This window comes from Haladaptatus sp. HS23 (assembly GCF_056892285.1).
Genome location: NZ_JBXGLH010000023.1, coordinates 1 through 52,126 on the forward strand (window position 1 = coordinate 1; position 52,126 = coordinate 52,126).

Annotated in this window: 52 protein-coding genes and 1 pseudogene; 21 read left to right on the top strand and 32 right to left on the bottom strand. The window is 51.3% G+C overall.

Annotated elements, in window-relative coordinates:
- Positions 1-308 precede the first annotated feature (308 nt).
- The gene (locus tag AC1XDK_RS28395; RefSeq protein WP_483353384.1) at positions 309-698 is read right to left on the bottom strand and encodes a hypothetical protein; all 390 of its coding nucleotides are present in this window, start codon (positions 696-698) and stop codon (positions 309-311) included.
- A gap of 226 nt (positions 699-924) precedes the next feature.
- Here AC1XDK_RS28395 and AC1XDK_RS28400 point away from each other — a divergent pair, with 226 nt between their 5' ends.
- Positions 925-2,793 (top strand): SLC13 family permease, encoded by a 1,869-nt coding sequence (locus tag AC1XDK_RS28400; RefSeq protein WP_483353385.1) that lies wholly within the window; start codon positions 925-927, stop codon positions 2,791-2,793.
- Between the two features lie 406 nt (positions 2,794-3,199).
- Positions 3,200-3,499: a hypothetical protein gene (locus tag AC1XDK_RS28405; protein ID WP_483353386.1), complete on the top strand. Its 300-nt coding sequence runs from the start codon at positions 3,200-3,202 to the stop codon at positions 3,497-3,499.
- A 212-nt stretch (positions 3,500-3,711) separates the two neighbouring features.
- On the opposite strand, the pseudogene AC1XDK_RS28410 reads toward AC1XDK_RS28405, so the two are convergent.
- Positions 3,712-4,086 (bottom strand): annotated as a pseudogene (locus tag AC1XDK_RS28410) (transposase); the annotation flags it as partial.
- A gap of 92 nt (positions 4,087-4,178) precedes the next feature.
- Here AC1XDK_RS28410 and AC1XDK_RS28415 point away from each other — a divergent pair.
- Positions 4,179-4,385, top strand: a complete 207-nt coding sequence (locus AC1XDK_RS28415) for a DUF8106 domain-containing protein (RefSeq protein WP_483353387.1) — start codon at positions 4,179-4,181, stop codon at positions 4,383-4,385.
- Between the two features lie 257 nt (positions 4,386-4,642).
- On the opposite strand, the gene AC1XDK_RS28420 is transcribed toward AC1XDK_RS28415, so the two are convergent.
- Positions 4,643-4,837, bottom strand: a complete 195-nt coding sequence (locus AC1XDK_RS28420; protein ID WP_483353388.1) for a cold-shock protein — start codon at positions 4,835-4,837, stop codon at positions 4,643-4,645.
- Between the two features lie 251 nt (positions 4,838-5,088).
- Between AC1XDK_RS28420 and AC1XDK_RS28425 the strand changes: the two genes are divergently transcribed.
- Complete coding sequence (locus tag AC1XDK_RS28425; protein ID WP_483353389.1) at positions 5,089-5,742, top strand: class I SAM-dependent methyltransferase; 654 nt, start codon at positions 5,089-5,091, stop codon at positions 5,740-5,742.
- Between the two features lie 575 nt (positions 5,743-6,317).
- Here the strand turns inward: AC1XDK_RS28425 and AC1XDK_RS28430 are convergent.
- The gene (locus AC1XDK_RS28430; protein ID WP_483353390.1) at positions 6,318-6,899 is read right to left on the bottom strand and encodes a hypothetical protein; all 582 of its coding nucleotides are present in this window, start codon (positions 6,897-6,899) and stop codon (positions 6,318-6,320) included.
- Positions 6,896-8,107: an outer membrane protein assembly factor BamB family protein gene (locus AC1XDK_RS28435; RefSeq protein WP_483353391.1), complete on the bottom strand. Its 1,212-nt coding sequence runs from the start codon at positions 8,105-8,107 to the stop codon at positions 6,896-6,898. Before AC1XDK_RS28435 ends, AC1XDK_RS28430 begins: the two co-directional genes overlap by 4 nt.
- Positions 8,108-9,524: 1,417 nt before the next feature.
- On the opposite strand from AC1XDK_RS28435, the gene AC1XDK_RS28440 reads away from it, so the two are divergent.
- Together AC1XDK_RS28440 and AC1XDK_RS28445 are read left to right on the top strand one after the other, a co-directional pair.
- Entirely contained in the window at positions 9,525-10,001 is a 477-nt protein-coding gene (locus AC1XDK_RS28440) for a hypothetical protein (RefSeq protein WP_483353392.1), read from the top strand.
- Between the two features lie 220 nt (positions 10,002-10,221).
- Positions 10,222-10,560: a ribbon-helix-helix protein, CopG family gene (locus AC1XDK_RS28445; RefSeq protein ID WP_483353393.1), complete on the top strand. Its 339-nt coding sequence runs from the start codon at positions 10,222-10,224 to the stop codon at positions 10,558-10,560.
- 102 nt (positions 10,561-10,662) lie between these two features.
- Here the strand turns inward: AC1XDK_RS28445 and AC1XDK_RS28450 are convergent, their stop codons facing one another.
- Entirely contained in the window at positions 10,663-11,958 is a 1,296-nt protein-coding gene (locus tag AC1XDK_RS28450) for a hypothetical protein (RefSeq protein WP_483353394.1), read from the bottom strand.
- A gap of 835 nt (positions 11,959-12,793) precedes the next feature.
- Between AC1XDK_RS28450 and AC1XDK_RS28455 the strand changes: the two genes are divergently transcribed.
- The 3 genes from AC1XDK_RS28455 (at position 12,794) to AC1XDK_RS28465 (ending at position 15,676) form a co-directional block, all read left to right on the top strand.
- Positions 12,794-14,224, top strand: a complete 1,431-nt coding sequence (locus tag AC1XDK_RS28455; RefSeq protein ID WP_483353395.1) for a hypothetical protein — start codon at positions 12,794-12,796, stop codon at positions 14,222-14,224.
- A gap of 77 nt (positions 14,225-14,301) precedes the next feature.
- Entirely contained in the window at positions 14,302-15,084 is a 783-nt protein-coding gene (locus tag AC1XDK_RS28460; RefSeq protein ID WP_483353396.1) for a class I SAM-dependent methyltransferase, read from the top strand.
- A 31-nt stretch (positions 15,085-15,115) separates the two neighbouring features.
- Entirely contained in the window at positions 15,116-15,676 is a 561-nt protein-coding gene (locus tag AC1XDK_RS28465) for a VOC family protein (protein ID WP_483353397.1), read from the top strand.
- A gap of 78 nt (positions 15,677-15,754) precedes the next feature.
- Here AC1XDK_RS28465 and AC1XDK_RS28470 read toward each other — a convergent pair whose 3' ends face one another.
- From AC1XDK_RS28470 to AC1XDK_RS28500, 7 genes are all read right to left on the bottom strand, one after another.
- Positions 15,755-16,195 (bottom strand): hypothetical protein, encoded by a 441-nt coding sequence (locus AC1XDK_RS28470; RefSeq protein ID WP_483353398.1) that lies wholly within the window; start codon positions 16,193-16,195, stop codon positions 15,755-15,757.
- Positions 16,192-17,052, bottom strand: coding sequence for a ParA family protein (locus tag AC1XDK_RS28475; RefSeq protein WP_483353399.1), 861 nt, complete (start codon positions 17,050-17,052; stop codon positions 16,192-16,194). Before AC1XDK_RS28475 ends, AC1XDK_RS28470 begins: the two co-directional genes overlap by 4 nt.
- Positions 17,053-17,381: 329 nt before the next feature.
- On the bottom strand, positions 17,382-18,698 hold the full coding sequence (locus tag AC1XDK_RS28480; RefSeq protein ID WP_483353400.1) for a Cdc6/Cdc18 family protein: 1,317 nt from the start codon (positions 18,696-18,698) through the stop codon (positions 17,382-17,384).
- Positions 18,699-19,275: 577 nt separating this feature from the next.
- Positions 19,276-19,563: an HVO_A0114 family putative DNA-binding protein gene (locus AC1XDK_RS28485; protein ID WP_483353401.1), complete on the bottom strand. Its 288-nt coding sequence runs from the start codon at positions 19,561-19,563 to the stop codon at positions 19,276-19,278.
- Positions 19,564-19,576: 13 nt separating this feature from the next.
- Entirely contained in the window at positions 19,577-20,029 is a 453-nt protein-coding gene (locus AC1XDK_RS28490) for a type II toxin-antitoxin system VapC family toxin (RefSeq protein ID WP_483353402.1), read from the bottom strand.
- A gap of 7 nt (positions 20,030-20,036) precedes the next feature.
- Entirely contained in the window at positions 20,037-20,240 is a 204-nt protein-coding gene (locus AC1XDK_RS28495) for a hypothetical protein (RefSeq protein WP_483353403.1), read from the bottom strand.
- Between the two features lie 177 nt (positions 20,241-20,417).
- On the bottom strand, positions 20,418-20,837 hold the full coding sequence (locus AC1XDK_RS28500; RefSeq protein WP_483353404.1) for a hypothetical protein: 420 nt from the start codon (positions 20,835-20,837) through the stop codon (positions 20,418-20,420).
- Positions 20,838-20,986: 149 nt separating this feature from the next.
- On the opposite strand from AC1XDK_RS28500, the gene AC1XDK_RS28505 reads away from it, so the two are divergent.
- From AC1XDK_RS28505 to AC1XDK_RS28525, 5 genes are all read left to right on the top strand, one after another.
- Complete coding sequence (locus AC1XDK_RS28505) at positions 20,987-21,214, top strand: hypothetical protein (protein ID WP_483353405.1); 228 nt, start codon at positions 20,987-20,989, stop codon at positions 21,212-21,214.
- A gap of 520 nt (positions 21,215-21,734) precedes the next feature.
- Entirely contained in the window at positions 21,735-21,983 is a 249-nt protein-coding gene (locus AC1XDK_RS28510; protein WP_483353406.1) for a DUF8156 family protein, read from the top strand.
- 4 nt (positions 21,984-21,987) lie between these two features.
- Entirely contained in the window at positions 21,988-23,517 is a 1,530-nt protein-coding gene (locus tag AC1XDK_RS28515) for a type B DNA-directed DNA polymerase (RefSeq protein WP_483353407.1), read from the top strand.
- Positions 23,518-23,561: 44 nt separating this feature from the next.
- Positions 23,562-23,741 carry a CBS domain-containing protein gene (locus AC1XDK_RS28520; RefSeq protein ID WP_483353433.1) on the top strand — a complete coding sequence of 60 codons (180 nt, stop codon included), beginning with the start codon at positions 23,562-23,564 and terminating at the stop codon, positions 23,739-23,741.
- A gap of 504 nt (positions 23,742-24,245) precedes the next feature.
- Positions 24,246-24,674 (top strand): DUF7539 family protein, encoded by a 429-nt coding sequence (locus tag AC1XDK_RS28525; protein WP_483353408.1) that lies wholly within the window; start codon positions 24,246-24,248, stop codon positions 24,672-24,674.
- Positions 24,675-25,261: 587 nt separating this feature from the next.
- On the opposite strand, the gene AC1XDK_RS28530 is transcribed toward AC1XDK_RS28525, so the two are convergent.
- The 9 genes from AC1XDK_RS28530 to AC1XDK_RS28570 form a co-directional block, all read right to left on the bottom strand.
- Positions 25,262-26,449, bottom strand: coding sequence for a CBS domain-containing protein (locus tag AC1XDK_RS28530; RefSeq protein ID WP_483353409.1), 1,188 nt, complete (start codon positions 26,447-26,449; stop codon positions 25,262-25,264).
- Positions 26,450-26,801: 352 nt separating this feature from the next.
- Positions 26,802-27,152: a hypothetical protein gene (locus tag AC1XDK_RS28535; protein ID WP_483353410.1), complete on the bottom strand. Its 351-nt coding sequence runs from the start codon at positions 27,150-27,152 to the stop codon at positions 26,802-26,804.
- Between the two features lie 63 nt (positions 27,153-27,215).
- Positions 27,216-27,695 carry a PIN domain-containing protein gene (locus tag AC1XDK_RS28540; RefSeq protein ID WP_483353411.1) on the bottom strand — a complete coding sequence of 160 codons (480 nt, stop codon included), beginning with the start codon at positions 27,693-27,695 and terminating at the stop codon, positions 27,216-27,218.
- Positions 27,692-27,943 (bottom strand): hypothetical protein, encoded by a 252-nt coding sequence (locus AC1XDK_RS28545; protein ID WP_483353412.1) that lies wholly within the window; start codon positions 27,941-27,943, stop codon positions 27,692-27,694. Before AC1XDK_RS28545 ends, AC1XDK_RS28540 begins: the two co-directional genes overlap by 4 nt.
- Positions 27,944-28,232: 289 nt before the next feature.
- Positions 28,233-29,093 (bottom strand): DUF8008 family protein, encoded by an 861-nt coding sequence (locus AC1XDK_RS28550; protein ID WP_483353413.1) that lies wholly within the window; start codon positions 29,091-29,093, stop codon positions 28,233-28,235.
- Positions 29,086-29,478, bottom strand: a complete 393-nt coding sequence (locus tag AC1XDK_RS28555) for a hypothetical protein (protein ID WP_483353414.1) — start codon at positions 29,476-29,478, stop codon at positions 29,086-29,088. The genes AC1XDK_RS28550 and AC1XDK_RS28555 overlap by 8 nt, the downstream gene beginning before the upstream one ends.
- Positions 29,475-29,807, bottom strand: a complete 333-nt coding sequence (locus AC1XDK_RS28560; protein WP_483353415.1) for a hypothetical protein — start codon at positions 29,805-29,807, stop codon at positions 29,475-29,477. Before AC1XDK_RS28560 ends, AC1XDK_RS28555 begins: the two co-directional genes overlap by 4 nt.
- Positions 29,804-30,184, bottom strand: a complete 381-nt coding sequence (locus AC1XDK_RS28565) for a hypothetical protein (RefSeq protein ID WP_483353416.1) — start codon at positions 30,182-30,184, stop codon at positions 29,804-29,806. The genes AC1XDK_RS28560 and AC1XDK_RS28565 overlap by 4 nt, the downstream gene beginning before the upstream one ends.
- Before the next feature lie 56 nt (positions 30,185-30,240).
- Positions 30,241-30,732: a hypothetical protein gene (locus AC1XDK_RS28570; RefSeq protein WP_483353417.1), complete on the bottom strand. Its 492-nt coding sequence runs from the start codon at positions 30,730-30,732 to the stop codon at positions 30,241-30,243.
- A gap of 265 nt (positions 30,733-30,997) precedes the next feature.
- Here AC1XDK_RS28570 and AC1XDK_RS28575 point away from each other — a divergent pair, with 265 nt between their 5' ends.
- Positions 30,998-31,204, top strand: a complete 207-nt coding sequence (locus AC1XDK_RS28575; protein WP_483353434.1) for a hypothetical protein — start codon at positions 30,998-31,000, stop codon at positions 31,202-31,204.
- A gap of 183 nt (positions 31,205-31,387) precedes the next feature.
- On the opposite strand, the gene AC1XDK_RS28580 is transcribed toward AC1XDK_RS28575, so the two are convergent.
- The 3 genes from AC1XDK_RS28580 to AC1XDK_RS28590 all read right to left on the bottom strand — a co-directional run bounded on the left by AC1XDK_RS28580 (position 31,388) and on the right by AC1XDK_RS28590 (position 37,584).
- The gene (locus AC1XDK_RS28580; protein ID WP_483353418.1) at positions 31,388-32,500 is read right to left on the bottom strand and encodes a DUF4238 domain-containing protein; all 1,113 of its coding nucleotides are present in this window, start codon (positions 32,498-32,500) and stop codon (positions 31,388-31,390) included.
- A gap of 292 nt (positions 32,501-32,792) precedes the next feature.
- Positions 32,793-33,332 (bottom strand): TATA-box-binding protein, encoded by a 540-nt coding sequence (locus AC1XDK_RS28585; protein WP_483353419.1) that lies wholly within the window; start codon positions 33,330-33,332, stop codon positions 32,793-32,795.
- 37 nt (positions 33,333-33,369) lie between these two features.
- Positions 33,370-37,584 carry an Eco57I restriction-modification methylase domain-containing protein gene (locus tag AC1XDK_RS28590; RefSeq protein WP_483353420.1) on the bottom strand — a complete coding sequence of 1,405 codons (4,215 nt, stop codon included), beginning with the start codon at positions 37,582-37,584 and terminating at the stop codon, positions 33,370-33,372.
- Positions 37,585-38,111: 527 nt separating this feature from the next.
- On the opposite strand from AC1XDK_RS28590, the gene AC1XDK_RS28595 reads away from it, so the two are divergent.
- Positions 38,112-38,411: a hypothetical protein gene (locus AC1XDK_RS28595; protein WP_483353421.1), complete on the top strand. Its 300-nt coding sequence runs from the start codon at positions 38,112-38,114 to the stop codon at positions 38,409-38,411.
- 38 nt (positions 38,412-38,449) lie between these two features.
- Here AC1XDK_RS28595 and AC1XDK_RS28600 read toward each other — a convergent pair whose 3' ends face one another.
- On the bottom strand, positions 38,450-40,303 hold the full coding sequence (locus AC1XDK_RS28600) for a hypothetical protein (RefSeq protein WP_483353422.1): 1,854 nt from the start codon (positions 40,301-40,303) through the stop codon (positions 38,450-38,452).
- A gap of 9 nt (positions 40,304-40,312) precedes the next feature.
- On the bottom strand, positions 40,313-41,320 hold the full coding sequence (locus AC1XDK_RS28605) for a hypothetical protein (RefSeq protein ID WP_483353423.1): 1,008 nt from the start codon (positions 41,318-41,320) through the stop codon (positions 40,313-40,315).
- 1,113 nt (positions 41,321-42,433) lie between these two features.
- Here AC1XDK_RS28605 and AC1XDK_RS28610 point away from each other — a divergent pair.
- On the top strand, positions 42,434-43,309 hold the full coding sequence (locus AC1XDK_RS28610; protein ID WP_483353424.1) for a DUF8172 family protein: 876 nt from the start codon (positions 42,434-42,436) through the stop codon (positions 43,307-43,309).
- Between the two features lie 566 nt (positions 43,310-43,875).
- Here AC1XDK_RS28610 and AC1XDK_RS28615 read toward each other — a convergent pair.
- Positions 43,876-44,124 (bottom strand): hypothetical protein, encoded by a 249-nt coding sequence (locus AC1XDK_RS28615; protein WP_483353425.1) that lies wholly within the window; start codon positions 44,122-44,124, stop codon positions 43,876-43,878.
- Between the two features lie 178 nt (positions 44,125-44,302).
- Here AC1XDK_RS28615 and AC1XDK_RS28620 point away from each other — a divergent pair, with 178 nt between their 5' ends.
- Entirely contained in the window at positions 44,303-44,692 is a 390-nt protein-coding gene (locus AC1XDK_RS28620) for an SWIM zinc finger family protein (protein WP_483353426.1), read from the top strand.
- Between the two features lie 23 nt (positions 44,693-44,715).
- Complete coding sequence (locus AC1XDK_RS28625) at positions 44,716-45,036, top strand: hypothetical protein (RefSeq protein ID WP_483353427.1); 321 nt, start codon at positions 44,716-44,718, stop codon at positions 45,034-45,036.
- A gap of 179 nt (positions 45,037-45,215) precedes the next feature.
- Here the strand turns inward: AC1XDK_RS28625 and AC1XDK_RS28630 are convergent, their stop codons facing one another.
- From AC1XDK_RS28630 to AC1XDK_RS28645, 4 genes are all read right to left on the bottom strand, one after another.
- The gene (locus AC1XDK_RS28630) at positions 45,216-46,262 is read right to left on the bottom strand and encodes a YihY/virulence factor BrkB family protein (protein ID WP_483353428.1); all 1,047 of its coding nucleotides are present in this window, start codon (positions 46,260-46,262) and stop codon (positions 45,216-45,218) included.
- A gap of 55 nt (positions 46,263-46,317) precedes the next feature.
- Positions 46,318-46,557 (bottom strand): amphi-Trp domain-containing protein, encoded by a 240-nt coding sequence (locus AC1XDK_RS28635; protein ID WP_231189327.1) that lies wholly within the window; start codon positions 46,555-46,557, stop codon positions 46,318-46,320.
- Between the two features lie 114 nt (positions 46,558-46,671).
- Entirely contained in the window at positions 46,672-48,930 is a 2,259-nt protein-coding gene (locus AC1XDK_RS28640) for a CDC48 family AAA ATPase (RefSeq protein ID WP_483353429.1), read from the bottom strand.
- 19 nt (positions 48,931-48,949) lie between these two features.
- The gene (locus tag AC1XDK_RS28645) at positions 48,950-49,369 is read right to left on the bottom strand and encodes an Hsp20/alpha crystallin family protein (protein ID WP_483353430.1); all 420 of its coding nucleotides are present in this window, start codon (positions 49,367-49,369) and stop codon (positions 48,950-48,952) included.
- A gap of 281 nt (positions 49,370-49,650) precedes the next feature.
- Here AC1XDK_RS28645 and AC1XDK_RS28650 point away from each other — a divergent pair, with 281 nt between their 5' ends.
- A complete protein-coding gene (locus AC1XDK_RS28650) occupies positions 49,651-50,640 on the top strand; it encodes a DHH family phosphoesterase (RefSeq protein WP_483353431.1) in 990 nt (329 codons plus the stop codon).
- Between the two features lie 210 nt (positions 50,641-50,850).
- Positions 50,851-52,056, top strand: a complete 1,206-nt coding sequence (locus AC1XDK_RS28655; protein WP_483353432.1) for an inorganic phosphate transporter — start codon at positions 50,851-50,853, stop codon at positions 52,054-52,056.
- The last annotated feature ends 70 nt before the right edge of the window (positions 52,057-52,126 follow it).

Sequence of the window (52,126 nt, forward strand, 5' to 3'; positions counted from 1 at the left end):
ATGATCGGATTACACTACGAACTGCCCACAGATTTCATTGAGGGTGCCGGAGTGGGTGCACTTCCGCTTATGGATTTAACCGGAAGTACCTAACACACCACCACTTTCAGTGTAAACCAAGGCTACAATCCCTCTATCGTACGGTAGAATCCTTTCAACCATCTATAAATACCATGTCGCTACATCAAATGTCGTCCTCACCTTGCATTGAGTACGCCGGTCTCAACTTCTGCACAAACTGCAAAATGGGAATCAGCGATCTCGATTCGTGCAATCCGGTTGAGTCGTGCCAGAACCGGTTCGGTATCTCATTTGGATTGTTCCGTCGCGAACTCTCGTGAATCGGTCTCTGCTGGCTGTTCGACGTGAAGCATATATTCGCAGGCGGGACAGACCTTGTCGCTCGGTGAAACTTGGGTGCCACAGTGCTTACAGAAGATCACGCCGCCTTTCGTATCCACACGGTACTCCATCTCTGTTTTACCCTCATTCGGCGCATCAAGGTCGTCAGTGATTCCTCTTGTGCGGAAAATCGTGCGAGCTTCGCGAACATCGTCGGCCGTGCGAAGCCTGAGTTTGGTTTCGATTTCTCCGTTCGCGAACAACGAGAAAGGGTCATCACTCGGGAACCACCGCCGGTTGCCATCGTTACCCACTATAGGTAGTCCGCTACCGACGTCATGGGTGAATTTGGTCACTGGCACCGTCTACACTGAGTCAACAAACCCGAATTTAACACGGAGTGTATCATATCACAAGATATGCTGATCCAGCTTGAGAAGTCAATTTCGTCGATAAGCGTGGAAACAAATACGCATGACCTATGAAACACCATTTGATAATTAAATTTTAAATGTGAATATATTATACTCTCTTCCAGTGGTGGTATTCCAATCCGGGTTGCCAGCGGGTCTAACCGTAGATATGTTCGTAGTTTTATTGATCATTCTGGGCGCAATCATTCTGTTCATCACTGAGTGGCTCCCCATCGACGTGACCGCTATCGCCATCATGGTCACACTGATAGTTCTCGAGCCGTGGACCCAAATTACACCGAGTGAAGGTATCTCTGGCTTCTCGAGTTCAGCGACGATCACCGTTCTTGCGATGTTAATCCTGAGCGCCGGTATCAGTCAGACAGGCATCGTTCAGCTCGTGGGGCGGAAAATATCGGGATTTGCGGGCGAGAGTCTTAACAAACAACTTCTCGCCACGATTGGGGTAACTGGGCCAGCATCCGGATTCATTAATAACACTCCTGTCGTTGCGATTCTCGTTCCGGTCATCTCCGACGTTGCACATAAGGGCAAGACATCACCGTCGAAGCTCCTCATCCCTCTCTCCTATGCGTCACAGTTTGGTGGCATGCTCACCCTCATCGGCACCTCAACGAACATCCTCGCGAGCGATACGGCTGCTCGCCTATCCGGTGAGTACCCCGCGCTCCACGCATTCGACTTCTTTGAGTTCACAATTCTCGGCGTCATCGTCCTCATTATTGGCTCGCTTTATCTACTCACAATTGGACACCGATTACTTCCAGAACGAATTCCGGTGGATGAGGACTACCTCGAGGAGTACGCCATCCAGAACTACCTCACGGAAGTCGTCGTCAGGGACGATTCGCCCCTAACCGGGCTCACCATCGAAGAAGCAATCAACGAGACGGAATTCGACGCAGATATTCTTCAGCTGATCCGTGATGATGAACGCTTCACCGAGCCCCTCGCGAAGAAAGAAATCCGCGACGGAGATGTTCTCCTGATGCATGCAAGTGGAGAGACTCTTCGCCACCTCTCGGAGGCCGACAACCTCGCAATTCGGGACTCTATTGACACTACGGAAGATCTGGAACCGGATCCAGTGAACAACCAGACCATCGTCGAGGTCGTCATCCCTTCGAATTCGTTCCTTGTCGGTGAAACTCTCGACAGTTCGACCTTCCGGCAGCAGTACAACGCGAACGTGCTCGCATTCCGAAGTCGTGGGGAGGTTATCAAGGACCGTCTCGAAGACCTCACGATTCGTGCCGGTGACACGCTCTTGATCCAAGCAGACACCAATAGCATCGACTGGCTTGCCCAGACCAATGACTTCATTCTCGCACACGAAGCGGATGACCCTGATTACCGAACCGACAAAATCCCTCATGCCATCGCTATCATGTTCGGCGTCGTCGGGCTTGTCGCCATTCCGTGGGCATTTCTTGGGAGTGGATTAGCCTCCCTCACAGGCATCGAACAGTTCACCATGCTCGCTGCGGCCAAACAGGACATTCTGGTCACGGCGCTTGCTGGCGTCGTCGCAATGGTTATTGCAGGTGTCCTCAAGCCGAACGAACTGTACGATTCGGTCGACTGGAACGTTATCTTCCTCCTCGCTGGCGTCATTCCTCTGGGGAGTGCATTAGAACAGACTGGCGGGGCACAACTCCTTGGGAACCTCGTCGCAGCTTCGGGGGATTTTCTCCCCGTGTTACTGGTCTTGTGGCTGTTCTATATCGCCACGGGCCTCATTACGGAAGTCATTAGCAATAACGCGAGTGTTGTTCTTATGATTCCAGTTGCTGCGGCGGCAGCCACCACGATTGGAGCGAACCCATTCGCGTTTGTGCTGGCCGTGACGTTCGCCGCCTCAACGGCGTTTCTCGGGCCGGTCGGCTACCAGACGAACCTCTTTGTTTACGGACCGGGGGGGTACAAGTTCACGGATTACTTCCGGGTGGGTGCGCCCCTCCAGCTCATTCTCTCCGTGGTGACCGTTCTCGGGATTTCTTTCTTTTGGGGACTCTAACAATCCGTATGTTCAATCGGATACTACTCCCGGTCGATGGAAGCAAGGAGAGTGAGCGTGCCGTAGCGTATACTATTTACTTGCAGACACATACAATGCGACGGTCCACGTACTCTCCGTCTTGGATAGTAGTGAGATTCCAGATGGTTTTGAGGACTCGTCTCCGGAGAGCTACTCGAAGCAGAGTTTCGAGAAACTGCACAATCAACTATTGATGCAGTCACCAAGACCTGTACGGACGCCAACGTTACTTTGATCGAGACGATTACCATTGGCCATCCGACCGAGGAGATTCTTGACTACATTTCCGCACATGAGATCAGCCTCGTCGTATTAGAGGTACACACTCACGGAGCGACTGGCCGACGACAAAGAGTTCTATTACGTCCGGGCGTGGTGTGCCGAGGTGTTCGGGTATGTGGCGGTCGAATCGCCCGAAGCAGTCACCCATCCGGAGACACTGGCCGACCTCCGCATCGGACTGGAGTTCGACGAGCTCGAGGTCAGAGAGAAACTCGTGAAGGCGTTGGCCCACGTCGCGCTCGGTGACCAAATTCGACTCCAGCACCTGGTCGACTCATTGACTGACCACCTCGACGACAAGAACGACCCCGTCCGGTATCATCTCTGTACGGCGCTAGTGGTCATCGGCTGTGAGTATCCCGAGAAGTTGGCCAGCACGAGGACGCGCTCACGGAGCGGCTAACTGACGAGAACCCGTACGTCCGCGGGCAGGCCGCAAAGGCGCTCGGATTGATCCCGGAGCCGAGCGCGGAAAATCAGTATGGATTTCGATTTCGACGCCACCGGTACGGACGACGAGACACCCCGTTCTTGACTGACCGCCTGCGGTATTTCCAGCGACCACTAGACGAGACACTGTCCGGGGGGCTCCATCGGGAGTCGGCACGATCGAGGATACGAATATTCTCGTACCAGTCTCGGATCCCCATTCGTTATAAACACCGAATACTGCCGATAATCCGTGCAATTGGAATTAGCCCCCCGTCGGTACACTAGCGTTGTTTCGTGTCGCTTGTCGTCGTTTAACAGAAGATTCCGGTCTGTCACGTACCGATCCAGATCCCACTTCAGTAACCGCTGTGCTTGGGCTTGCCCACTCGTCTGCATCCGCTTCGGCACGACATACCGGAGCCCACGCTCGTCGATTCCCTCAAGAATCTGCTGACTGTCAAACTCTCGGTCCATCAGAACGTTATCGACGAGAACCTGCTCTTGAGCAGAATCTAAGAGATCTCGTACGATTTCTAACCGAGAGTCACCCTTCTTCACAGCCGCGCGCGTTCCAAGATGATTCAGATTGTCTGATTAATCACTGTGAACAGCATTATCCCCGTTCAACCCCAATAACGTATTCACTCACCATGTCCGCACAACAGTCCTCCACGTCCGAAGTCGAACCGCGCCAGAAGACGACCCTGTTCTGTCCCAGCTGTGATCACGAAAGCGACGTCACCGGCGATTGGAAAGAGTATACGGAGAACAATCAACAAATATTCGACTGCCCTATCTGTAACACAACTATCACGAAACGCCTCCGAGATGCCTCGCCAATGGCCCCGAATGACTAATTCAGTGAATCTCCACGTGTCAATAGGGCGCAATACGAGGCTTCATTCGATACCGGCTTGTACGTTACTCAAAAGCTGAGGAGTTGGATAGAGTCTTCCCGCTTGCAAAAACAACGCTCTCACGTTCGCAATTGGGTTAATACCAGCCCCTATCTCCGTCTGACGCATGAAGTCCTTGAGATAACGATACCACTCTGGAAGAAATTCGCGAAAAACTAAATTGAACCGGCCGTCACCGTGTGGTGGCAGTCGGAGTCTTAAGCGCGAACGACGTTGGTCGCGCGCGGGCCCTTGGGGGCCTGTTCAATGCTGAATTCGATTTCCGTCCCTTCCGTTAGATCCTCACCACCGACGTCCTCCATGTGGAAGAATACGTCGTCGTCAGAGTCCTCAGTCGCGATGAAACCGTAGCCGCCTGTGTCGTTGAAGAAATCAACCTTACCGTTTGCCATTGCAAACAAATGTAGGATCCAGCGTCGGATAACAGTTCCAAGGGTCGCGATACCACGACGCTGCATTCTCAGCCAACGCTGATGTCGGCTAGGTAGCTGCTCAATGCACAGTATGGCTGCTCGCACATCTATTTTCTAGGTGTATCGAAGGGTCAGAGACGGTATTGAGTCGTTATCTCGGGATCTGATTTTTCAGGATGTTAAAATCACTATCACAAAGTCCACAATATAAGCCGATTAAATATCCAGTCATGGGTCAACAAAACCGGTCAACGAATCGTCGAGTCTTACGTTTGATCGCTGGAGCCGTAAGTCTAGGAATCGTCATCGTTGGTATCGACGCGATTCGATCCCGTCGTAATCCATCAGCTTGTCCATATCAAGCGCGATTCTGGCTCTCATTGCCGCGTCCGTTTGTTAAACGGCAGCGAATTCGACGAGTGCTCGCACCACAGCCCGGTGAACAAATTCTTGAGGTCGGACCAGGAACTGGATACTACACTCTTGATGTCGCCGAGTGGATCACTCCTGATGGAACGCTCGACGTTATCGACACCGAACAAAAAATGCTTGCTCATCTTGAACAGCAGGCAACCGAACGCGAAATCACAAATATCACCTCTCGACAGGGTGACGCACAACATCTTCCATACAACGATAACTCATTCGATGCGGCATATTTAGTGACCGTTCTCGGAGAGGTTCCGGACCAAGATGCCGCACTATGCGAACTCTCTCGAGTAGTGAAACCTGGTGGCCGCGTGGTTGTTGGTGAAACGCTCCCTGACCCGCACATGATCCCATTTGACTCGCTTCGTGATCGTGCCGCAAATGCTGGGTTCGAATATGATCGCCGATTTGGCTGGGCTGGTGGCTATGTCGCCCGCTTTCGTGTTCCATTCTGAAGTTTCAATCAGAGAACCCACAGCGGTTACAGATATATCTGGTCTATCCAGGGCAAAGCTGGCGACTGTACGTGTTTAATCACACGTTCGAGAACAAGGCAATCTCCAACGATGTGGTGCTCATCTCCGCTGCAAAAAACAAGAACGCTATGAGCGATCTTGAGCACGAAAAGCGAATGCGTGAGGGGAACCTATGCGGGAATATCGGCGTACCGTCGTACCACAGCTCTAGCCAATGCCAGTCTGCTTTAGCAGCGTGAGCACCGTGTTTGCCGTCACAACAGGCGACCGCTCGTACTTACTAACCAACTCGATCTGGCCAAGTAAATTGACTGCACGACAGCCCGAGTCGCCATATTTGTGGTACCCAGTGAGACAGTAAATAAACTAACACGCAGTCTTTCCCTATTCCTCATCTAAACAATTGTTTGGATTTTGTATTATATATAATAAAAGTATTATTGGTCGTATGAAATGGTATCAATACTCAAAAGCAGGTTTAGCCAGTATGCACTGAGAGTAGCAGTCGCAACTTTTGCAATCATTAGGATAGTAAAAGAGTGGTTCGACTCGGGCTATTCGGTATCCGTCGTGTCCGTGGATCGATTCGCTGCGATATAGCGCTCAGGACACGTCCAATGCGCCGTCTGCCCTGCTGGAGAGTTCTGTGGATGAGCAGTCGTACAGAGTTCGTGTTGGTCGGTGCGGTTCACGGTCCGCTGTTCCTCCTTGTCACCTCGATGTTCGACAACGGTAACAGTCTCGGGTAGTTCGTCTGCGAACATGACTGTTACCCGGTACCACGTGGCTGCCATGTCTGCAGTACACCCAACGGGAAAGAACGGAATATGGCTCGTCGATTTTGGCGTCACGACGACCCGTAACTCGTCGGCGTCACCGTCGTATTGGGCTGCTTTGAGTCCAACCTTGTTGCAACTGCTCGACCCGTAGTACATGTAGCCGAGCACTCGAACCGCGTGGACATCATCATCAAACTCAACGATCGTCGATTTTTGTTCTCGAATCCGACGTGGTTCGACGTGTTCGACGGTTTTTGAGACGATTCCCGAACCAGAGCTGCGAGTTTCGAGACACCCCGTCGTCGCTGCAATACCGCCAGCGACAGTGAGGGAGACAAGGAAGTCGCGGCGGTTCATGATTCCTCCAGGGCGTAGAGCCCATCTTCCCAGGTCGAAACGTAGAGAATCCCGTCAACGACTGCGCCACCGGCACCATTGATTCGCCCCGTCGTATCGAACTCCCACCGCCGGATACCCGAAGCAGCATCGAACGCGTAGATGAACGAATCATCACTACCGACATAGACGGTATCGCCGGCGATGACTGGATCACCAGTGACGTCATTCCACGTCCAGAACGCCCAGCGTTGCTCACCCGATAGAGCGTCAAGAGCGTAGACTCGTTCATCTGGTGCACCGACGTACACAGTATCGTCGTGAACAGCGGGTGCCGATCCAAGATATCCCCAGTCATCTGCCTCTCCAGGTGATCCGGACTGAGGCTGGAATCGCCACCGTTGCGTACCATTAGGTGTTGCCAACGAGAGAAGACCAGACCCCTCGCCGATATAGAGTGACTCGTCTGTGACCGCAGGTGGCGTCGATAACAGGTGGTCTGTGCGATAGCGCCATTGTTCATCGCCCGTCGCAGCGTCAAGTGCGACTACTGAGCCGGCCGTCCGGCCGTGGTTTCCAGGAGCGTAAACTGTCCCGTCAACAACAGCCGCACCACCGGGTGCCCATTCACCGATTTTTGTTTCCCACTGGACGTCACCTGACGCTGGATCGATCGCATACACTATTCCCGCCCCACCAACGACGACGTACGCCATCCCCTCAGCAACGACAGGGGCGCGAATCTCCAACTCGGAGAATGACTTTCGCCAGCGTTCTGTGCCCGTTTTTGTATCGAACGCAAGGAGCACCTCCCCGAAGCTGGCAAGAACGATGTCGCCCGCGATAGCTGCAGCCGAGTCATTAAACCGTACGTCCATTCCATCGCCGAGATCAGTTCGCCAGTGTTCCTCGCCAGTCGCGGCGTCAAGAGCGACGAAGGCAGCGGTCTCCTCGAACGTCCCAACGTAGAGATAGCCATCCTGGATGACGGGGGACTTTCGTGCGACGAGATGCTCCTCGAACGTCCACCGAACGGAGACAGAATGGGTTGGTCCCCGTGCGTCTGTATACCCAGTATTTGCGGGATCGCCTCGGCCGAGTGGCCATGATCCATTAACGGGCGCTGTTTCCGATGTACCCTGTCCCGTCAAAGTAGAGAGCCCAGTGACCCCGGCAAAGGTGCCACAGGCGGCGAGCAATTGCCGACGAGAGAGGTGACTGAGAGTCATACGAAACGTTCCAACCGGGAACTTTCATCTGAGCCTTGTGACGTGCATTGCATCGACTCTTCAGCAATTATGACTGTTCTCGTTGGAAGATGAGCAGGAGTGTCTTGGTCGCTACAACCTGTGCTCATCGGAACAAAGAGTGGATGATTCAATGCCGATAGATGCATACCGTCCGCTATGTTCATGGTGGCATAAGTTTTCTGATACCTATAGGTTCTGTTTACGTCTTCTGTAAGTGGAAGTAATGGGTTCTACAACTTCAATTTCAAAAATGGTCTACGTATCAAATCAGTTAGTGAGCATTCGTCCGATACGATACCCAATCACGCCGAGTGGCATCCCAACGATGAACCCAATGAATGTGAGTGTGCCAATGGCCATAAGCGATGGACTAGCTTCCATCCCCGTCTCAAGCGTACTGAATCCTTGTGTGAACAACCGGAGACCTACACTAGCGCCGATACCACCAGCGATGACCGCCGCAGGTGCTCCTCGGGCACGATAGCCAAGTATTGCAGCCACCACAAGTCCAATAGCGGCAGGCACCGGTGAAAAAGCGACCGATGAGGGCATTGCGGACACTGGGAGTACTGTCCAAAGGACAACAATCCCTAGTGCGAGGAAACCCCAGAAGAGCAGTAGCCCGTACTGATTTCGATCAACGCGAAGGTGTGAACGCACTGATTCGCTACCGGACGGTGAGCTCCCGCCGAGAGCGTAGCCGAGTGGTCCGACAACCAGCACTACCACTCCGAGAGTATACCATGCAGAACTTCGTACCGCGCGAATTGCGAGGTCTAGGGAGACAGGTTCGAGGATGGCAGTCGATGCAGCGTTAAGGGCAAATACAGGGAGGGCGGCTGCGAAAATTCCAACAAGTACGCCACCCTCGTAACGTCCGACAGCGACCGCGAGGAAGAACCCAACAACTGCAGCGAGAAGTGAAAGTTCTGGACCAAGCAATATCGTTGGAGAGACGAATCGCAGGATTACCGCCAGTCCAGCGATCACAAGTCCAGCAACCAACGCTCGTACGCTCGTCCGAGGATGGTCGCCAAGAATGAGGGTGCGTGGGAGGGTCGACGTGCTCATGGTTACAAACACTGCATAAGCGACCTTAATATTTCCTCAGACTAGTCAATTGAGATTGTACATTAGAACCGAAGTATTCACCAGCACGGATGTAACCGACCGCCATGCATTGAGAACAGCAGTCTCAACTTCTGCTCAAGGCTGGAATTCTGTGACCATCCTCATTAATAGCCGCGTACCAACTGTTTCCTGCATGCAACGACTGAATGCACTCTTTCGGCCTGTCGATCGATATGCGGATGCTGTCTCTCCCAAAACCCACGGTATAGTAGCCGTTGTGTCGTTGTGTACCTTTATCGGGGTGATTGTTCTGGGGTTCGTCCCGGTGACACGCCAGATAGAGATGTCCGGCTATTCCACCTCGGATTTGCAAGACGCGACGAACCGGGCGGAAGTAGACACGATACTGCAGGCTCTGGAGCCAGTCATGGATCACGTTATGCTCCTATCGGTTCTCGATTATATCTTTATTCTGGCTGGGTTCTTCCTGTTTTTCTCACTCTACTCGATCATCCTGAACACGCTGGACAGCCACGACAGGCTGGTACTGATACCGAAGATCGGAATGACCTTGACGATCTTCTCTCGACTCTTCGATTCCCTGGAGAACCTCTGGGTTATCCTGATCTACACAAATCCCGAAGACTACGCGACCGTCCTGATCAGCCTTATGAGCGCCTCTGAAACGGTGAAATGGACGCTCGTCAGAGTTGAATATCCCATGCTTGGACTGTCCATCGTGCTTGTACTATTGATACGGTTCACCTCACTGTTCGACGGTCATTCGGAACATCTACGGTAGCATCCAGCAGCATCTCTCCCGAGATACCCCCACGGAGCTTGAGCCCCACACCGTGAGTGAATGCATTGAGAGAGCCAGTCCCAACTTCTGTGAGCGAGGACAATCAATGCGCGCCGTGTGGGTTAGTATATTATACTAACTACGGGTTCCACTCGAAATACGTCGCACGCACGTCTGACTGAATCCTATATGAATCCAAGCGTATTCACAGACCAACTCAATGAAGAACATGACCGTCCGGCTTGAAAAAGACGAAATAGAGGAGTTGGAGAAAGAAGCGAAGAAACAAGATGAATCCAGAAGTGAATACGTCCGTCAAATCATCCGCAATCGTGATTCAACGCAGTCAGCACTGGATTCAGATGCTGAATCCGCTTTCCTGAGAGAGGCTCTATCCCGGCTTGAAGGCGAAATTGAGCGATTGCACGAAGAAAATGACCGACTGACGCGACAACTCGAAGCCGATCCGGTCCCGGCGGTTGAAGATAGTAAGGAGACGTCACTACTCACACGTGCAAAGTCGTGGATGTTCGGTCGATCAGAAGTGAGTGCAGATTGACCAAACAAGATCAGCGATTGATTTGTTTTCGCACGGCAGCAACGAATGCCTCACCATGGGATTTCTTTGCATGTCGAAGAATGTCCTGGAGCAGGTTCCTATTCAGCCCTTGTTTGCTGAGACCGCCTGCACGAGTTCATCAAAGCGTCCATCTACCTCACGCACCGTGCTCTGCCTATCATCGGACTGCTCGGATGGATGGGACTCATCAGAGAGAGACTCGCTCTCGTCGTCACTCTCACCGCTCTCAGCGTCGAACATAGACGAAATGTTTACAACTAATCCCGTATCCGGCGCGTCTTCGTAATCGTATTCCTTTGCGAGATTTGCCTTTTCGAGAAGATCGACGTCTGTTTTGATGATTGCCGGAACGTGTACGCGGACGGCTTTCGTGCTATTTTCCTCCGTCTGAGTTTCTGTGAACCCGTCTTCGTCGGCTATTTCGTTCATGTATCGACGAACCGTATCGGCACGTACAGACTCGGCAATACCGAATACACGCTTGCGTATTTGTTCTGCAGTCAACCGGTATGTTCCTCCCAGATCGGCGTGCATCGCGAGTCGGACGAGTGCAACTTTGATCCCCTCTATTTTGTCATCCTTCGAGAGGTCCGCGAGCTCGTATCCTGCCTGAAGACGGTCGTACTTCGGTCCGTCCAAAATACCGGGCAGCCCAAGGTTTTCCATTCTCTGGATAGCCTGCTCACGCGGCATATACACGTCCTTCGTCGTCGGACTCTCCACGTACTCAACCGTGTCATGATCGAGGACTCTCTGAATTAACTTCTCGCGAGTCTTTTGCGTCTTCGTCTGTGGCTGCATCTTCACGGCCGCAACGAGGTCGTCACGCTGTACCGGATACCCGTTATCGAATTTATCCGAAAGCTCCGAACGGATACGAGCAACCTTTTGCTCGACCGAGCTCGCATTGCCACTCTTGCACCGCGCGAATAGATCGATCCGCTTCACCTTCCGGCGCAGACGGTCACGCCGACCATCGGTAACGAACTCGAAAAGAATACGCGAGAGATACTCGCCTTTCGTGTCTGTCTCAGGCGCACGTTCCGCATAATCCTCGTTAAATAGAGTCTCAATTGATTCTCGCACGTCGCGAGCGAAGCGCGTCTTCTCGTCGGGTGCTACCGACAAATTCGAAAACAAAGGGTCTTTTTCTTCGTTGTCGTCGCCACCAAGTGCGTCCATAGCATTGTGGATGAGATCTTCAATCTCCGCGTTCGGATCTTCATCGCACCACTCTTCAATCGCATTCTCAACCACAATCCGCACGTAATAGTCCGACTCAGACGCTTCGACGTCGTATCTGTCTTGGACGTATTCGTGAACTCGTTCGATTGCTCGTTCGAATACGAACAAATCGATGTGCCCCGTGCCACTCATCGAAACCACCTCACGAAGGGGACTGCTCCCATTGGCCAGTGGGAGTACCCCCCCTCACTCACACTCACTAGTGTGAGTACAGTACTAGTGGTAGCAGGGTAGCCGGGTCCATGGACCCGGCTTAGGGCGTCGGTAGGCCGACGCCCTCGTGTGATTTCACGGTTCAGCGTGTCCTTCTCGCGGCTGCCGACACCTTCGCGTGAATGACGACGGAGAAAAATAACGCCGTTCGTTTTCAAATCGTCCGGCGTGATGCACCGCTGGTTAGTTTCGGCCTCGATGTCGTTGTATTGTGGATATCGCGTGTAGTGTGTCATCGTGCATACGTCGCACGCTGACCCGTCTCAGAGTCACTCAGGCGGACAAGAGGGTATACCTGCAGGTGTACACCCGAACAATTTTGTCCATTGAGCAAGAAACAACATTTGTACGTTCGTCGGAAGGTGTGACGGGTGTTGGAGCACCCAATAACTTCCGACGGAGTTGTCATTTCTTGGCGCTGATACTTGCCTAGCTTAGCTGCCTGTCTCTTACCGATGGTAGAGCATCTTTAACCCATTCTTCATTTGTCAACCACCAGTGATTCGATACGAATCGTTGCAACTGGTGTTTTTCATCGTTCGTATTGCCAACTGGGTCGTCAGGACCACTACGGACTCCCGAAAGCTTCTGAGTAGGTCCGTCCGCCACTTCGAAGTGGTCCATCACATTTCTTCTATCTCCCAAACACTCAATTAAGTATTTCGCATATGGACATTCTATGTCCATACCAGGTCATATTACATCCATAACGCTTACTTCGGGGCATATTACATCCATAACTAGCTACTAACTCATGGTCTCCCGCTCCCTTCACCAAAATTGGCCCACACAAGTACTCACGACTGCTAGCGAAATTCTCCGCACAATCACCCCGACAACCTTCCCTGCGCTCGTACTCATTGAGAGCGATACAGCAACGACCCAGACAGAAATTGCGAACACGATCAACCGACATCAATCAACTGTCTCAAGCCATTTCCAATCGCTAGCGCTCGAAACCGCTGATATTTCGCTGATCGAGAGGGAGAATCGTAGCTATGTTCTCACAGACACTGGGAACGAAATCCTTGATCGTGTCATCACCACCCTTCAAAACCTTGGGATCAAACTGGATGCCGTTGAGTGGGGGTCCACATCCGATAAAGAACAAATCGGGGCCTGTCTCGCGCCGCTCTATGGGTCGCGGAGCGTTGAACCATTTCTCGTCTTGGATTCGGTCTCTACCAGAAGTGGACCAGGTGGCCGCCGGCGTGATCTGCAGTCTGCCAAGGTCGAGACGGTCAATCGTGATGTCGAAAATCGCCTCCACAAGATGGATCAGACCACATCAAACTACCAAATCAAACAGATCATCGATCGCTTTGTTGAACATGATGCCCTCACATGTGATGACGACCGTCTTATCCTGACAGAGAAAGGCCAACAGCACGCGGATCTCCTAAATCACGTTGCGGAAGTCGTCGCAAATCAAGTTGTGACTGAGCAGAGCGGGGAGTATGCCTCGACTGACAGCATCGACGAAGCCGTGCTTCAGCTCCGACGCGACCGTATCGCAACGGCATGGAGCCTAGAGAATGACGACCCACAATTGGTTGATAACTCCCACTTCTATCGGCATGTGAAGCGAATCGACTTTCTTGACCGACCAGCCGACGAGTGGAACAGTTTCCGCTGGATAACTGTCGAGAACGCCGGAACAGAGCCAACGAATTCGATCACCCACAAAGAAAGCGGCGAGAACAAGATCACATTCGACGACATCGATCCACTCGTGTTTGTCGATGACCGTGACGGCCAGCGACTGGAAGTCAACGATCTCACCGAACAGCAGCCAGCATTTGAACAGAAATTAGAGTTCCTCTTTCCCCAGCCACTTCCGCCGGGTGACAGCCTGACGCTTTACTATCGACTCACCTGGCCGAACGAGTTGGCACACTATGCGACGTACAATCAAAGCATCTCGCTCACACGCTACAATCACGGTGTTGGTGAACTCCAATTTGGAATTGTTGATAAAGCGAACCACGTTGGGGTTGAGTGCCAGCAATTTCTCGGAGAAGAAGACGACCTCTGGGGATCGATCTCCAGCACACCAGACTACTTTGTGGCTGATGAGCGTCCTGCGTTGGAGCCGATTCATGGCGAGGGATATCAAGGCTACCTCTACACCATTCCATCACCCGATTATCCCGCCTACCGAATCTGTTATACCCCAGTGGAATAGATTGCATTCAACAATGCGATCGATGAGAAATGCACATCCCCTGAATCGGATCCATTCTCGCGCAGGAGGGCACACAAATGGGTGACTTCGATGGGACGCCGAGTTTTTACACCAGTGATGAAACATTTGAGAAGTACCTTGGACAGACGTCGTACTACGAGGCATTACAAAAGAACGTTGTAGAACTTGTCTCTCATGCAGCTCCTGACCGAATACTCGAAATGGGATCTGGAACAGGGCAAACCTCTGTCCGATTGGCTGAAGAAATGCCAACAACAGAGATACTCGGTATCGATAACCGAGCGACAGTCACCGAGGTTTCACGGAATAACGCGAAAAAACTCGGGGTGTCAAACCTATCGTTCGAAACAGCCGATATGACCGAGTACGTGAAAACAGTCCCCTCACTCCCGGAAATCGTGGTGCTGTTGTATTCCTTCCACCACATCCCCGATCCACTTGACCAGAAAGTCGACTTTCTCGAAGATTGCTATACGGCCTTACCTGAGGGAGGCTACGTCTGTATCGCTGAGACGTTCTTGAAGAACGATGCTCGTGATGCAGCGGCCAACCGTGAGACTCAGATACGGTGGGCAAATCGGGGTGTCGAGGCGTTTGCGTCCACGTTTTGGTCCGCACTCAACGGTATCGACCCGGCTGCCATCGAACACGCCAAGGAGGTCGGCGATTTCTCCCGAGAGCATGAGTTAGAAGCCGGTGATAATGTCCTCACTCGTGATGATGAATACTTAATCAGTATGAAATGGCTCGTCGACCATGCCCAAAGCGTTGGCTTTGATGTCCTCCTCGCAGAGCCAGTGAATGCAGTTGGTGACGGGATCGTTCTCCTTCGAAAGTAACCTATGCACACTACCATCTGAGACACATACAATGACAAACGACCATCCGTTGGCGGCACAAAACGTCCATCACGTTGGAATCACCGTTCCTGATCTCGATGAGGCAGTTGACTTCTTCGTTGATGCGATTGGGTGTGACTTGCTCTATCGGAAAGGACCGTTCGGAGATTCCGATGGTGATTCGATGGAGCGACGGTTGGATGTGCATCCTGATGCGACAGCCTCGCTTGCAATGTTGCGATGCGGTCCAACGATGAATCTAGAGTTGTTTGAGTGGGACACTCCCGACCAAGACGATATACCACCGAAAAACTCCGATATTGGAGCGACGCATCTCGGCCTCCAGGTAGAGGATATCGACGTAGCAATAGATGGATTGGGAGAACGAGACGACGTCACGATGCTTGATGGTCCGCAGACGAACGACGGCGGGCCAACGGAGGGTTTGACCTACATATTTTGTCGCGTAGAATGGGGTCTGTACCTCGAACTCCTCGAAGCGCCCGAGAGAATGCCGTACGCTGACGATACTGACGAGCGACTATACGGTCCCGCGCCCTCGTGGAGCCACAGGCCCGAACACTCGGACTGAACAACCCGTTTAGGGAGTAGGGGAAGTTCTCATACTCTCCTACGTACCACAAATTCCGGGGGTTCTACCAGTATAGCCTTATTCAGACTCGGTTACTGACGGAATATCAAGGCGGTCAGCAAGTTCGTCTTCAGAATCGATTAGCAATTCAGCTGCGGCCGCCCAAAAATCGCGATGCTTTTCGATTCCGCCTTGTCCTGCAAGCTTTGACCGAGCGTCGAATCGTTCATACATACCGTTTAGGGCATCTGCTCGATCACTTCCAACAGCCATGTAAATCCGCTCTTGATTGCGGCTTGCGTTTGGATCTGGATCGGGTCCCGGCGACGAACCCGTATTACGCGGGTTACTCGAGTTATCTGAGCTACTCGCGTTATGTGTCTCACTTGCTGAACCCGCGTTATTCATCTCCTCTGTGGTAGGCGAGTTTGACGAATCACTTGCTGAAGAGGAGGGTGGCTCAGGAGAGATACGATCCTCGAATCGCTTACCCAGTTCATTTTGACTGTCGTCACTCATTGATACACCTCCAGGTGTTCTGCAATTCGATGATACGCGTTACGTAGCTCATCAATTTTCTTACGATCCCACGGGTAGTCGCCTAACTCGGGGTTGTAGCTAAACACTGTTGAGTGATTCTCGATTGCGTGTTCAATCGCACTCCGATCTGGAATCTCAAAAACGAAATCTTCGCCGAAAGTCTGATAGAACCAGTCTCGTGTTTCAGTGACGACAGAACCTTGCGCAGGGACTTCGTTCAAGACGGCTCCAAGCGTCCGAATGGAATACTTCTTCGAGTCACCGTCTGTGAATCGATCTTCAAGCGTGTCAATCTCGTCAAACAGAATTTCCAGCGAATCTCTCGCGATAATGTTTGGGTTGGCTGGGAACAGGACGTTCTCAGTTGCGATTAATGCACCATCCGCTAGAGGGCCGAGGTTTGGCGGTGAATCAACGAGAACGAAATCATAGTCATGCTCGTACCGATCAAGTGCCATTCGGAGTGCTTCGATACCGCGTGTCTGAGAATGCAGATGCTTCTCTAAACGGAAGTTCCGAATATGTGCTGGAATAAGATCGAAGCCTTCCGGGCCCTCATGAGCGGCACTATCGACGTCCCAATTAGAAACAACGAGTTGGTCAAGGTCGTCTAACGTTAGATCTCCAAGATCGGCAAGTACGTCGAATAATGCAGGGGCGTCACTTTGTCGGTAGCGATCTCGAAGCCCAAGCTTGAGTGTTGTGCCGCCCTGGGGATCAGCGTCGAGGACTAGTACTCGGTGACCGCGGTCAGCAAGTGCTGCAGCGAGGTTTTTCGTCGTTACAGTCTTTCCAACACCGCCTTTTTGCTGAGAAACGGCAACTCGAAGCGTCATACAACCACCTCGTAACCCGTGTAACACGGGTTAGTCGAGTTATTCGAGTTGGTCGAGTTACTATGGTTATTCAGGTTATCCATATACAGCATGTTATTCGCGTTAACCATAAAATTACGGGTTAGAGATGCGAATGAAGGCGTGCTTCAGACAGTTGGTTTGAGGGTTAGTATACTAAACTAACCAGCATGGTAGCTCAATGAAATGAGCACCACCTGTTGCACTCAACAAGACGGTGCTACTCGACATATGGGTGTTATTAGCCCAGTATCTGACAAACGGCGACAGTATAAAACAAACAAGTCGGCAAAGGGAAGAAGAGGCTTGTTTTACGGCTCACCCAATGTTCTTCGGAACTTCTGTACGAATGAACGACTGGCAATATCGGCCAGCCTCCCTGACTCCCCATCCTCATTTTGGATAACAACTTCACGAGCAACAGTATCGTCAATACCGCCCAGTTCGTACTTTCGGTAGCTCCCGCCGGACTTACCTTCGTTGCTTTCCTCATAAGCAAGAAAATCGCGGACTAAGAGATCGGAGACGCGTCGACGAAAACTCCGAAGAGAAAGAGTATCAGTGTCTGCTGCTTCTGCCACCAAGGAATAGGCCTTGTAAATATCCTTACTACGGAGAGGTGGATAGCCAGCATCCTCAAGTTTCATCACTGCCATCATCGTCAGTTTGCCCTGAATAGGGAGTTGTCGTATTTCGTCTGCTGTCCGTCCTTGTTCCTCGCGTTGACGAGCTTCACGGACATCTTGCTCAGAGATAACGTCGCCATCGCGCTCACGACATGATTTCCCAGAGAGGTACATAAGAGAGAGTGCATCGCGAGCACTGCCAGATTCCTGCGCAACAAGTGCCGCAATCAGCGGGATGACATCGTCGCCCAAAACGCCGTAGTCTGTTACTCCTCCTTCTTCGTGATACTCAACCCCAACGATACCTTTCGTAGCGCGCTGATACAGGATCTTGCGCAAGTCGTTTGCGTCATAAGGGGGAAACAGAATCTCCTCATCACACAAGCTATCCTGGACACGGGCGGACAGGCCACGTTTGAACGAGAAACTATTACAAATGCCGACAACACCGATTTTCGTTTTCTCTGGAGGGACGTTACCATTATCATTACACCGAGGTAACGAATAAAGGATTTCGTCATCGGACCCGATCGAGTCGATCTCGTCAAGAACAATAACGCAGTGAGTTGCATCTATTTCACGGAGATGGCGATAAAGAGTATTATAAACGTCACCAGCAGGAACACCAGTCGTCGGAAAACGGTTAGCCTCTGTCCGGAATTTATTGATGAGATTGGCCCCGACCTGATAGGAAGTGTTGAGCTGCTTGCATTCGAGGGTTATTACTCTGACTGAGATCTCATCACCATTGACCGAGAGGTCGTTTGCATCCTCGATCAATCGATCCATCACGAGTTCTGTCCCTTTTGTTTTCCCTACGCCCGTTTTGCCATAGAGAAATACGTTCCGAGGTCGTTTTCCTCGGACAATCGGCTTAAACGTTTGTAGATATTCGTTTAGCTCCTCATCACGAGCTACCATCTCCTCAGGAGTATAGGAATCTCGGAAGACATCTTCATCCAAAAATATTGGATCGTCTGCGGATAGATGGCCTAATCCCATGCGTGTCGTATCAGTCTAATTCTATATAAATCCCCCTGACCGTAGTGACAGGAGTATCGTGAGTTACAGCCGTTGCATAGTCCACCCCACTTTGGCAGGAGTTGTGAACTATGATCGCCACACGGTCAGCGAGTAGTCATCGATAGTCAGACACCCCACCTTGTCATGAGTAAATGGCCGCGAGAAGAGTTCTTAGACACGTCTTCCACGATATGGATCCCCCACACCCCCCACTTTGTCATGAGTAACGTTGTGTGAAGGGGGGTTTCTTCAGCGGTTGCGATACTACTTCTAGTAGGGAAAATTATTTACCCTGATAGAACAAACCATATCCGTAGTGTGAATACTCCAATTCAATTTGCTAGAAAGATCAACTCTAGGTTTTGATTTCGGCTACTTTCTCTTGATTTACTCATGACAAAGTGGGGTGGGGGTGATCGTCAGTCCGTGGAACTCTGGAATGAATGTAGGATTATCGTGCCTCTCACCGATCTCGTCAGAATCGACTGGGTATGTCTAATTTATAGCTCACTGGTTTTGAATACTCGTTCCAAAACAGACCAATCGATAATCGCAACTAAATGATTGGCTCCACAACAACGTGTTCGTGCTGCAGATACGGCTTCTTCGCACGCCCATCCGTCTCAAAGCTGACAACGCCATGGCGGGCTAGCGTTTCGAGGTCACGACTCACTTGCCCCTTATCACGGTCGAGTTGGCGTGCGAGATTACGAACTGACGCAACCTCATTCTCGGCGAGATATGTAATGAGATCGCGTCGTTTTGGAGTGAGGATTTCAGCCGCGCTTTCGTGGCTCAGGACATGGACGCCTTCCATTCCACCGCGAGCAAGCGCTCGTGCCATCTGTTTTCGGCGGTCACTGGGCGTCATCTGTCGTAGGATTGATCGCTGGAAGCTCCTTTGATTGTGCAACGTCAATGAGCTTCTTGTCCGCACAAACGAACGTGAGATCTTCTACGTTGGTCGCTAGCGCACGTGCAGCCGAGAGTTGAAGACTGTCGAGTGTTCGAAGATCATCCTCAAGAATGAGCTCAAACGCATAGTCGAACAGCTGTTCGCCCAAGGGAACGATCTGGAAATCTGCGAGAGCTTCGTCGAAAAACGCTGCAAGGAGTGAATCTACCTCCTCGCGAGAGATTGAGTCTCGATTCTGCTTTCGACGAAATGCAGAGACCGTTTCGATGACTGCAAGTGAGGTGATGAGGATGGTATTCTCGGCTGGTTCAATTATCGTGTCGACCATCTCTGTCCCCTGTTCGTCGTAGTAACGCTTCACGAGGGCAGACGTGTCGAAAAAGTAAGACGGCATTTGTTGGTTAGAATCGTTCGTCGCGGTCTTCAGAAACGAGATCAGAGACGGGTTTTCCTGCTGCTACTCGCTCTCGCGTTTCCTTTAGATCATCGGGGGCCTGATGCTCGGCGAGGAATGCTTTCATCCGGGCTTCGAGCGGCGTGTGCTGCGACTGCTTGAGCAGTTCTCGGCCCATATTTTCCAGATTCTTTTTCGCAGCGTCACTCATACTCACTAGTCGTTTCTCAATCGGTATACCGTTTACGTCTATTACTCGGGAAGAGCACGGAAGCTCTCTCCGAGTTACTCCAATGAACTTTATCTTTGGTGTGCTCTCGAGGATTGTTGTCTGTCGTACTCGAAGGGACGTGGTTACCATAATATACTCGCTACTACCCGTTCGCTCTCAGACCTGCTCACGCCGAATCGTCACGATGTCTGCTGCCACACGCTCCGATCCTTCTGCGGCAATCACGAGCAAATTTGGCGCTGGTGTGTAGGGCGCTTGATCATCGACATGGAATCCTGCATCTGCAGCACCTGGGAGTTGCACCTGATAGCCATTCCCTGCGATTTGGAGCGAGGCGTTTGTAACGCGGTGGATCGAGACGGTGTCGAGCGCTGCGGTGGTCGCGAGTTCGACCATATTCTCGTCTGTGATGCGGTCGATGTCGGCGACAAGCAGGAGACCGTCGAATGCAAATACGCGAATGTCCGCGAAGCGGGTGGGCTCGTTGTCAGCTTCTTCGACGAGTCCAGCGGTTCTGGCTGGCTTTGTGACCTGGAGAGCGAGGCCATCGCCGGACCGTTTGATTTTGTTGGGCATTGGTGGTTAGTATGAGATACTAACCCAAGAAGATTCGCCTTGGTAGATGCGTTCTCGATTCGGCGTTGATGGTGAGAAGTGGGGGAATTCATCCTTCCAGGTGGTATCCTGTGTACTTACCTGTACAGCTCTCAAATCCAGAGATAGCAATGAGTTCGAATGGGACGTCGCCACTCACCCCACTCGCGCAGGAGGCGCTCGACGCGCTCGCGACCGCCCTTCCGGATGCGGGAGAGCTCACGTACGAGCAAGCGTATGCAATTCTCAACGACGAAGAGGATCTTGAGCGCCCTGCTGCCGAGGATATCATCGAACGGCTCTACATGAAAGGCCATCTCTACGAGGTTGAGGGGAAGCTCCGACTCACCGATTACTGATTACAAAAGTGAGCAACTGTGGGAGCATGCTGACTGCTACCATCGGTTTCGTCTGTGGGTTACTACAATCAATATTTGTGTTACCGGAACGCGTTTTATTCCACCGTCCGATGCTCTAACTGCGCTCTCACACCTGGTCAAGACAATTTCCCGACGCCATCATGCGGCGCTGACGGTCTGGCTGGTTGTGAGAGCCCTGCCTACGGCTTTCCTTACCTTTCTCCGAGTGAGCGTTGGTGGAGACTGTGTTTTCGGAAAATCCAATCGGAAACGATTCAACAGGGCCACTGACGACCGATTCTCTCGGAGCTTTCTGAGATCTGTCCCAGATAGGCAGTTCTGAATGTAGAGGTGCGAATTCGCTCCAAACTGACGGTAACAGAACCTCGAGTCTTACTTCATAGTTGGTGGCCAGCACGATCAGTACTCATACTGGATTCCATCGACATTTCATCTATTGGAATATTCGGAATCGACCCTGGCTTGCCTAAGAGGATCTTGGTGGTCATGGTTACTTGCAATGATGCAAAGCAGCCAAATCACGACGGGATGGGACGAGTATCGCCGAGCACTTCGACCGGCTGATCAGTTGGTTTTCGATCGACTCTTCGAGTATGCCCAGCTGCATACCGATCCCAGCACGGTTCACAAGCCCCTGTTCGTTGAAACACCGATTCTGATCTCGATATTGCTCGAACAGCAGATCCAGATCGACGACTTGGAAGAACGGCTTGATCACTTAGAAGACGATTTGAACGGCCAGGGATGAGCCGATGGTGTACAAAATCGACTACGTCGACGGCGACGTGCTCAGATGGTCGGTAACTGAATCCGGGGTAGAGTGTGAAGTCGGTGAGTCGTATACACCGACGATTTACGTGTCTGTGCATGATGGCGGCGACTTTTCGACGGCGCGTGCTGCACTCCGAGACCATCCTTCCGTTGTTCGGGTTTCTATCGTCGATGAACGCGTGAGCTTCCGGCACGACCCTGAGCAAGTACTCCAGGTGGACGTAGTCGACCTCAAGGCGGTCAACTCGGTGGCACGAATGGTGAGCAAGTGGGGCTCGCCTGGTGAGTATCGCTGCTACAACGTCGATTTTTCGCGGGAGTTCCGCTACTGTCTCGAAGAAGGTGCTGATCCATTGCCGACCCGCGAACTCTCACAGATGCAGCTTGCCGTCTCGGAGACGGAACTCGCGAGTGAGAGAGTTACTGAACTCACGGTTGACGATGAGACGGTGACTGGGAGTGGCGAAGACGTGTTAGCAACATTGTCGGCTCGTGTGGAGTCGGTTGATCCGGATGTTCTCTTCCTGAATACGAGTGACCTCATTCCAGTTCTTTTCCAGCAGGCTGATCGGCTTGACGTGGAGTTCCAGCTTGGACGACGGTCGGGGTGGCAGCAATTGGCGGGAGAATCGACGTACGAAAGCTACGGACAGGTCGGACACTCTCCAGCACGCTACAATCTTCCTGGACGGGTGATCATCGACGGCTCGAACACGTTCATGTGGAATCAGACGAACCTGGATGGCTGTCTGTATCTCGTCGAGCAGTCGGGCAAACCACTACAGGAGTTAGCGTGGTCGTCGATCGGGAACATTCTGACCGGGATTCAGATCCAAGAAGCACGGGAGCGAGATGTCCTTGTGCCGTGGCGTTCGTGGCGCCACGAGAAGTTCAAGACGATGCGCCAATTGCACGACGCCGATCGGGGTGGGTTCACGTTTGCGCCGGATGTCGGGTTACACGAGGACGTTCACGAACTCGACTTCTCCTCGTTGTATCCGAATATCATCGTCACGCGGAACGTGAGTCCGGAAAAGATTCGGTGTGAGTGCCACGCTGGGCGGGAAGACGTGCCGGGTATCGGGTATTCGATTTGTGACGAGCGGGGGTATCTTCCAGATGTGCTTGAGCCGTTGATCGAGGATCGAGATGCGATTAAAGCCGAGATACGAGAGACGGAGGATGAAGAGCGTCGCGACGAGTTGGAAGGCCAATCGAGTGCGATCAAGTGGATTTTGGTGTCGTGTTTCGGCTACCAGGGCTTTTCGAATGCGAAGTTCGGACGGATCGAATGCCACGAGGCGATCAACGCATATGCCAGAGAGATTCTGCTGGAGACGAAAGCAGTGCTCGAGGAGCATGGATGGCGCATTGTGCATGGTATCGTCGATAGCGTCTGGGTGACACCGATCGACGGGGAGGAACAGACGTCGCTGTCTGCGCTTGCATCGGAAACCTTTGAACAGGTGGAGATTCGGCTTCGAGAGAGATGCCGTATTTCATTCATGTAGTCGCAGAAGGGGATCCTGATCCAACTGCGACCGTTGCCACATTTATGAGTACAGATGTTATCACGACTACCGCAAGTGAATCCATCCAAACTGTAGCGGACCTGATGATTGACCATGGTTTTGATCACATCCCAGTCGTCGACGAAGAAGCGGTCATTGGTGTCATCACGACGACTGACTTAACGGCATATCTTTCTACTACACAGGATCCAAGCCCAACATAGGTGGCATATCGGTCGTTAAAATTCGGTGAGCGCTTGGCGAACAGTAACGTTCCACACGATGGCGAACAGAAGTCGGTATTCTGACGATGTCGTTCAGATAAACGAGTGATGGAGTTAGGACCGAAAACAGCACAATGGTTGTTCAGTCCTCGAACACTTCATTGTATTGATCGTAATGGATCGTCAGCGTTCCGGGGGTGGGATGTCTGGCTGCGTTGCGGATGGCCTCGAACTGGCTTCGTCTCCATCTATTTCTCGTGTTTCTTCCCGTAACGCGTCATAAACCCGTTCCACAAGGAGCCTGATTACTTCTGCGTCGGATTTTGAATCGATTTCGAAGACGGCCTCGTAATGGGTCATGTAACTAGTTGGTGCTCCAATGGGAAAACCCAGACCCTACAATCGGTGACAAAGAAAGCTCTCCCTGAGTACTGCTTTCTCGTAGGATCGAGCCATCGGAAATGCTGTACAAACGTTGATTGGTGTCCCACTCCTCTAGATTGTATGGCCGAATTCCCAGACGAAAGACAGCTCGTACTGAGAGCACGCTCCCAATTGGAACAATGGACGAACAGTGCCCGGACACAAGCATATAGTGACTTGTTCGAAGGCGATGCTCCACTCCTTCCCCCCGAGGAATTGCAACAGCTCGATGCGCTCGATTCTGTAATGGAACGGAACGGTGGCGATGGCGTGTGGGGCACCGATCAGTACGGAATCCACACAGGGGGAACCAAAAGTTCGGACAGTTCGATCGGAATTGTTTGTGTGTACCATCCCCAAATCACCAAAGATTCCGTGCTTCAGGGAGACGACGGTATCGATGACGAGACCGAGGAGAAATTCAACGCAGCGCTCTGGCAATATAGCGAACGCGTTGCGACACTCATCGAAGAACGACTTAACGAGTTCATCCGCCAAACGCAGAGCTAGCTCTGTGTTCAATTTAGTCTCCTGAATGTGATCGGTTCATCGACGATTGGAATGGCCTTCCCAGCCAACGCCGCCACAAACGGGACGAGAAACGACGGCAATCAGTACGACACCGCTCATCTTTCCTGCTCGTGGGTCGATCGCCACTGAGACGAATACATTTGTATCTTCGATCACCGCTACTCGGAGCCTTGTTGGATTCAGTTACGTTTGGATCGCTCATGTTCTGGCGTGAGGTTGAGAAACACGTCGTCTTCAGCACCACACTTTGGACAAGCATGCACGAAGTGGAGGCCGTCCTCATCGCGCTTTTCGATTCGCCATTCCGACCGAGATCGTGCTTCGTCCCCACACACCGAACAGCGTTTGGGATGATCCTGTAGATATGTTCCCATGAAATCGATGAACGATTTCGTTCCATGACGGTATTTCGGCATCTCTTGTCTGTACGGTGAGCTCGCGTATCAATGCATTTCATCCGCTTGTCCTTCAGAGGTACAGAGTACCTGATTCAGCCCTGCTTTGAGAGCAAGCGACTGGTAATTACCCCGGATCGTGTGGTCACCTTGTACTGGAGGTCGAGAACGCTATGCGCCGAGCCACCAGCCGTAGAGTTGCTCTTGCTCCTCGGTGTCCGGATGCTTCTTCGATTGGCCGTAGGTCTTGCCTTTGAGGAGTTGGCGTTCGACTGCATTTGCCGCGAGACGAAGTGCGTGGGTGGCGCCGTAGCCCTCCCCTTTGGCAGTGAAGTAGCCACGGTCAGTGACGAGGCGAATCCGTGCCAGCACTAGTGGCACCCCTCGGCTCTTCTCTTTGTGCTCATGCAGTTCGATACTGGCCTTGAGTACGTTCATTTCACCATACTTCGAGGTCACGCCGTCGATTAACGCGGAAACGTCGTCATAGTCCATCTCATCGAGCAAATCGAGACCGAACACCTGCACGGGGCGCCGTTCGTCCTGTTCCCACGTGAGCGCCTCAATGACGTCCGTCTTTGTGATGATTCCGACCGGTTCGTCAGTCTCGGTATCCGTGACGACAAGTGAGGAAATCTCCCGATCGAACATTGTTTCGACTACCGCATCGAGTGGTGTGTCTCGTTGGATCGTCGCAGCTACATCGGACATCAGGTTCCGCACCGGCAGATCGAGCATCCGGTCGGAAGCACCGTCACGTTCACCGAAGCCGCCGCGGCCACTGAACTCGTCTGATGAACCACCCTGGCTCTTGTTCCCGCCGCGTGTCGTGAATTCGATGACATCGTACAGACTCAGTATGCCGACGAGTTCGTCATTGTCAATGACTGGGAGGTGTGCGATACGTGCTTCTCGAAGCGTGTTGAGGGCTTTTCCCATCGTAGTCGTCGGGGAGACACTGATCAGCTTTGTTGTGTACGCATCGTCAACAGTCACCGCGTCGAGAAACGGGCTCACGGCCTCCAAGACGGCATCTGCAGTCACCACACCGAAGATGCGGTCTTTGTCCAGCACTGGGAGCGTCTTGGCGTTACTCCCGATCATGAGTCGTGCGACCTCACGGACATCTTCGGTTCGGTCGACGGTTGGGACATGTTGTACCCGTGAGCCAACCTTCGCCGAGGGTTGATTGGACGACGAGGCCAGTTGTCGGCGGCTGACGACACCGCGATACTCATCACCGTCCGTAACGACGACGGCGTCAAGTTCCTGATTCTCGAACGCACCGGCGACCTTCGAAAGGGGTGCCCCGATGTCGAACTCGGTGAACTGTGTTGAAACTATCTCAGAGATATCCATTGTGTACTCATTACTAAAGGGAACGTGGACGGTTATGCTTACCTCACCTTTTGATGACACGAGAGAATTGATTTTGAGAGGCGATTTAGGGTCACAGACTATGCCCTCGATATTACTTTGACTGCATCGTCCGTGTTTGTCGCCACTATCGGTGGTCGATTACACCGTTGTAATAGAGGGGATCGCGAACGTGACCCCCTCCGTTTCGCAGAAAATGACGCAGAAAAAGACGCACTCCACCGTAACCAACCGACTAGTACCACCATGTTTCACCGGCAATGCGGTGTGAATCTCGTGTGGTGGTGCCGCCCGAGTGGGGGTTCTGCGAACCCCCGTGATTACAACGCTATAATTAGCGTCCTCCGTTCCCTCCCGCGTTGGCTTTGTGTGCTCGCATCCATCCGGCTAAATCGGGATGGGCGAACGTGATCTCAATGTGGTGGCCACCGACACCCATCGCGTCGTCAATCGACAACGTCCGTGACTCTTTGTAGGTCACACCGGGCACACGTTCGGCCATCTCCTCCATGACGCGATAGCCGTCGTTCTTGTACGCACAGCCGTAATGCGTTGCAACCTCGCGATAGCCTAACCGTGCAACCATCACGTCATTCGTCTTTGCGACGTTCTTCGCGTGTTCGAGGACATTGAGGTACTTGTCCTCGACTTGCTGGCTCTCAGCACGCTTCTCACGGAAGTTCACGAGTTCAGTGTTCTGTTCCGAACGCTGGATCGTCTCGAAGAGCTGGCGGCCTGCAGTGGCTGCTCAATTGGAATTCGACTGCAGCAGTTGAATCCCACGTTCAACGATCGCATCGGTAATGAAGAGACTCGTCTCCGTTTGAAGAGCCCGCATAAGCGACGCTGCTTCATCGCTGGATACTACATTCCGATGGTACGCAAGTGCAACCACGCCAATCGAACCGTGGACTTCGATATTTTGGTCTTGAGCGAACTCTCGTGCTGCCAGGTCGTCGGTAAGAAAGACGACGTTGTCTCGCTTGAGGGCTACTGCCAGTGCCGCTCGCTCACCTGCGTCCAGTTCAGCACTTCTCCCGACGGGATCCGCAACCTCAATCCGTTCCCACTCACAATCTGAGAGCTCAGGTGGAACCCCTCCTTCCTCGAGTTCTGCATACACTGTTTCAGGAATTAGTAGCTCGTCGATTGCCGTCAGCAAGTCGAGTGCGTCGATTTCTGCAAGGTGGATAAGCGGGCCTGTATCCGCGACCGCAACAATCGTCACGCGTTGAGGCCCCAGTCGACATCCTCTTCAACGACTGCTGCTTCGCGATCTGCTCGCTGGACTTTTTCGAATCCAACCAGTTCAATCGTCTCCTCGCGAGATAGCTCACCGTCGATGTACTTCCCGAGGACGACGTTCTCCCACAGGTCTGCAATTCCCAGTTCAAGGGCTTGCTCGAAAACCTCCGACTCAGGAACTCCTCGTGCGTCGGCAATTTCACGGACACGATCGGAGATTTCAGCTGCCATAGTAGAGAATATGGGTCGCGTCACTTAAGCCTCATCGTCATTCCCGGTTCGACGGGCACAATCCCGGTTGATTCGATCACGCATTCCGACCACAGACACGGTGGCCGGTACAACCTCTCCCCCTCCCGCTGGTTTCTAACCGATAGATGCCGATACAACTGCCGTACTCACAAGTAGCCGTACTGAGTCCGTCCCGAACTGTGTCAATTCGGGACGTCCAATACCGCGTTCGTGGTGGTGTTCGTGTTAGATTCGTGTCCCTCTCGGGCGTGTTTTCGTCCCGACCACGCTACTCTCCGGCAACCCCGTCTGTGGCCGGATTATCGTCCGTGTCATTGCTCGTAACTTCTCCAGGTAGCTCGACATCCGACTTGAGCACGAGACGTGTCTCCTGGTAGCTCAATCCGTCCTTGGATCGCTGGCGCTTGATCTTCCCGAGACGGCCATTCGAGAGCTCATGCATCGCGTCCATCGTCCGGCGAGCGAGTTCCTGTGAGTATTTCTTGCTCACGCCGGACTCTTTCAGGCGAATCCATTCGGCGAGCTCTGACGCGTCTAAGTAGGAACGTATCTCACCGCTCCCTTTCGACCAGAGTGAGTAGCGACCAGCATCATCGCGTTCACGCCAGACCTTGCCAGCAAGTTCGTCGGGTTTTCGATTCGTGACGGACGCAAGCATCTCGTCGTCATAGCGGGAAAGTCGCTGAATCGGCAGGAGATCCGCCGTCGAATGGGCGACGGCACCACCGCGACCGAGCGCGTCTTCCTCACCAGGAAGGCGGAAGTAGGTGTTGCCATCGTCTTTTGTAATGCGTTCGAGTTTGTTGCCATCGACAGTGATCTGCTCTTTGTCGACGTTGTCGGCGAGCAGGTGGGCACCTTTCTCGAACTCGCGGGCTTGCAACTCATCGATACATTCGCCACAGGACTGCGTTTTGCGGGCAAGTGCTTTTCTGTGAGCTTTCGCTTTGGTTGCCTTGTCTTCTCTGGCATCGACTTGCTGTTCGAGGTTGTCGATCCGTTCGTCTTTTTCAGCGACTTCTGCTTCGAGATCGTCAACACGGTCGGTGAGCGATTGGACGTGCTTGGCGAGGTCGCTGACCGAGACATTTTCGAGAGTGGTAGCTCCGGACGTGGTGGGGTCACTCATTGGCGGGCACCTCCACTGTGGCCGCAGCGTTGTCTCCCGGCGTGGAGAGACGCGGCAGGTGGGCGATGGTAGTGAGCGTGCCGATACAACGGGTAGTCGTGTCAGTGGCGGTGTGGGTGTACTCGAGAACAGTCATGGCGGAATCGGGCTGACTGATGCAGTGGAAGGTAGTTTGCTGCAGTTCGTCCTGTGCAGTCGTGGTGATCGGTGGAGCCGTCAGAACGAGATGCGGTCCACAGTGTGTCGGTGGGTTCGTTGCTTTGACGGTACAAATCGTCCGTGGGAGATCAGTCGTGGTGATGCGAACGCTGTCACTCGGTTCGAGGTGTGTGACAAGTGCGTCAGCATCGCGAGGATTCAACGGCGTCGGTGCGTACCCACTCACGCCTGCTCACCTCCCGTCGGATTGACGATGCACTCGACAGTCGCGTACGTGCGCAACCACGCGTACTTCCCGGAGGGGGTGCGTCCGTAATGATCTAACTCTGTGTTGGCGTGTTCGTACTCGTCGTAGTAGCTGTACTGCAACCGGTACAGGTCGTTCGATGGCGTGGCGACGTACAGGACATGCTCACCGGGTTCGGGACCACGACAAGAGAGTGCGGGGTCTGAATGCTCACACTGATACACGATGCCTGTGAGCGTGCGCTTCTGCGTGTGGATCTGAATCGGGTCCGTACACGCTAACGCGAGGACCGTCCGCTGGTCGGTCATTGCTCGGCCTCCCGTTTCTGGCGAAGGCGCTGACAGAGCTGGCAGGGTGCGTACTGGTCGTCCTGAGCCTCTGCACGAGTGCAATAGGCGAGTGGGTTGTCGGTCTGCAGCGTACAGAGCGAGTGATTGTCTGCGTCGAGTTCGTGATAGGCAAAGGCGTCACCGACAAATTGATCGACGATAGCGACCGTCTCATCGGTAGAATAGGGGTCAGAAGCGATGCGCTGGTTGCGTTCGGCATCGGTGAGACTGCTGGTGAACCGGCTGTCACAGTAATGGGAGTCGGTGATCTGCACCGCATACGTCCCACAGTGCGGACAGCGTTCGAATGTGTTCTCGATCTCCTCGGGAGTGATTGAGGTGGACGTGCGGGTCATCGCTCATCACCTTCGGTGGCTGTCGCTCTCTGAGAAGGGCGTTCGGTGGGGGACATCTACGCGCACACCTCGGTTGTGGTAGTGTGGGTGGCGTCGATGCCGTAGCACCGTTCGAGGATTCGCCGGTAGTGCTTGCGGGTTTTGGCGTGGGTTTCGCCCGGTGGTGTCGAGGGGAGCTTTGGATTGCCTGTTTTGGTGGTGGCGACCGAGCGATAGGTTTCGGTGTCCTCGGGGATTTGGAAGCCCTCCTTGTCGTAGTCGATTGGGATGCGGCGTTCGAAGAATTGCTGGCAGTCCGGCGTGGCGTAGATGCAGTACAGGTAGGGCGCTTGGTCAGTGGTCTTGGTTCGGGTTTGAAAACCCACGCGGAGTTCGACGAGGTACGCGCGGGTGATTGGCTCGTCGGTAGTGGGTGTGGGTTGGTCGGGGTCCTGGGCGGCGGTGTCGGGTGTGGGTTCGAGGCGCTTGACGGGGTGGAAGGTTTTTGTGCCGAATTGGGCCTCGAGTGAGAGGGCACCGCCGTTGGGTTTCTCGTCGAAGGACGCCATTAGCGGTGGCCTCCGATACAAAGTGGTTGGTAGTCGATGCGTTTTTCTACGGAAAGGGTATTGCTAGTCATGCTTCGTCCCAAGCGAAGCGCGGTCGGTGTTCTAGCACCGGCCTTTCTGCAAGGCGTGCCACGCTTCTCAGTTACAACAACTCCATCCAGCATATTAAGGGTTAGGAAATGTCTTAATGTTAAGAAATATACTAACAATTTAGTGATTCGATGACTTAGGAAATGTTGTAATGGTAAACGTTGAATCATGGGGCGTGGCAAAACAACGCGCTCTACTGACGGCTACTGAACGGGAACAGTTAGCAGGCAAACATGGTCAAGAGCGGAAGTATCAGGCAACCTCTCGCGTTCGTCGTCGTATTAAGGAAGAACTCTCTCGTGATATCGAGGTGCTTAATGAACACAACGATGTGCTGCTTGACGAGTTACGGGAAATCGTCTGTGAGGATCAATACGATTAACCTTTTGACTCACAAATAGCAAATAACGAAACCAACTCAGAGCTTTGATCACACCAATTAATTAGGTAGAAGATTGAGCGGGAAGATATACCTTTAGGTCGCGAGATGTCGGTATTTACTAGTAGATCGCTACGAATCCACTACGCAGCTCTGGACAAAATAAGCATCCATAATAGAATGTTTTTAGTCGGTTGCGTTCTGCTCTTCCCGAGCGTCGTCAATTAGTTCCTGTACATACTCCTTATGTCCTTGAGAGACATTTGGACGCCTCTCGATATCAAATTCTGTTTCTATCCGTTGTTTTACAAAAGGAAAGAAAGGGGAATAGTCCGACAGATTCGGGCCAGATTCTATTATCTCGTTATCGGTGTCAAACTCGTGTTCTTCTGGAGTTAACCTTCTGAAGATGGTTGTCTCTTCCACAATGTATTTAGACAATCGCTGTTGAGCGTTTTTGAATTCCTCTTCTTGGCCGCTTTTCCGATAGAAAATATTCTCAAAAGCATTAATCATTTGTAGGTCATTTAAACCGGTTACCACTTTTCCAGAGGTTGTAGAAACTCTCCGCTTCTTTTTATTAGAATACTCCACGAGATACGAAGCAGGGTCATAAAGCATAATCTGGACATCATCAGATAATGGTAGAAATATTTGTAATCCCCGATTCTGTAACCCAACTAAAAACCGGTCTAGCTCATCTTTGAACCGACGGTTATCGTGGACAACGGGATGGTCAGAAACTATGAAATCCTTCTCGGAATTATTTTCGATAATTGCCACTTCAAGGTCGATAATCAAATCCACTCCTGTTAGAGCTTGTAGCATTGGGAATGCAAGAGGTCTCTCTTGAGTCACCTTGAAGTTATCTAACAGGTCAAGAGCATTCCTACCATCGGGTAACTCCGGGTCAACTTCTCCTGCTTCCACCATCAATTCCATGTATTCTTTCGCGAAATCATCCGTCATCTCCTGAGCCTCCTGTTTCCGTTGTTTCGTTCGGCTCCTTTGTAGTAGAACAAATGTACAGAAGTGGAGGATTTCTAACCTATCTAAGTTATCAAATGACCGTGACGACCGTAGCACATTGATGATTTTTGCGTGGATTTCTTCCAACCCGTCCAAACTTTGCTCTGCTTCAGAGTCGCCATAGAAGTAGTCTTCAGAGCAGAGATTTTTGATATGGGTTCTGGGATATTCCTGGTGATTATCTATGTTATAGATTGGCACCTTCTCATCGTCTGTCCATCCACGGAGGAGGTATTGTGGAACGTAATGTTGGTTTTTATATTCAGGCATTTGGTTATTTTGGAGAATACATTCTCTGGTCTGGAATCACGATGTCATTCTGTGTTTTCACTTCGTGATAGAAAATGTGGACTTCATCGATTTGCTGGGGTCTGCCGTCCAGATCAATTTGTCGTGACATAGTGGGAGACCTAACGTTACTCATGTTACTGTGTAGTCACCTTATAAAAATTATACCTCTCGGAATCGGAATATCTATCGATACTCATCCGAAATCCACTTTCGGGGCGGAGGTCGGTAGTAGCGGCTGTAAGCTAAATGTGGACTGGTTTTTTTGACTATCTCACAAATCGGATATTATTTCCTGGAGTAAATCGAACGCACACTTTGCTGTCTTTTCCTCTGCGGCCCCAGCGATGACGACTCTTCCAGTGGAAAAAATTAGCATCGTGCACTCCAGCTCATCAGAACGATAAATTAAGCCTGGGAATTGTTCAGGTTCATACTCTGTCTTTTCGAGACCGAGGCCAATTGCAAGTGCATTTAGGTTTTGTTCCTGTCCTAAATCGCCAGTACAGACGTAGTTCTGGATGGTGAAACAGTCATCAGACGGATTTTCGAGAACGCCGATATTCGCAAAAAGTTTGAGGAACCGATCTCGAACTGAATAGACGCTGGTTTCGGAATCTGCTCCTGAGATGATATATTTCCCAGTCCGGTAAATAGTAATAAGTGGCGTATCAGGCTTAAACCGGAGATACATACCAAGATATTTTTCGGGATCGTAGTTTGCGATAGGTTCTCCGATTTCATCCGCCAGACGGTCAAGAGCGAGTTCAACTCCAAGAGAGCCAGATCCTACGACATTAACGACTTGAACCATCTTCTTCGGTGGTTATTCTGTTTCGGGATGTATCAACCTACTGCTTAACAGTATCTTCGACAATTTCGATCTCATCATCCGTCAATCCGTAGAGTTCATAGACAATCTGGTCGATCAGCTGGTCTGTTTTTTCGATATTCCTCTGAAGCTCCTCACCGCGTGCTTTCGTCTTGAGATAACTTTCAAGTTCGTCACACACGTCAGTGACAGCCGGCAGAGTGAGCTTGCGTAGTCGATCGACAAGTGAATTTGTCTTAGTAGCGGTCTCACGGAAATTAGCGAATCCACCTGCTTCGTTGACGGCTACCGGTACGAAAGCCTCTACCAAGTCTGCCTCAATCTCGGAAAGATCTGAAATCCGTAGCGCCGGCAGTAACTCGGTTTCAATGTAGCCCCACCGATCTGTTTCATGGCTATCCTCGTTTTCCGGTTTATATCGTGCTGAGAGATGAATTTCGAGGCTTGAAGAGGATTCCCGTACAATCTCGATAGATCCTACACGGAGATTCTCTCTGTTGGCCGCTGTGTCGGTGAGTATCGAGTTCGCGGCACCTTCTGGGGGTTGAGGAAACCCAATTTCTTTGAGACTCTGTCCATCGTTGTAAGAGCCGAGATGGTCAAGGAGCTCAAAGTTGAGCCGCTTTTTTTGAGAAATATATTCCCCAATATTCTCTGCAAGAGTGGATAGAATAACATAAGGATCAAATCCTTCTTCTCCATTTTCTTTATCTGCTCCTTTAACACAAATTTGACCCTCTTCTACTCCAATTAAATCCCTTGCATCGTTGCTGATTCTTATTCTTTGTTCATCCTCAATATCTGGGACCGGGAATTTCTTGAGTCGATTTCCTGCATAGGATAAATATCCTGCTCTCTTTCGTTTACCGAATGTAGACATATGGGCATTTATAAGCTTACTATTGAAAACAGCGGCTAGAAAGTGGACATTATATTCCTCATTAGGAACAATCAGAAACGAATCTGTCATGCCAACTGTTCCATCAGTTGTATAAGCAAATCTATTCTCCCTAGCATAGTGAGGAACGAGTAATTTTTTAGGAGATTTCATCAATTCTCGTTCGTGAGGTCGTTGAAGACGCCACCAGGGATAAATCCCATTTTGAGCTTCAGACCTGCTCTCAAGTTCTTTTCTATAGTCTTCAAGATAGCTCATTATATGGGGATATTCGGATGGGTTAAACTTTCCATCGGTGTATATGACCCATCGAGTACTAGTTACATCGTATCGACGAATATCCTTGGCACGGGCCAAAGGAAGTAAACCTTCTCTCTCAAGCGAATAATCTTCAATAATATCTCCAGTGACTGTGAATGCGTCGTTGTTCCCTGATTTGATGCCTTGGGATATCTCAGCAATCTCTTGGAGATTGAGCGACTTTTCTTCGACCTTTTTCCAGAGGTCTTTGGCACTAAGCGTTCGCAAGTTCCATGGATTTTCATCTAGGGTAGAAAGACTCATATTTATAGAAGGATGGCCTGTTTTTGATTTGATATTCTCGATGAATTCTGGTGCCGTGCTATAGTTCTCATCATTATCAATGAATATCTGAGCATCTTCTCTTTCTCCTTTTTCAAGAATTGTGATTATTGCCAAGACATTTACTTTTGGCCAAATCTGTAAGTCGCCAAATTCAACGATTTGAGAGGGAGGTGCCTCTTCCAGAATATATTTTCGTAATGCACTGCTACGATGGGCTTCAAGCCAGTAGCGGGTGATAACATAGCCCAATCTGCGTTGATCATTCAATATCTCTATACCTTTCCGAACAAAGAAATGGGATAGATCATTCGACCCAGTAAAAATATCTGGATACAATTCTTTCATCTTGTTCTGATGATCTGTTCCTTGTAATAGGAGGTACGGTGGATTCCCGATTACTGCATCAAACCCGGCCTCTTCTTGCTTTTCACCATCTTCATCAAAGAATACTTCAGGGTACTCGAGCTCCCAGTGAAAGAACGCTTCTTCTCTTGCTATCTCCTGTACTGTCTGGAACCAACTCTCCTCTTGGATTGCAATCCATTCATCCTCGTCATCTATCGCTCGAGCCATCCGTTCATAGCTCCCCTCGGGAACATCGGTATTGAATTGTTCAGCCGTATGTACGTTTGTCAGTTCAAAAAGTCGTTTGTAAAAAGGATCTGTACGGATTTCCTCGTAAATTTCCTCCATTGACTTGACTTCCTCGAGCGTCTCGTTATCGATCTCGAGCAGCTCCTGCATCCTATCCATGACATGGCCGAGGGTCTCCTGTCGGACATGAGCGAGCGCCTGCTTCAATGTGAGCTGTCCGTTGTTGTCCCCGGTATCGTTCGAGAGTACCTCCGTTACGTCCGAGCCGATCAATGAGTTGCCTGTCTTCAGGTGATGGTCCAGAAATGCCAGTGGCTGATCCGCAGCAAGTGTCTCGAGCCACATTGAAAGTTTTGCGAGTTCGACGGCCATCCCATTGAGGTCGACGCCGTAAATACACTCCTTGGCGACGTCCCGGCGGACCCGCTGCTCGTCGAATGCAGTCGCCTCCTCCAACTCTCGAACCTCGGCCATTACCTGCTCGGCAAGGTACTCTGTCGCCCGTGTGAGGAAGTGACCGCTACCCATTGCCGGATCGAGAATTTTCAAATTTGTCACTCGTCGGTAGAACGCACCGAGATACTCGTGGGTTCCTTGCTGAAAACCCTGCTCCTTAAGATTCTCTTTGATCTCCTCAATGAGCGGCCCCACCGTTTCCTCTATAATGTAGGTCACGACGTAGTCCGGTGTATAGTATGCACCCGTAGCTTTCCGCTCACCCTCGTCATTAACGACATATAGGTCGCCTGGATCGACGACCTCCACTGCGTCTGCAACTGATACCTCCGTAGCCGGCTCCCAGACTTGACCGCCGTCTTCTGCGACTGCCGCATACTGTTCTGGAGCGATCCTAAATTGGTGCTCGAGTAATCCCTCATAGACACTACCCAGATGGCGTGTATCCAGATCGGCGTAGTCAGCCAAGACGTACCGACCCTCACTGTTCTCGGTCGTCGATATCCGGTAGATGACCTCCGCAAGATATCGATTGCTGACTTCGTGATTCGCCAGGAAATCATGCTTTTCCTGGTCGAACAGTCCGCCGTTATATGGAGGAATCCCCAGCTTTTCTTCGCCCTTGTCGATCAGTCGGAATAGATCCTCGAGTCGGGACCACATTGACGTCGAGTGCTCACTGTAGGTGTCGAATCCATCATCTATTTCACCGATCTCGTCGTGGATCTTGAGTCGGAGTTCATCTAGGCTGAAGTTCTGTTCATATTCTGTGATTGAATCACTACTTTCTGGATGGATGAGCCCACGTGCCTCAGCATAGAGGACAAACATCAAGCGGTATAGAAGGACGAGCGACTGCTCTTTGAGCTCTGCGAGCTCTTCATCACCTTCTGGATTAATGTCGAGATCATTCGTCTCAGCGAAGCCGCGACCCAACACTCGGAGTGCAGTAAAGACGTTGTCCTGGAGATCTTCGCCGAGTTGCTGGGCGACTGTTTCGCTTTCGGACCATACCGAGTCGAGGAATGTTGTCTCCCTGTGTTTTCGGAACGCATCTGGGCGGAAGAAGACATAGAAGTATTTAAATGCGTTAAGGTTGCCGGACTCAATAAGCTGTGGTAAATTGATCTCGTAGTAGGTTTGGGTCTCGTAGTCTTTCGTCCCGTAAAGCCGCCACTTCTTCCCGTCCGTAAGGATTCCCCACTGGATGTTTTCTGGCGTCCGCTCAAGGTAATGCTTAATCTGATGTGATGCGTTCCGGTACGGCCGTCGCTCACTGAACCGTTGGCTGAAATCAGCGTCCCATTGTTTGGCCTCCAGGAGTCCCAGGCCACCGTCGAAGAGATCTGCCGTATTCTCGGTATCCAGATAGATTTTGGCAGCTCTCCGTCGGGACTCAGTGTTCTCGAAGAGGAGAATATCAACGTAACCGCTGCTGTCGGGAAGTGTCGTTTCGACGTTCGTCCCAAAGCCCAGGATCTCGAGAACCTCGTCAATCCAATTGTCAATCAGTGAGTCCTCGCCGTACCCTGCCACCAGTTCTCGTTCATCTCTGTAAAGGGCCTGTAGTTTTTCCAATGCCTCTTGTGCCTCTTCGTCACAGTCCCACTCATTTCGATGCTGGACTCGTTCGTCGAGGTAGTGACCTGAGAAGAGATTCGAATTCGTATAAGGCCGGTTGGAAAGCGTCGCTTGGCTCATAGCAGATATATGAACCAGCTCATGACAGCTCCTAATAGATGTCGGTGGCGGTTAACATCATTCCCTCAGGGATAGTGAGGAAATGTGAACAGGACAATCTATTCCTCAGGGACCCACCAGATAACGACCAGCGGGCTCAATTTCCCACGTTCTAACTCACCGCGTTCATGCAACTCCTCGAGCCGCTGGTGCACCGGCCGCCGTTTTATTTCAACCGTATCTGCGACCCACCGAGCGGTCACGGCCGGAAACTTGGATTCACGAATCACTCGACGAATATCGCCATCATTTGTTTGCTCTGCAAATCCTCCCTGCTTGTCGCGCTGCTCAGTTGACGAGATGTGCTTTGGTTTGACTGAAGAGCAGATAACCATCAACAACAATAGATATTTGTTATTTGATACTATAATAGAAAACGCCCTAACTAAAGAAATCAGGTAGGGCAGAATAACAAATGCAACGAGAAAATAGATCTTGCCTGCAAGTCGAGTACAAGAACACGCAAGTGCAGACCTTCGGTGGTATCCATGGCTAAGGCGTTCGGATATGAGCGAGGTCTCGTGAACTATTTTACGGGCTCACTCACTGGAAATCCAGTTGCGATGTACATCTACGGTGCGGGTCTTCTCGCTCTTTGGAATGCCTACGTCCAGGCACTCGGCGGGTCATTCACAATGGCGGCGATGGACTACTTCATGACTAAGTACCTCCCACCGTCTTCAGTGGAACAAATATTCGTGCAGGTAGTCCTTGGTGCGGGGGTCGCGGCGATAAAGTGGTACGTGTTTACTCCACGACATGGTCCACGAGCAAGACGTAGATTCTAATTTCAGGGAATCAATCAGGTGAGCTCAAACGTCTTTTGCTAGAAAAGCACCACCAAAAATGTAAAAATCATCCTCAAAATCAGCCTATACAGTGAAAACAGGAAAGAAAGGAAGATGATAACGATTGCGCCGATGGCTACTCGATTGCTGAAATACTCATACCCACTGTGACCAAACGGTCCATCAGTGGATGCAAAAGTCAGGATACCGAGCACTACTCCAGAAATCGCCAATGCAATCGATTGCGATTGACCGAATTGATAAGCAAATCCGGACCAGATCGCTAGTCCACCCCAAACAGTGAGCAATGCATAGAATACTCTTCGAAGCTGGGTTTGCGCACGTTGGCGTTGCTTTTCAGCTAACGTCACGTATGCTGATTTTCGGTCTTCTAGATCGCCAAATTGGAAAAGATCCTTGTTGAATCTACGAATGTGCTTCTCGTAGAAGTCGTAGTCGTTCTTTGCCTCTGTGATTGTATTGTCCAAATCCTCAATTCTTCCCTGGATAAGTGGGAGATAAAATCCTACGATTACGATAAGAACGAAGAGAGAAAATGGTGGCACGAGACTTCGATCACTCCACCGAAGAACCAGAAATAGGTTTGCGACAATTGCACCAAGCAGTGTGAAAGTCAGTCGTTGGATGTCTTGAGAAGTCTCATTAGCTGCTGATGAAAGTCTCTCAGTTAATCCCGCCATCAGGGTCTGAGTATCTTCGAGTACATCACTGAGCGCTTCAAAATTCTCCTCTACAGCAGATACTTGGAGATCTTGGTAGCTCGATTTAATGTCGTCAATGACGTCCGGGAGTATTTCGATTCCACCTTCCGAGCCGCGACAGTGTTCAGTGATTGCCAATTGCCAAAGATCCCGAAATGCATCTTTTTCCTCTTCCTCTTTGACCGACTGATGAAGGTCTTGAATCGAAAGAATACCATCCATACCCCATTGTTCACATAGCTGTTCTAAATCAACCTCAGGGGTAAATTCTGGTTCGCTGGAAAACTGAAACTGCATTGTCCGACTATCGTGATCAACAGTAGCAGAAAGAACACCCAACAAGGCATAAGCGTAGAGAGGCGCAACGTCCTCACTATCACAAACTTCCCAAAGCCCCTCTACTAAGGAGGGATGAATTGGTGATAATTCGCCGCGCCAATGCGTCACTTTTCGCGCTGCAGACATCGAATCAAAGTATTGGTCGGCAGCCTCCTCGAGATCTTCTCTTGGTAACGTTTCAATGTCTCTTGCCGTCCACATTGGAACAGGGTAAACCTTTTCGGGAGCATTTTGAAAGAACAAAAAGACAGGAGATGACTCATATTCGAATAACTCAGCTGCTACTTCGTGGGGATCGTGAGTTCCTATCCACTGGAATAAATCCGTTGGCGTCCACCAGAGAAGTGGATTCAGGTCGGCATTTGTTACATCGAAACCTCCCTCCGTGAGGAGATCAGAGGCGATTCGTTCCTTATTTAATCCGAATTCAATGGTAGTAGTGATGTTTGCATTGTCAAGCTCCGAGGCAAGTTCGTGAAGTATACTCGCTGTATTACTGATATCGTCTGGATAGTACTGGTCAAACCCATCGCGGTAGTAATGAATGTCCACGGATGGTTCTAGCTCCCGTTCAGTGAGCGCCATAACCCCCTCGTCATTTGCGCGTAGCTCTCTCCCAGACAACTCAAACAACCGTTGGTCATCAGCAACCAAGCGGAAGCCACTAAAATAGGCAGGAACTGCCTCCAAACCTTCCAATAGATTCGTGAATGCACGCTCGGACAACGAGATAACCTCGGTATTTATCGCGAGGTTAGATATGGCCTCATCATTGACAGACCCGGAACTCGCAACAACAAGTACTCTTTCGATAAACTCGTGAGGCGTCATTCGAATTGATCAGAAGAGATCACGGATGTTTGGAACATTGGATAGGTCATCTACGAGGGAACGTTTTGCGTTCCCACTCCCGACTGTGAGTTCTGGCTGGAGATCGGATAGTAGCAGATAGAACTGATCTCCATCTCTCGCAAGTTGAACTTTATCGCTTTCACGTAACTCGCTTATCGACACTCGAATCGATTTACCAGCAATTCGAACGTTGACATCTCCTTGCTCAACGTCAACCCTCGATCCGACCGTATCATCCGCTGTGATCGAGTCTCCATCAGTGAAATCTTGATACGTTGGATAGGCAGCTTCTGTTTCGCTTTCGCTAGCACGCTGTTTGATTGCGGACTCCAATAGCTCGTCTGGGTGTGGAGCTTCTTTGAGATTTAGGAAGCCGTGCCAATATTGGGCGTAGTGCCCTTCTTGGTATAACTGTGCACTCTCCTCGTCGATTACTTCCTCATACTCGTCGTATTTTGGATAGACGACGCTTTTGTCGGTTTCCTCTTGGATGACCCGTTCATTTTCAGTGAACACCGCTTCCGTATCCTCATGGTCAAGATCAATTTCGTGAGCTCCTTCTAGATAGGGGGTTTTGAGAATCGCAGTGAAAGTTTCGTTGTATTCACGAAACTGAGTGTAGATTAGAAGATCCGACACAGAACGTGCTTCGTTAAGATAGAGCTGTGAAAGAGACTCTCCTACCCTTTCGATTCCTGTTCCTTCGCGAACTGTGTTTAGTAATTCAATGGTCGTTCGGTCTTCTGTCTCCAGATTAACGGCTGCACTGCGAGCTGCGTCAGTGAATTCGTGATTGCGGGCGTTCTTAACATCATCACTATTGTAACGCCGTCCGAATGTGTCCTGCAGCATACTTGCGACGATACGCTCAGCCTCAGCACCTGCATCAGCGGTTAAATCGTCCTCGTCAAGCGTACCAACAAGATCAGGGGTCGGATTTTCGATATCCTCTCCCATTTCGCAACTGAATACGGCCACAGACTCGACATCAACCATGTTTCATAATCCAATAATATCTGTGTGTAAATATTTATCGAAAAGAATAATTTGCCACCGCTAATGACGTCATTAAATCGGGGGCGGAACAAATCAGATGCTGATCAACCTCTTTGCTTGGAAAAGCTATTCTCCACTAGATAACAATTAGCCATACCAACGAATAACTACTATTCCGTCCGAATCCAGATCACCCGACGTGCTTCAGGCTTCTTCTTGCGAATCTCTCCTTCATCTGCAAGTCTATTCAAAACCTCATATACCGTCCGACGTGGCACCCAAGCTTCTCCGCAATCTCGCTCGTCATATAGGGTTTCAGCGGTTCCATGACTCCGAGTACATCCACCTTCCGTTCCTGAATGAACTCGCCTCTCTCTCTCCTCTCGCCGTCACTCGGTCGTTCTTCTGGATTTGCTGCTGGCGCCAATGTTAGTATCTCATACTAACATTGAGCGACCCCAAACCCTGGCCGCTCCTATAACTCCCTCACTTCGTCTGGCGTACCATTGGCCCAACAAGCAGAAACAACCCAGCAATCACCAGACAAAGCGTACCAGCAAATAGAAGCAGAGAGCCATTGTGCCAGTTACATCCGTCATACCAATACACGGTCATCGTTTGCAAATTAACTCCTGTGATCTTGGCCCGACTGAATTCAATTCCTAAAAAATCGGGGTTAAAACCATCACATCCCACCACAGTACTACTAGTAAAAAACGTCAGAGGCATCAGTCCGATTCCGAGGGGGACAAGCAAGAGACCGATGAGACGCCTCAGGAGGTTTGGCATACATACGATACTCTTGTCCATAGTAAAGCATTAGCGGAGACTCAAAAATAATTCTACTATTCCTTTGGAACCCACCAGATAACTACCCGCGGACTCAACTTCCCCGCTCAATCTCTCCATTTTCGTGTAACTCCTCAAGTCGTCGATGCGCGGACGGTAGCTCGATTTCGAGCGTATCCGCCACCCACCGAGCGGTCACCGCCGGAAGCTCTGATCTCTTAATTGCTGCGAGGATATCGTCATCACTCTCCTTCACAACATCTCACTCCTCCTTGCTTAAAGAGACGGAGTTAATATCGATTAATTCGAATCGAGACGTAAGCTATGCCTGGTTCTCTTGTGTATCAACATCATCCTGCGAATAAGCATTACTCACTTGAGGATGTCAAAACAGACCCTCGAAAGTTCGATGTCGACCAGAGTGATGATACGAAGATTATCGGCTATCCACTATCTGGCGGTTTAGTCTATGTTCTATATACGCCAGGTGTTGCAGGAACTGCCGATGATCTCGATCAAGAGGTCGATCCGGAATCTCTTACCGAAATTCTTGAGCCAATGGACCCGGATGACCGCGTCGTCACAATTTGGTTGCTCCGATTTTTCACAGAGATGCACGAGGAAGAATTGGATGGTGGTGACGGGTTACCCATTTACAAGGAAATCGAAATAGACCGTGTTCCCGATGCGCTTGAGCAGGTGACTTGGGAGGGAACTGTAACGGAGGTCGCTGGACAACTTATGTCCAATCTCATCCTCAAACATTCTTTACCCAATGCGAATCATCGAACAGGGATTACGATAGCAGAGACGTATCTAGAAGCAGCAGGTGCAGAAATAGAGCTACCTAATACACACACGCCAGATTATGAATGGCAGCAGTGGGTTAACCCATACATTGAGCAGTCGAAGATCATTTTGACGGTGCGTCGGCACAATCTCTATTTTCGCACACTTGAAGAGCATGGCTGTGAAATTGTTCGCCGAAAAGGTGGGATCGATATTCCTCTTGCAGAATATGAGTTAGATATGCCGTATTACGAGGCTTGGGAGATTTATGCTGAACACCACGAAGAAGTCTGCATCAACTTTGTTGAAGAGTTGATTGCGCAGAGTGGAGACTCAACACTACAAGAACAACCAGCACTGGCGAAGGACGAATTCATTGAATTCCTCAATACAGAAAACCAATCAAGTTAGTCTAAAGGATAACGGAAAGCGATTAATCTCGAAGCTGGGCGTTCGCTCGCGCAAGCTCCCGGAGATGCTCGTTGTCCGGGACGTTGTATTGCTCACCGGCAGCACGAACGGCTTCTTGGAACGTCATATAACACAATATGTGATATGGGCTATTAAACTCTTTTACTTTTTTACTCTCTTTTTCGCCTCATTAGAGCACAGAGAACTACTCCTAAAAATATAGTCAGACGAATTGTTCCTCCGAGCGTGCCGCCCACTCAGTATCCAGTTCATCTATCTTCATGAGGGGTACATTGTCTTCAAGAACACTGACGGTCAATCACCTGGTCTCTCCGGTTGGACGATCGCCGGCAGGGCTGTCACGACTACCCTGCCCTGTTTGAGCCAACAGTACTACCAGGTAAGACGGCGGCGCTCTATAACGGAAATGGGTAAAATTCACGCTCCAAACTATACTAGAGTTCAGGAAGTGCTGTCTGGAGCAACGGTGGTGATACGATCATCATCACGAACCCAGATGGGACAGTGGTACTCGTAAAGGAATATACCAGCCAGAGCGAACCCGCTTACTGTTCCGTTGGAATCCACCAGATAACTACCCGCGGACTCAATTTCCCACGTTCCAACGCACCGCGCTCATGCAGCTCCTCGAGCCGCTGATGCACTGGTCGCCGTTCCATCCCAACCGTATCTGCCACCCACCGAGCGGTCACTGCTGGAAACTCGGACTCACGAATCACACGAAGAATATCCTCATCACTTGCTTTCTCTGCAAATCGTCCCTGCTTGTCGCGCTCACTCTCGTTTGCAGTCATAGCGCATAGTATCGCATCCATCTACTTAATACCAACTCCTACGTAGGATACCGTAATCTTTAATACCGACTCCCACATAGGATATGGTAGGAAGAACGGTGCCCTCGGGCGTGTGTAGAAACGCGCCGGGTGCTTAGGACCACCCGGCACCGGTCTTCCAATGGAATCTCGAAAGACCATGTCAACGAAATCGCCTAGTGAACTTGAAGCTGACGAGACGGCACAGAAACGCGCACAGTGGGAACAATTTTCCTTCGACGTCGATGCCCCCGGACTCATCGAAGTCTCCAACGAGAGCCACGAGAACCCCGCAGCCCACCAGTACACAGTTGCCATCGACGACGTGACCAACGAACTGATGGCCTGCACGTGCCCGCACCACATCCACTGCGACACATTCTGCAAACACATGGCCGCCGTCGAAAACGCAACCGAAGAGGGAACACTAGACGCATTTCCGTCCGAGGACGACAACGATGCCGAACCAGACGATTGCGACTGTGACGGCCTCGGTGGCTTCCCGTGCTGGTCGTGTGTGCAAACGGGGCGGAGGGAACTGCCGAACTAACCACCGCTTCAGTCCATTTATCCATGGTACGTCAAGTGACGTTCTCGGAGATCACCGACCAGCGAATGTTTACGGAAAGCGCAGATGCTACGACCGATGATACACCTGAGACACCGACGGCCCTCCTCGACCGAGCACAGCAGTACGCAACGAACGTCGCCGCCGAGTACTTCCCTGACCTGCCGGTCGAAGCAATCGACTGGGAGATTTCACACCGAGGGCAACGACAGGCGGGCGTCACAAAGTACGACCCGACAACAGGGGAGATCACGATTGCGCTGACCTGGACGGCCTACGAACAACACGAGGGGAGCAATTTAGTGCGACCGTTCGGCACGAACTAATCCACGTATGGCAGTACCATGAGTTCGGTGAGGCAGATCACGGGCGAACGTTCACCCGATGGACAGACTGTCTCGATATCTTGAAACACTGCGAACGCTTCACTACTCCAAGTTACTTGCCTGCAGTGGGATCATCGAACCCCTATCCAACACTAAAGTTTTATGAACGTTTTCCCAGATTAGTCCTCATTCTCGTCGCTGTTTTCGGTCCACCGCACTCGAATTTCGTACTGCTTGCCATCGTCTGTCCTCGATATTTCCTCAATCAGTTCGACTGTGGCAGGCCGTTCCGTGATAGAGTTCAAGAACGATTCATTGGCTGGAACTTCTATCGCTTCCATTCGTTCATAGCGCCCGAACACTCGTTCGCGAACGAGACGAACATAGCGAACAGCTTCATCATGTGTGAGGGATCGTTGTCGTGTTTCCGTCTGTTCATCTGTTGTTTCTGCTCGGTGTGAAAGGACGGCATTCAGCACTGCCCCGATGAGCAATACCAACCCACTGAAATAGAGCCATGTAACCAAAAGAAGTACCGCGCCGAGAACACCCGAGGCACTTGATCCAACCACCTGGACATAGATTTGAAACAAGCCCTGAAGTGCTGTCCATCCTACTGCCGCAAATATTGTTCCAGGCAAGACCTCACGTGGGGTAGTTTCGACCCCGGGAAAGAGATAATACATCGGGAAAAATGCGATGACGAGTGCCACGATCAACACGATCGGGTTGAGCAGTTCGATAAATGGAACTGCAGGAAAGAGGGCGAGCAGTGTGCCTGCAACGATCGTCGCAATCACCGCAAACCCAATCGCGAACAGGACGATGAGCCCGTCACGTATCTGGTCGAGAATGGATCCATCTGTTTCAGCTGCATAGATCTCGGAGAAGGCAGTATGCAATCCCCGGAAGAGCTTCAATGCCCCCCATGTGAGCGTTACAATCCCGACGATCGAAGCGCTTGCTCGCCCCTGTTCACTTTCGAGGGTTGTTTCTGCGAGATCACCGATCGCGGGAGAAAGGGAATCTGCAAAGTTGATTACTTGGGTTTGTAAGTTGGTGCTCCCAATGGCTGCAAATGCTAAAAATGCAAGCAGAAGCAGAGGTAGAAGAGAGATGAATGCATGGTATGCGATACTCCCAGCGAGAAACGTTACCCGCTTTTCCTGTATTTCTGTTCGAACCGACTGAGCGACTGTGATACCGTTCTGAACTGATAACGACATAATCGATAACGGTGGTTTGATCTTCGGGTTCTACCAACGAGACACGATTACCGTCCTATTCGGGTTTCCAGTCCAGCTTGATGGTCACCGATTCGCGACTCCCACGGAGGACGGATGACGATTCTCGAGTGCCGATTTCATACCCGACAGAGTCCGCTGGTGAGAGCGTCACCGTTTTATTGCCGACATCGATGTTGGAGTTTCCACCTTCTCGAAGTTCATGTGCAATTGCTTGCAATCGATCAGCGACTTTTTCTCGTGAGAGCTTCTCCTCATTGAGTATTTTTTCAGACATCACTGATAGCTATCTCAAACATGTCGGATAGGTGTTTTGGGCAATGAGTTCGGTGGCTCATTGTCGTTTTAGCGCCTGAAAAAGTCAAACAAAGGTGGTCCGAGTATCCACTGGCTATTCTGCCTCAGACCTCCCATTTTCGGGTTCTGATCGCTTACTGCGATGCTCAATCTCTGCATATCGATCTCTCATACGCGCAGTAACGCTTGGAGGGACTTCGACGAACGCATTTTCGAAGTGCTCTTTCGTAATCCGGACTGTCCCGATCATCTCTTCAAGCTCTTCCGGTGAACTGCTGATAATGAGCTCCCGTGCGGCTGTCATCGTTGCCTCACGTACGACTGCCTCAATATCGGCACCGACATAGTCCTCCGTTTCTGCAGCAAGCCACTCTAAGTCGACATCGCCAGCTAATGGCTTGTCGCGGGTGTGCACCGAGAAGATTGCCTCTCGCCCTTCTTCGTCCGGAACTGGCACATGAATGTGCCGATCAAGCCGTCCTGGTCGGACGAGTGCATCGTCAATGAGATCTGGACGATTGGTTGTCGCGATAACGACGACATCCTCAAGAGTTTCCAGGCCATCGAGCTCGGTCAACAACTGAGAGACAACGCGTTCAGAGACCCCTGAATCGCCCGTTTGCTGCCCACGTTCCCCCGCGATGGAATCGAGTTCGTCGAAGAACACAATAGTGGGCGCATTCTCACGTGCCTTACTGAAGACTTCGCGGACACCTTTCTCAGATTCACCAACCCATTTGCTCAGGAGCTCCGGGCCTTTGACTGAGATGAAATTGCTCTCTGACTCGTTGGCAACTGCCTTTGCTAACAGCGTTTTTCCGGTTCCTGGTGGCCCATAGAGAAGGATTCCTTTTGGCGTGGTTAGATCAAGCTCGTCGAATACCTCGGGATAGGCAAGCGGCCACTGAATTGTCTCGCGGAGGCGCTCTTTTGTGTCCTCCAGACCGCCGACGTCCTGCCACGTCACATCGGGCACTTCCACGAATACTTCCCGGAGTGCCGAAGGCTCGATGCCGTGGAACGCCTGTCGGAAGTCTTTCTCGGTGACTTCGAGTGTCTCGAGGAACTCAGCATCAATTTCATCAGCGGCAAGGTCGATCTGCGGACGGACACGTCGAAGGGCAGCCATCGCCGCTTCTTTCGTGAGCGAGGCAATATCGGCGCCAACGAACCCATGTGTTTTCTCAGCGTACTCATCGAGGTCAATCTCTTCGGCGAGGGGCATTCCACGCGTGTGGACGTGGAGGATCTGCGTTCGTCCGTCCTTGTCGGGGACACCGATCTCGATTTCACGATCGAATCGGCCGCCCCGGCGGAGCGCCGGGTCGATTGCATCGACACGGTTTGTTGCACCGATGACAGTCACTTGCCCTCGTGTTTCGAGGCCATCCATCAATGAGAGAAGCTGTGCGACCACTCGTCTCTCGACGTCACCGCTCGTCTCTCCACGCTTGGGCGCGATCGAGTCTAGTTCATCGAGGAAGACGATTGCGGGTGTGTTTTCCTCAGCCTCTTCGAACACGTCGCGGAGTTGTTCTTCACTCTCGCCATAATACTTCGACATGATCTCTGGCCCGGAGATCGTCTGGAAGTGGGCGTCTATTTCGTTGGCAACGGCTTTTGCGATGAGTGTTTTGCCCGTCCCAGGCGGACCATGGAGAAGTACTCCTCTCGGTGGTTCGACGCCAAGCTGTTGGAACAACTCCGGGTGGCGCATCGGGAGCTCGATCATCTCGCGAACCTGTTCAAGTTCGTCTTCGAGCCCACCAATGTCCTCGTATGTCACCATCGGCGCGCTAGATTCTACTCCTTCGTTTGTCTCTGTTGGCAGATGTTCTGTTGCTTGCTCGCCCACCTCGACAGTCGTTGCATCGGTGATGACGACCGGTCCAGTGGGATCGGTACTGGCAATCTGTAGAGGAATCGTTTGATTCGAGCCAGCAAACAGTGACCCGATACCCAACGAGATACGAACTGTTTGTCCTTCCTGTACGACCTGTCCGGAGAGTCGATTCCGAATGAGCTTGCCCACATTGCCCCGAATGCGAAGAGACTGTGGAAGTACAATCGTGACATTGTCTGCCGACCTGACGTCGGCACGTTCGACTGCTACTTGTCCATCGATGCCGACGTTCACTGCATTGCGGAACTCTCCATCAATGCGAATTACATTTTGATCTTGGGATCCCGTATAGCCGGGCCACACCCGGGCGATGGTACTGGCACCCTGTGGGCCAGCGATAAGGACATAGTCACCACTCTTGACGCCGAGTTCGTCCATAATTGTTCGATTGACCACGGCAAGTCCGCGACCCGCATCTTTCTTGTGTAATGGTTTTACTGTGAGTTTCATTGGTACTGTGAAAGGGTGGTTATTGTATCTCTATTCGGGAGCTACCATCGTCGTCCAAATCATCACTGGACGGGAGATGCACTTCGAGGACACCATTTCGATAACTCGCAGAGATAGCATCCTCCTCGACTGCTACTGGAATGCGGAGTCGCTCGTAGACGTGACGCTGTTGACCGTATGCGGACGACCCCACATCTGTAGGTGATTCCTCTGAACGATTCTGAGTACCGCGTATCGTGAGAATATCATCCTCGAAACGGAGGTCGATTTCATCCTTTTCGAAGCCAGGCAGGTCAGCAGTAACGATGTATTCGCCTTCCAGTGACTCGGCAGTGAGGTTCATCGAGGACTCCCGCATAGAGGCGTGATTCGTCTCGGAACTCAGTTTCTGCTGGTAGTTGGTTCCAAAGGGGTTGTCCCCAATCATTGATCGATGCATCTGTTCGATCATCTTTTCCAGTTGAGTGAATGAGTTTGGTTGGCGCATTTTACTACATATTATGATTGTTTGAACTTCTATAAAAATATATCGGGAGCAGTGATAGCAATTCACAGAGTGATTCCAGTACAAGAGACTCTGAGGCGCCACATTTGAGAAAAGGAAGGCATGAACGGAATCACTCTGGAAGTATCCCATTTAAGAGGATACTATCGTTGTGTTATTGCTCAACCCCCAACTAGCCTATAGATTCATACACGAGTAGTTGAATTATTCTTATTGTGACTCGTGCACAGCAAGTCGTTGACCATCTTCAGAATCAGGAATCCCTGCTCATCGTTTGCCACAACAATCCGGATCCTGACTGCCTTGCGAGTGCACTTGCGCTCAAACGAATTGGAGAGTACGCTGGAGTTGAAACGATTACTATTGCATACAATGGTGGAATCTCCCACCAACAAAATCGAGCTCTCGTCAATCATCTCGATATCCCATTAGCGAACTTTGAAAACGAACTGCTAGAGAAACACGATAGTGTGGCATTCGTCGACCATTCGGTTCCTGGCGAGAACAATGATGTCCCATCGACTGCTGACATCGATATCGTTCTCGATCATCATCCAGCAACGCATGTAACAGCCGATGTTATCGACCGGCGTGTGAACGTAGGTTCGACCGCGACAATTTTGGTTGAATATCTACACGATCTTCAGATCATTCCCGAAAGTGATCTTGCAACCGCACTGTTGATCGGCATTCGCTCCGATACACTTGGGTTTACACGCAAAGTGTCGGCCCAAGAATATGCTGCAGCAGAGTATCTCCATCCGTTTATCGATCAAGCCCTTTTTACAAACCTGTTGAATGTCCCGTATACGCCAGAGACGATCGATGCACTGAGTGAGGCAATTGAAAATCGCAAAATCCAGCAGTCCTCCTTGATCTCTTTTGCTGGAGAGACCACTGAGCGAGACGCCCTTCCACAGGCAGCTGATTTTCTGTTGAACCTCCAAGGAATCGATATTGCAGTCGTTTTCGGCGTCATCAACGATGAGGTTCAGTTTAGTGCACGGTCGGCCGACCCAGCTACCAACGTCGGAGAATTGCTTGACCAAACATTTGGCTCGATGGGGAGCCTAGGAGGTCATCACCAAATGGCTGGTGGGTGTGTCCCTTTCCCCAAAGACGACGAAGACTATGATGAGATAATTAAGATTGCAACCTCACTTATCACGAATCGACTATTCCGCGAACTCGCAGATTTTAGATGACCGATAGTGCGTATTCTCGTCGCTAGTCGGAGGTCAAATGTTAAGGACAGGGTATGTACCCTCACGCTTAAAATGAGCAGACCTTAGAATATGAGCGAAAAAGGACTAAGGCATAGGACAGGGGATGGAAACAGGTTGCTCAGAATCATCTCGGAGATGGCTTCAGGGATTTTATATAGGTGCAAGCAACGTTGATTTAGAGAGAAACCAATGGTATCAGTGCTAACTGTCGCCGGGGTAGCCGTCGCCGTATTCGTTGGGTTCAATATTGGTGGCTCATCGACGGGTGTGGCGTTCGGCCCAGCAGTTGGTTCACGTCTCCTTCGGAAGGCAACCGCAGCAGCCCTGTTCGTTGGCTTTGGCTTTCTCGGAGCATGGACCGTCGGTCGGAACGTCATCGCGACGATGAGCAGCAGTATCGTACCAGCAACCCAATTCACGCCTGCTGCGAGCGTCGCCGTCTTGTTTTTCACCGGCGCATCACTCCTTATTTCGAATCTCTACGGCGTTCCAGCCTCAACCTCAATGACAGCCGTTGGCGCCATCGTTGGGCTGGGCCTTGCGTCGAACACACTCAATCAGGCACTGATGTTTACTATTGTCTCAGCATGGATCGTCGCGCCGCTGATCAGCCTCTGCATCGGAATCGTGGTTGGACGTTACATCTACCCGTATCTGGATCGCTATGTCGCGTTCACAAAGTTTGATCTCCACTTCATCCAAGTCGACCGATCTGGGACGATTCCTCGACTCTACCTGAATCCGAACGCAACACGGCAGGACATTCTTGGATCACTCTCGGTGGTTGCCATTGCGTGTTACATGGCGTTTTCGGCGGGGGCGTCAAACGCAGCGAACGCTGTGGCCCCGCTCGTCAGCGAAGGGGGGTCGCTCACCGTCAACCAGGGTGTCCTGCTTGCGGTCGTGGCCTTCGGTCTAGGCAGTTTCACCATCGCCCGTCGCACGTTAGAGACGGTAGGAGACGATATTACGGAGCTACCGATTCTCGCTTCACTAATTGTCTCCCTAGTCGGTGGCACTATCATCACGATTCTGTCCTACTTCGGAATCCCGGCGAGTCTCGCAGTAAGTACGACATCGGCGATTATTGGACTTGGATGGGGTCGGGCAAGCCGAGCAGCAACACTCGTGGAGTTTGCGACGCCGGAACGGGAACATCCGGATTTAGAGGTTGCGACAGGAGCGCTGGTCACTTCCCGCGCCGAGGATATGCCTGCAAGCCCAACGATCGGTGATATTGCCCGTCACGAGGAACCGGCGGAAAAGCCGGAGGAACTGCCAGACGTGCCGGACGTTGGTGCGGAGGGGCCGGCGGATCTCGACCAGCGGAGCCTGTTCGACTCGGCGGCGGCCAAACGTATCGTTACAATGTGGGTGTTGACGCCCTCGCTATAGTAGCCGTTAGAAATTTCTGCCCGGATAACGTTGAGTGTTCTAATGGACCATCTTGACGATATTTCCGTCG

Excerpts from the sequence above, each read along its gene's own strand:
- AC1XDK_RS28400 (WP_483353385.1), top strand. The coding sequence starts at position 925 with ATGTTCGTAGTTTTATTGATCATTCTGGGCGCAATCATTCTGTTCATC.
- AC1XDK_RS28415 (WP_483353387.1), top strand. The coding sequence starts at position 4,179 with ATGTCCGCACAACAGTCCTCCACGTCCGAAGTCGAACCGCGCCAGAAG.
- AC1XDK_RS28420 (WP_483353388.1), bottom strand. The coding sequence starts at position 4,837 with ATGGCAAACGGTAAGGTTGATTTCTTCAACGACACAGGCGGCTACGGT.
- AC1XDK_RS28425 (WP_483353389.1), top strand. The coding sequence starts at position 5,089 with ATGGGTCAACAAAACCGGTCAACGAATCGTCGAGTCTTACGTTTGATC.
- AC1XDK_RS28430 (WP_483353390.1), bottom strand. The coding sequence starts at position 6,899 with ATGAACCGCCGCGACTTCCTTGTCTCCCTCACTGTCGCTGGCGGTATT.
- AC1XDK_RS28435 (WP_483353391.1), bottom strand. The coding sequence starts at position 8,107 with ATGACTCTCAGTCACCTCTCTCGTCGGCAATTGCTCGCCGCCTGTGGC.
- AC1XDK_RS28445 (WP_483353393.1), top strand. The coding sequence starts at position 10,222 with ATGAAGAACATGACCGTCCGGCTTGAAAAAGACGAAATAGAGGAGTTG.
- AC1XDK_RS28450 (WP_483353394.1), bottom strand. The coding sequence starts at position 11,958 with ATGAGTGGCACGGGGCACATCGATTTGTTCGTATTCGAACGAGCAATC.
- AC1XDK_RS28455 (WP_483353395.1), top strand. The coding sequence starts at position 12,794 with ATGGTCTCCCGCTCCCTTCACCAAAATTGGCCCACACAAGTACTCACG.
- AC1XDK_RS28460 (WP_483353396.1), top strand. The coding sequence starts at position 14,302 with ATGGGTGACTTCGATGGGACGCCGAGTTTTTACACCAGTGATGAAACA.
- AC1XDK_RS28465 (WP_483353397.1), top strand. The coding sequence starts at position 15,116 with ATGACAAACGACCATCCGTTGGCGGCACAAAACGTCCATCACGTTGGA.
- AC1XDK_RS28470 (WP_483353398.1), bottom strand. The coding sequence starts at position 16,195 with ATGAGTGACGACAGTCAAAATGAACTGGGTAAGCGATTCGAGGATCGT.
- AC1XDK_RS28475 (WP_483353399.1), bottom strand. The coding sequence starts at position 17,052 with ATGACGCTTCGAGTTGCCGTTTCTCAGCAAAAAGGCGGTGTTGGAAAG.
- AC1XDK_RS28480 (WP_483353400.1), bottom strand. The coding sequence starts at position 18,698 with ATGGGATTAGGCCATCTATCCGCAGACGATCCAATATTTTTGGATGAA.
- AC1XDK_RS28485 (WP_483353401.1), bottom strand. The coding sequence starts at position 19,563 with ATGGCACGAGCGCTTGCTCGCGGTGGAATGGAAGGCGTCCATGTCCTG.
- AC1XDK_RS28490 (WP_483353402.1), bottom strand. The coding sequence starts at position 20,029 with ATGCCGTCTTACTTTTTCGACACGTCTGCCCTCGTGAAGCGTTACTAC.
- AC1XDK_RS28495 (WP_483353403.1), bottom strand. The coding sequence starts at position 20,240 with ATGAGTGACGCTGCGAAAAAGAATCTGGAAAATATGGGCCGAGAACTG.
- AC1XDK_RS28500 (WP_483353404.1), bottom strand. The coding sequence starts at position 20,837 with ATGCCCAACAAAATCAAACGGTCCGGCGATGGCCTCGCTCTCCAGGTC.
- AC1XDK_RS28505 (WP_483353405.1), top strand. The coding sequence starts at position 20,987 with ATGAGTTCGAATGGGACGTCGCCACTCACCCCACTCGCGCAGGAGGCG.
- AC1XDK_RS28510 (WP_483353406.1), top strand. The coding sequence starts at position 21,735 with ATGATGCAAAGCAGCCAAATCACGACGGGATGGGACGAGTATCGCCGA.
- AC1XDK_RS28515 (WP_483353407.1), top strand. The coding sequence starts at position 21,988 with ATGGTGTACAAAATCGACTACGTCGACGGCGACGTGCTCAGATGGTCG.
- AC1XDK_RS28520 (WP_483353433.1), top strand. The coding sequence starts at position 23,562 with ATGAGTACAGATGTTATCACGACTACCGCAAGTGAATCCATCCAAACT.
- AC1XDK_RS28525 (WP_483353408.1), top strand. The coding sequence starts at position 24,246 with ATGGCCGAATTCCCAGACGAAAGACAGCTCGTACTGAGAGCACGCTCC.
- AC1XDK_RS28530 (WP_483353409.1), bottom strand. The coding sequence starts at position 26,449 with ATGGATATCTCTGAGATAGTTTCAACACAGTTCACCGAGTTCGACATC.
- AC1XDK_RS28545 (WP_483353412.1), bottom strand. The coding sequence starts at position 27,943 with ATGGCAGCTGAAATCTCCGATCGTGTCCGTGAAATTGCCGACGCACGA.
- AC1XDK_RS28550 (WP_483353413.1), bottom strand. The coding sequence starts at position 29,093 with ATGAGTGACCCCACCACGTCCGGAGCTACCACTCTCGAAAATGTCTCG.
- AC1XDK_RS28560 (WP_483353415.1), bottom strand. The coding sequence starts at position 29,807 with ATGACCGACCAGCGGACGGTCCTCGCGTTAGCGTGTACGGACCCGATT.
- AC1XDK_RS28565 (WP_483353416.1), bottom strand. The coding sequence starts at position 30,184 with ATGACCCGCACGTCCACCTCAATCACTCCCGAGGAGATCGAGAACACA.
- AC1XDK_RS28570 (WP_483353417.1), bottom strand. The coding sequence starts at position 30,732 with ATGGCGTCCTTCGACGAGAAACCCAACGGCGGTGCCCTCTCACTCGAG.
- AC1XDK_RS28580 (WP_483353418.1), bottom strand. The coding sequence starts at position 32,500 with ATGCCTGAATATAAAAACCAACATTACGTTCCACAATACCTCCTCCGT.
- AC1XDK_RS28585 (WP_483353419.1), bottom strand. The coding sequence starts at position 33,332 with ATGGTTCAAGTCGTTAATGTCGTAGGATCTGGCTCTCTTGGAGTTGAA.
- AC1XDK_RS28590 (WP_483353420.1), bottom strand. The coding sequence starts at position 37,584 with ATGAGCCAAGCGACGCTTTCCAACCGGCCTTATACGAATTCGAATCTC.
- AC1XDK_RS28595 (WP_483353421.1), top strand. The coding sequence starts at position 38,112 with ATGGCTAAGGCGTTCGGATATGAGCGAGGTCTCGTGAACTATTTTACG.
- AC1XDK_RS28600 (WP_483353422.1), bottom strand. The coding sequence starts at position 40,303 with ATGACGCCTCACGAGTTTATCGAAAGAGTACTTGTTGTTGCGAGTTCC.
- AC1XDK_RS28605 (WP_483353423.1), bottom strand. The coding sequence starts at position 41,320 with ATGGTTGATGTCGAGTCTGTGGCCGTATTCAGTTGCGAAATGGGAGAG.
- AC1XDK_RS28610 (WP_483353424.1), top strand. The coding sequence starts at position 42,434 with ATGCCTGGTTCTCTTGTGTATCAACATCATCCTGCGAATAAGCATTAC.
- AC1XDK_RS28615 (WP_483353425.1), bottom strand. The coding sequence starts at position 44,124 with ATGACTGCAAACGAGAGTGAGCGCGACAAGCAGGGACGATTTGCAGAG.
- AC1XDK_RS28620 (WP_483353426.1), top strand. The coding sequence starts at position 44,303 with ATGTCAACGAAATCGCCTAGTGAACTTGAAGCTGACGAGACGGCACAG.
- AC1XDK_RS28625 (WP_483353427.1), top strand. The coding sequence starts at position 44,716 with ATGGTACGTCAAGTGACGTTCTCGGAGATCACCGACCAGCGAATGTTT.
- AC1XDK_RS28630 (WP_483353428.1), bottom strand. The coding sequence starts at position 46,262 with ATGTCGTTATCAGTTCAGAACGGTATCACAGTCGCTCAGTCGGTTCGA.
- AC1XDK_RS28635 (WP_231189327.1), bottom strand. The coding sequence starts at position 46,557 with ATGTCTGAAAAAATACTCAATGAGGAGAAGCTCTCACGAGAAAAAGTC.
- AC1XDK_RS28640 (WP_483353429.1), bottom strand. The coding sequence starts at position 48,930 with ATGAAACTCACAGTAAAACCATTACACAAGAAAGATGCGGGTCGCGGA.
- AC1XDK_RS28645 (WP_483353430.1), bottom strand. The coding sequence starts at position 49,369 with ATGCATCGATCAATGATTGGGGACAACCCCTTTGGAACCAACTACCAG.
- AC1XDK_RS28655 (WP_483353432.1), top strand. The coding sequence starts at position 50,851 with ATGGTATCAGTGCTAACTGTCGCCGGGGTAGCCGTCGCCGTATTCGTT.